The organism is Endozoicomonas sp. SESOKO1 (assembly GCF_024606265.1).
Lineage (GTDB): Bacteria > Pseudomonadota > Gammaproteobacteria > Pseudomonadales > Endozoicomonadaceae > Endozoicomonas.
Window position 1 is genome coordinate 1 of sequence record NZ_JAHHPP010000406.1, and the last position, 40809, is coordinate 40809.

A 40809-nucleotide genomic window follows, 5' to 3' on the forward strand; every position below is an offset into this window, starting at 1 on the left:
GGGGAGTACGGTCGACTGAGCAAAACTCCCTTAGAGCGGCAAAGGACAAGCGAGAACGGGAGCATGTTTATGAAATATCCGGGTTAAGGTTAATTGGACTATTTTACTTCCATCGCAAACTATTCTTCTTGCCACGTGTCCAAATAGTCAAAATTGAGAGATTCCTGAGTTAGACCGGGATAAATCGTAAAGGAAGTGTATTGTATGTCTCAGGCTGATTTTGTCCGCCACCCAGGCAAGAATGAAAAAATGCGGGCTTTTTTTAAAGGTGCTGCAACTATTATTCCGCTGACCGTTGCCGTCCTGCCCTGGGGTATCCTGACGGGATCTCTGGCCATAGAGTCCGGTTTTGACCCTTTTCAGAGCCAGGCATTATCTGGCGTTATCTTCGCCGGTGCTGTTCAACTGGCCATTATGGGCATGATCCAGGCCGGTGTTGGGTTGGGCAGTATTCTGATTTCAGCCCTGCTCATCACCTCCCGCCACTTTCTCTATGCCATGGTGATGCGTAAGAACATCAGCCCACTGCCCCTCCGATGGCGACTGGCCCTGGGCTTTCTGTTAACCGATGAACTGTTTGCCATTGCCAACCCCGGCCAGCTGAAGCGTTTTGACCGCTGGTACGCACTGGGTGGCGGGCTATGCTTTTACCTTGGCTGGAATCTTGCCACCCTTGGCGGCATCATCGCTGGAGAGAGCATCGACAATCTGGACTCCCTCGGATTGGACTTCGCCATTGCCGCCACATTCATCGCCCTTGTCATCCCGACCATCACAAATACCCCTGTACTGGTCTGTGTGCTCACTGCGCTGGTGACATCGGTCATTTGTGAGGTAATGCATATTCAGGCGGGCCTGCTGATCTCAGCCCCCCTGGCAATGATAACTGGTTTTGCCTATGCCAAAGCCACCACCGGGAGAGAAAGATAATGGATACCTGGGTTATTCTGCTCACCGTAGCGGCGCTGGTTTTTGGCAGCCGCTTTCTCCTGATGGAACCCTGGTTACCACTGAAACTCAGTGAAACGGTACAACAGGTATTGAGTTTTTCAGCACCCGCAGTACTAACAGCTATTGCGGCACCCATTGTGTTTATTCGTGAGGATCAGTTCAATCTGTCCGTGGACAACCATTACCTTATTGCCGGCATTATCGTGGTGTTTCTCGCTCTGATGACCAGAAACACATTACTGACCGTAGTCCTCGGCATGGTGTCATTTCTGGCTTTAAGACATTTACTATAAATACGAAACCTTCTTGATGGACCAAATATTCTCACCCTTGAGGGTGGGAATTCCAGCAGTCAATGAATCCCGCAAGCAGACTCAGCTTTGGTCTTCTGGTCGGTCTTCTGGTCGATGATAGGTTTTAATCCTTATCTCCAACAATTCCACTGTACATCCGGATGGGGGGTGGTCTATGGCATAAGAATCTGTCAGTTTGCCGTGGAGCTTGCCCGTGTGGGCGGTCATGGGGATAGTGACGGTCGATTCCAGCTGATCGTAAGGTGTATATATTTCCGCGATCTTCTCATAGTCAGATATCCATTGATTTTTATTGTAAACCTCTGTTGACAGGCTGATGCTGGATGGCAGGCCATCTTCTGTCCTGATACGCAGCTTCACCTCAGCTTCGTCAAAATAATGTTCCGTGCCTCGGATCGGTGCTGACTTCAGTGTAAACGATGACCGTCCACCAAGTCTTTCAAGCGTTGGCAAGTTGTTCTTTTCCCGATTCATAACGGTTACCAGGGTATCGAAAGGCAGCCTGCTGAATTCCTGATCAAACCGGGCTGCCTGCCGATCAATTTTTTGGATTTTTTTGCTGAATAACGAGTTGGCCCATTGGTTCAGTTTCCTGGTTGCCTTGGTCAGGTTTTTTCCATCCAGAACATGCGTCAGTTTATCCATCATCATCCTGGCGTCGTACAACCTTGCAGCATGCTGAATCAGCTTCGGTGCCTGGTTGGCAATGGCAGTGCATTGCCCAGCCGTCTGCCCCTTCAACAGGCAGACCTGTTTTGCCGTGGTGACCACCCGTTGCCCCAGGTCAGACGGCGTGGGTTCAATATGGGTTCCTTCACTGAAATCATTGAACGTTTCGACGATGACCAGATTGGGGTTTTTCTTGCGGACTTCATTCCAGCTTAATTCATAGGTATCCCGCTCATTTTCCGTTTCTGGCAGATAGGAGTCACAGGCGCTCCAGGTGGCTCCCCTGGTATCCATACCCGGATAAACAGACAGTGTCTTGATGGCCAGGTGATCACGATTCTGATGATTTCTGTTATCCAGATCATTGACGTAACTGCGGATATCGTCATGGGTACCATGCCTGACAAAGTTGTTGGCAATAAATAGATTACCGCTGTCTTTTGCTGCCCGGTTTCTGGGTGCCAGCCATGGGAAATCACTGACCACCTGTTTTATGGATGTCGCCTGCCATGCGCTATTGCCTGACATACGGTAAACCAGACGGACTTTGGCCAGATCTGGATTTTTCCTGAAAAACTGTTCCAGCTCCTGCCGACTCAGTGTCAGGTCCGATTTAGCCCCACCCCAGAAATTGAGCATAAAAATCAAAGGATCACCCTGATGATGAAGGCAGTGGTCATCCTGGTAATAGCGCTGGATCATCTCCTCAAGTTTTGCCCTGAACCGGGTCTCTTTCTGTGCGGGGTCAAGATGCTCGCCGGGCTTGCTGGTCCATTGGGGAATCCAGAGCGGAACCAGCGCAAACTCATTGCCACGATTCTTGTCAGCAAGCGCTGTTTTCATATTCAGAATTGCCTTGTCAGGTGCCGTCTGATTGGCTGGATAGCCCCACTCCACGACAAAGCCGTCCAGCCCCGCAATTCTGGCAGTCAGCAGCTGCCATTCGTAGTAATGCAGGTTATCGATGGGGCTGCCCCCCACCAGCGGCCTTGCCCCGGCACCAAAACCAGGGCGGCCTGAAGCAGTATCACAGGAGGCTGAGTTATCCTGATTTCGTAGCTCAAAGCCATTGTTCACAATATGAGTTGTGCTGATGCTATGGGGCTGAGAGCAATTAACTTTGCGATGAACAGACTGAATCTGATTATTGGTATGGTAGTCAGCTAACACCATGATGGTTTTGTTGTCTGCCTCGTGCTGGCAAGACAGGGGCTTTATCTGTGCCCTGGATGATAATTGATCAGTTTCTACCCCGGAGGGACGGGTTTCATCAGGGGGATCAGGCAAGGCCCTTTTTTCCCGCGCAAAAGGCGAAATGTACTCTTTAAGCGTCTGTATCACCCGGTCAAACAGGTTTTCTGGCCTCGTCGGCTGGACATTGAAGTATTTACTGCAAAATTCATTGTCGTCCAAATGGTTCAGATCATCACAAAACTCGTCATCCATTTTACCGAGATAAGGCTCATCAATATCCCGGTGCCTGATGCTCAGGTTAAAAGCGATGGGTGGTTTTGTGTAGAATTGAGAGTTGGAAGCTCGCCATTCTTCAGTATGGGCCGGGGTATAAGTGTGAGAAAGCGTGGTATTGGTAGTATTGATAGGAGAGTGACTGTTAACCATGATAATTATCATTCCTTATTAATTTCAGATAATGGTTTAATAACGTGAGATGGACGTATAACAGGATATGTCCTCAATCATTTAGCTATATTCTGGATAGTAAGCCATAGACAGCTAACTGAAGTATCACACGCCTATCTCCAGTTTATTCATGTCATTGAAGATTTCTTGCTTATTTTTGAACCGGAATGAGATAAACGGCTGATCTATAATGTTATTAAAATTGTCGCTCTGTTAAATCACCAACATTATTTATTTCAGCGAGAATGCATTCCGGAACTTTAAGTTCTATTCTGATTGGAAGGTATTTATGGATGAGACTTTATTGGGGGCATGCTCATGTACAAATTACTTTCAACTATATTCCTTATTATTCTTGCTGCCGGAGTTCTGGCCAGAAGTTTCGACCTGTCGGTGTACAAGAACGGGTATTATCTGCGCTACGAATTCCCACGCTACGCCAAAGATGCGTGGTTTGAAGTAACCCTGGGTAAACGTCGAGGTCTGGCAGGTATTATCGATGATGTAAAAACCAAAGCCAGGAAATAATTGCTGGCTTTGGTTTCAGCTCTTTATGCTTCTTATACTTCGACAGGCTCCGATAGCCGGATTACTTTTTACCAGAGCCAGTAATCGAGTTCATCAGTTTTGACACTGACTTTTTAAAGTCTTCAATGGCCGAAACACCCAGCTTTTTAACATCCACCAGGTGCGGCTCTGCCTTGTCGAAGTACTCATCAAGATGATCCACTTCTTCATGCTGCATATCCTGCCGTTCAGCTTCCAGCTCTTTTTCAAGACGTTTCAGGGTTGCCTTGACCTCTTTGATCTGAGCCTTCAACGCCTTCTTGTGCGACTTGTATTCCTTGAGTGTTGTCATCATCTTCTCCTCAGGCAGTGATCGCGATCAGGATAGCAGGCAGAATGAAAAAGACACCCGCCACATAAGCCAGCACCATCCATTTATTCCGGCTGGCCACCTGGGCAAAACGACGGGCAAGCGTTGGTGGAATATTGCGAAGAAATGGCACAGTGTAAATCAAAACAACGGCTGAAACATTAAACAACAGATGGACAAGCGCTATCTGCAGGGCAAAGAATCCCATGGCTCCCTGGACGGCTGTCGCCGCCAGCAAGGCAGTGATCGTAGTACCGATATTGGATCCCAGGGTAAATGGATATATCTCCCTGAGCTTGAAAATGCCATTTCCGGCAAGCGGTACGATCAGACTGGTACAGGTTGAGGATGATTGCACGGCAATGGTCATCATCATGCCTGAGAAAATACCCATAGCAGGTCCCTGTCCAATGGCTTTATGCAGAATCTGCTTGGCTTTACCCACCATCAGATGCTTGAGCAATTTACCAAGATAGATGATGGAAATAAAAATAAAGGCCAGCCCTGTTAACGCCAGGCAGATACCTGCCCACAAGTCCGGCAAAGAGCCATAGAGTCCCTTGAACAGGTCCACAGAAGGCCCTGTAAGTACTTTGACAAAGTTTAAACCTTTGATGCTGACAGAATCACCTCCCACCAGCATGCTGGCCAGAAAATCAGACGACTTGGCCAGAAACCCAGTCATAATCTCCAGCGGGAGAAAAATCATCACCGCCATCAGGTTGAAAAAGTCATGGACCGTCGCGGCAGAAAACGCTCGACGAAACTCCTTTTTCTTACCGATATGTCCCATACTGACCAGCGTATTGGTCACAGTGGTACCAATATTGGCACCCATGATCATCGGGATAGCGGTGGCAACCGGAAGACCTCCGGCAACAAGGCCAACAATCACCGATGTCACGGTACTGGATGACTGAACAACTGCGGTTGCCAGTGCACCGGCCACCAGCCCCATCACCGGATTTGTGGCAAAAGCAAACAATTGACGGGCACCATCAGCCCCGCCGGAAGCCCACTTGAAGCCGGAACCGATCATCCCGACAGCGACCAGCAATAGGTAGATCATCAGCGCAACTAATAGCCATTGGACAACCTGACCTTTCGATGGCGTCGACTCGGCTGTAGAACTGGGTTGCATATGAACATCCTGCAAGGTTAATAAACTCGAACTTGAAATAAGAAAAACGGTGGCGGTAATTCCAATACTCAGGCCCTATGATCAGACCAGCTCTCTGACCAGCAGTGTCATCCCCTGATTTCCCGTCACCGAGACTGTTCTGCCCCGGGGCACATACCTGTCAGATTCGACTTTCCAGAGCGTATCGCCAATCTGAAGTTTGCTGTGCCCAGCGGGCAGATCATGATCAAGTATAATGGTTCTGCCTGCCAACTGTGATGCCCGGTTATTTAATTCCGGGCTGTCACTCTTGTCGTTAACCTTTCGGAACAACTTCCAATAGGCAAACGAGAGCAACAGACTGGCGATACCAAAAATCACCAGCTGAACAGGCCAGTATATGTCCGGCACCAACCAGAGCCAGAGAGCAACAACCGCAGCAGCGGCAGCACTGCCCAGCAGGAAACCACCAGCACCCAGCGCCTCTGCACCGAGAAGCACAAAGAGCAGGATCAACCAGTGCCAGGGTTCCAGGGTAATCGCAATATCCATCAAGCTTCCTTCTTGCTTATCTTACTGCTTACGTTATCAAGCGCAGCTTCTCCCACCAGCTCTTTAATACCTGCAATTGAGCCAATCAGGCTACCAGCCTCCAGGGGCATCATGATCACTTTATTGTTCTGCGCCGATGCCAGGTCCTTCAGGGCTTCTACGTATTTCTGGGCAACAAAATAGTTAATCGCCCGATGATCACCTTCGGCAATAGCCCTGGATACCATAGTTGTTGCCACCGCTTCAGCTTCTGCCAGCCGTTCCCGGGCTTCCGCTTCCCGCCTGGCAGCTTCGAGTTCACCTTCTGCCTTGAGAATCTGCGCCTGTTTTTCTCCCTCGGCCACTTTAATGGCTGCTTCACGGGCGCCTTCCGCTTCAAGGATCTGGGCACGTTTATCCCGCTCGGCCTTCATCTGCCTTGCCATGGCTTCCACCAGGTCCGCAGGAGGGGCGATATCACGCAACTCGATACGGGTCACCTTCAAGCCCCAGGGGTCGGTGGCTTCATCCACTTTTATCAGTAGGCGTTCATTAATTCGATCCCGGTTGGACAGCATTTCATCCAGTTCCATGGAGCCTAACACCGCACGGATATTGGTCATCACCAGATTTTTCATGGCCCGATCAAGATCGTTCACCTCATAAGAGGCTTTGACGGCATCCTGGACCAGGTAAAAACAGACCGCATCTGTGGTCACCTGGGCATTATCAGCACTGATCACCTCCTGGGGCGGAATGTCCAGAACCTGCTCCATCATATTCATTTTCTTACCAACCGCATCAATCACCGGCACAATCACATGCAGCCCGGGGGTTAATGTACTGGTGTACTTGCCAAAACGCTCGACGGTGTAGTTATAGCCCTGGGGAACAATTCGTACACCGGTTGATATCAGAACAGCAATAAGGACAACAAACGCAATAGCTGTAATTTCCATACCCATAGGAGACTCCTGTTTACCGACTGTATTCATTCTCACGCGAAGTCAGACTTTTGTCATCTCATAAGGTGTGACTGCAGCGTAAAAATAACCTTTTGCTCGACCACTGATGAGACTTGCAGGGATGACTGGCCTAAACCCAAAATTGACTGGATCGAAAAACACTCATTGCCAGGTATATATGTGGGAGCATGATCATTATTCAACGGCTCTATTCCGGCTGGTAAGCATGATAATTGATCTTCTTTAGTAAGATCACCAACGCTTGCTATCGACCTGTTTTCCAGCCGGGTATCATCAAATGGATTATCAAAAGGCACCGCAGGCTGCTGAAGGCATTTTTTAGCAGCCGCATCAGTACGCATAGCACATAGAATAACGACAGCTTCTACAATTATTGAATTTTATCTTAAGACCATTCTTTCTTATAAAAGTTCATCCTGAGGCTGAGTCGAAGGATGGGGGGCACCGTCCTTCGACTCCGCTCAGGACGAACGGAGTTTGGAGGTCAATGAAGAAGCCCAGCAATTTCATTGAAACCGTGTACTGGTATAATGACAGATTCAACAATAAATCCGTCGCTTAACGCTACTTCATGGCAAAACACTTGAGGATAAAAGCGTAGTTAAAAGCTTCTTCATCAATCCACTCATAACGCTTGCTGGCTCCCGCATGACCTGCGTGCATATTCATGTTCAGCAGCAACAGATTATCATCGGTTTTCAGCTCCCTCAGACGTGCCACCATCTTGGCCGGTTCCCAGTAAGTGACCTGCTCATCGGATATCCCGGAATTAAACAGCATGGGGGGATAATCCCTGGCCCGCACATTGTCATAGGGCGAGTACTGCATAATATAATCAAAGTCGTCGGCACTGGTGACAGGGTTGCCCCACTCTTCCCATTCCGGTGGCGTCAATGGCAGGGATGCATCACTGATGGTGTTAATAACATCAACAAAAGGCACATCGGCAACCACGCAGCCAAACAGATCCGGACGCAGGTTGGTCACTGCGCCCATTAACAGGCCACCGGCACTGCCACCATTAATGGCAATCTGCCCTTTATCGGTATAACCCTGCTTGACCAGGTACTCGGTAGCATCAATAAAGTCATTAAAGGTATTCATTTTATGGCGCATTTTGCCATTGAGATACCACTGATAGCCCTTTTCATCACCACCACGAATATGAGCCGTCGCATAAACGAAACCACGATCCACCAGGCTAAAGAGCTTTGATGAAAAACCAGCGGTCATCCCATAACCGTAGGAACCATAACCGTAAACCAGGGCACGGTGAGAGCCATCTTTCACAAGCCCCTGTTTATGAATAATGGTGACCGGAATACGCTCACCGTCCCGGGCGGTGGCATACTCCCGTTTAACCTCATATTTTCCCGGGTCAAAGTTTGGCGTCTCACGGGTATAGACCGCTCTGGTTTGAACACTCTTCAAATCCAGCTCAAGAACGGTACTGGGCATAACCGGTGAGGAGTAATCCAGACGAACCATTGTAGCGTTATGATCCCAGTCACCGGAAAAATCCAGTTCATAGGCTTCATCAGGCATGGATACCCTCTGCCGGGTACCGGACACCATATCCTGTACCACCAGCTCATCCAGCGCTTTTTCGTTATTTTTCTGCTCAATAATCAGGTAATGGTTGTAGAAATGAATATCGGTAAGGCTAATGGTGTCACTTTCGGCCTGGATCAGCTCCCAATGTTTCTGCTCCCACTGGTTTACCGATGTTTTATACAGCTGGAAGTTATTGGCACCATTAAGATTGGTGAGAATATAAAGGTCATCTGTCTTGTGATCATGATAGTGATCAAGACTGAACACCACATCATCAGTGCCATGGGCAAACAGACGAAAATCTATCGCCACGCGGGGAGAAACATAGACCACCTGACTGGAACCACTGTTGAGATACACCATAACGTATTCACGGTCTGTGGTTTCCGCCAGCGAAAGAAACATGCCGTCGAACTCATCAGGTTTGGAGAACACCAGCGCTTTGTTTTCCGGTCCCTGATGGATATTGATTGTATAGACATGCTTACCACGGGCCTGCTCATCACGCTCAACCACCAGAAGGTGCTCATCATCTATCCAGAGTATGGAGCCGGTACTGTTATGGAAGGTCCAGTCACTGTCCTGCCCGGTCGCCAGATTCCGGACCCGAATGCTTCGCTCCATGGAACCGGTGAGATTATAACCATAAGCAAGAAAGGTATTTGTCCGGTTGGTGACGGACGGGCCGAACATATAGAGGTCCTTGCCATCCGCCTCCTGGTTAACATCCATATAAACCACTTCAGGCAGATCCATCGAGCCATGACGACGACAGAGAATGGGATAGTTCTTCCCCTTCTCTTCCCGGTAATAATAGAGAAAATCGCCCTTTTTAACGGGCCAGGATTGATAGTCTTCTTTTATCCGGGACAGAATTTCCTGATAAAGCTGCTCCTGAACGACCTTGCTGTCTTTCATCTGGGCATCTTTATAATCGCTTTCAGCGTTAAGATAGGCCAGCACCTCCGGGTTGTTAAAATCCAGATCGCCTGCCACAATCTTCTGCCAGTGCTCATCCCGCAACCAGTGGTACTCATCGATACGGGTATGGTTGTGCTGAATAATGGCGTGTGGAATTTTTTGAGCGACCGGTGCTTTCAAAGGGATTTCCTCAGAGGCAGATAATGTCAAAGTCAGTGTCAGTAAACACAATAAAACGGTTTGCCAGCATACCACGGCCTATGGTGAAAAAACTCAACAGTTAAAAGCAAATGAGTTTGATGCTTACAATCTCCGTTTAAGAGTAAATGAGTTAGATATGAACAATCTCCGTTCACCCTGAGCGGAGTCGAAGGGTGATTGGCACAGCCTTTATTTAGGGGGTAGAAAGCACGAAATAGATGATTGGATAATATCATTCAAAACCACGACAGCACTTTCTCATTATCAACACATAATGAAACAAAGCGATCATAGCTGATGACTTCAACCGGCGCAGACACCGCCACCCCGCGGGCCTTTGCATCTATATCCAGCACATAAACAGGGCAGCCATCCGGCAGTGCATTCAACCGGCTTGCCGGTGACAGCAGCTCATAAACAGCATCTTCAATCAACAACACAGAATCGCCGCTGGCAACAGCACGAACACAGAGTGCCATGGCCGGACCGGGCTTATTAACGGTATGCAGCGTACTCATCAGAAATTAAACACCCTGGAATGCTGTTGGATAAACAGCGGCAACTGGCCCTCGGCAAGCACTGTCACCCCTTCCTGAAGCGCATCAGGACGGATACCCCGTTCCTCCAGAGACAGCTGATCCACATAAATGGTATCTATGCCATACAGAGGCAGCACCTGAAGCATGGCAGCAAGATTCTTGCGGGGAATGTCACCAGCCTCCTGCCCTTGCAATAACTGATAGACCCCATCGCCCATCAGCAAAAGACTGGTCTCAATATCATAAGAAGCGGATACCAGCGCCGTATCAAGCGCCTCACGGGCCGACTGCCCGCTATAGGGTGCCCTGGTCGAAATAACGCACACAGAATGACTCATCTCAGGCTCCAAAAGTGATCAAGCGATCGGCCATCAGTGCTCCATCAAGCAACTGCCCAAGGCCGGAAAGCTCATACCCCTTCCGAAGATTATGACCCGGCAGATCATAACGGTCAGACTCTGCCTGATCCACAACACCCCGCCTTAATGCCGCCGCAATGCAAACCACGGCATCCAGATTATGCGCCTGCACAAACTGCTGCCACTCTTCAGGGAGGTTGGACTCATCCTGGGGAGGCTGGGCAATGGCGGTCGCCGTGTTCACCCCATCCTGATAAAAAAACAACCGGACAATCTCATGCCCCTGGGCCACCACAGCCCGGGCAAAGTGCAATGCACTTTGTGGCGCCTGACTGTTGGCCGGAGCGCCATACACGGCCAGTGCAAACTTCATAACCATCACCTTATGTCACCAAACAAAAAAGCCCCACCAAATGGCGGGGCCAGAGAAAGGCAAAATCAGCAATCAGTCGTCACTGGAAGCACCCAGCAGGTGCAGCAGCGCCGTGAACAGATTATAGATATCCAGGTAAAGGGAAACCGTGGCACGGATATAGTTAGTCTCACCACCATGAATAATACGGCTGGTGTCAAACAGGATAAAACCGGACATCAGCAGCACAATCAGGGCAGACAGCGCCATGCTGGCAGCAGGGATATTAAAGAAGATCAGGGCAATACTGGCAACCACGGCGACAATCAGGCCAACCATCAGGAAGCCACCCATAAAGGAGAAATCTTTACGAGTGGTCAGAACATAACCAGAGAGCGCAAAGAACACCACGGCGGTTCCACCCAGGGCCTGCATGATCAGGGATGGGCCATTGGCCATACCCAGATAATGGTTAAGCATTGGTCCCAGGGCGGCACCCAGCACACCGGTAAAGGCAAAAACAGCGACAATACCCTTGGCAGAATCAGCGGTCTTGTTCACCACGAACAGCAGGCCAAAACCGACCAGGGAGAGAACCAGCGCTGTCATCTGGCTGATCTGCAGAGCCATGGCAACGCCAGCGGTGACAGCACTGAATAGCAGAGTCATACCCAGCAGCATATAGGTATTGCGAAGAACCTTGTTGATTTCAACGCCAGCACCCAGGCTGGTAGAAGCAGCGGTCATTACGGGTTTGCGATCCATCTTTGTCATTCCTCTATATAGATGTAATACCAGTCATTATATCAGACCAGTTTACTGGGGCTATAGTTTTAACCATTCCTGACATTTTGCCTATCTGAATGCTATCCGCTATTTTTTACATTTCCTGAGTCGGGAGCATAGAAAAAGATTACCGTTTATCAAGGCGTTGACAGAATTCTGATTTCAGGTAGTATTTGCCTCGTCGCGGAGGGATGGCTGAGCGGTTGAAAGCACCGGTCTTGAAAACCGGCGAGGGTTAATAGCCCTCCCAGGGTTCGAATCCCTGTCCCTCCGCCATATTAAAAAGTGTAGTAATATCAACGGGTTACAGGCAGTTCATCTTGTAATGTTACCACGCTTGTTACCACGCTTTAATACCTCTTTTGGTGGGTTGGCTGAGCGGTTGAAAGCACTGGTCTTGAAAACCAGCGAGGGTTAATAGCCCTCCCAGAGTTCGAATCTCTGACCCACCGCCATTTATATCTTTACCACGTAAAAAAACCAGTAGTCGGGCATTAAGCCTAACTACTGGTCGTCTTCTACAGCAAATCCTCAGCTACCCGCTTCAAGTTGTCGCCTACCTCATACAAGGGTAAAAGCTTAAGAGCTGCTTGCTTCTCTTTCTCGGTCATCCTATCGTCACCAGCTACAGCACTTAGAGACCTGCTCACAGTATCAACTTGAGACAAGATAGGCGCTCCTGAGATAATACCGCTAGCCTTCTGGTATCTTGCAAAGTCGTTGACCTCAATACCCATCATGTAAAGCACTGGAGACAGCTTTTCCATAGCAGCTAGCGGCGCACCCATCAGAGGAGTATAAGCAGCACCCTTAAGCACCTTCTCACCTGTGGTCATCCTGTCTAGGTTGCGCTCTTTCTTGCGGTCTCCTACAGCTCTGAAGCTCTCCTTACCGTACCAAGAGTAATAGGCTACCAATCCAGAGAGTAACGTTCCCTGGACAGCAGCTAGCCTTACACCAGCATCAATACCAGCTCCAGAAGAGAAGACCTCATAGCCTGTACGTAGCAAGACCCTCTGATAACTATTAGCTACGGTATTCATAAACTGATACATGACAGAGGCGAAAGGGTTGTCTAAGCCTGTAATCTTCTCACCTACAGCCATTTTAGCGTTAGCCCTGTTAGCTGCTCTCTTGGCTCCTCTTGCAAGTAAATCCATAGCCCTCTTATCTGGCTGTCCGTTAGCATCAAGCCAAGACTCAAAGTTAAAGCTCTTGATACTGCTACCAGTAAAGCCCTTATTGGTCTCAATCTTTCCTAAGTGTCTGCTCAGGTATTCAGCCTCTTCAGCAGATAGACCCATATCACGGCGCATAGCCTTAGTCAGCTTGCCCTTCTTGGCTATCTTATTGACTGTCTGCAAGGTCAGCAGCTTGTTTACTCCTCCCTCAATGTAGGACAGCAAGTTAAGCTTAAAGGCTGCTCTGTCGGCAGTATTGAGAGCTGCATCTAGTTTGCCTCCTGCTTCAAGATCACTAACAGCCTTGCCAAAGTAGCGAGCATTACTAGAGTTCCCAAGGTGAAGACCAATGGTCTCAAGCTCATTCATGACGGCCTTAAGTTGTGGCTGTGTCAGCTTACGTACTACAGGCATATTCTTAAGCACACCTGAGAGACCTAAACGACCAACGGCTACAGCTATCTCAGGGACAGCAGCAGCAGACGCATAGTCCAACATTGAGAAATTCATAGAGGTCTTCAGGAACTTCAAGAGGCTGCTATTCATGGCTTTATTGAGACCACCTTGAGACCATCTATCTCTTTGTTGTCTACCCATGATGCCGTTGACCGTATCAGAGTGTACTTCTCTCGCCTCTTCTAGCTTCTTGGCAAGCTCTTTGTCACTGCCCTTATGGTTCTGCTTAATCTCATTAAGAATGCGCTCAAGTAGCTTGTCTGTGTCTTGTACACCTTTCTCAGCTAGGGCTATACGTCCACTTGCTGAGGCTGTGTAATTGTCCAGAATGTTATTAAGGTTAGTGTCTACCAAATCAAATATAGATACCTTCCCATCATTGGAGACAGCAGACATATCAAGGGTTATACGCTTCTTATATCGGTCTTCATCAGCAAGGAAACCGTCACGGAGACTTACAGAACTAACAGTCTCCTTAGCGTATGGGTCTAGGTCTCCTCCAATGACTATACGGTCTACCAGTGACTCTACCTCTTCACTGCTAATAGTTGGCTGAGCGTCACTAATCGCATTGCTTAAGGCTGACCTAACGCTACTCATGGTCAGCTCTCCATTCCTGATACGCTCCTTAATACGGTCGCCTTTCCAAATACGGGGAACATAGTTGTCTAAGGCATCAAAGTCTGCTCCCTCAACTCCAGCATTAGAAGCCCTGACTCTCAGCTCCTCTAAGGCTTTACGTGTTGCGTCTATGGCTCTTTGCTCAGCCTCAGTACTTCCAGCTTGACCAGTAGCTACCTTTCTATAGACCCCATCAAGGAAGGTTGCCTTACTCTCTTCTCCTCTCTTCAGGATGCTATTGTCTAGCTTAAAGGCTTCTGCAAGCTCATCTTTAAAGGTAAGCCCTACGTTATCCCTGAGAGCCATAGCGATATAATCAGCACCGTCGGCTTTACCGTCTACGTCTACTGCATCAGTAAGGAGTCTGCCGTAAGCGTCTTTAGCTATAGCAGAATCAAGACGTTGACCTCTAGCTCCTAAGTCAAAGCGTACCTTTAAAGCCTTCCAGCCTCCTTCTTCTGCGTCTAGGTCTTCTACAGCTCTGACATACAGATTACCAAGACCGTCCTCAGCTTCATTAGCTAGGCTAGCTGCTTCTCTATTGGTACTGGCTCTATGAGTCTTACCTCTGACTTCAAGCTTGTCAGCAGACTTACTTATAGCTCCTCCAATACCGTTTAAGACCCCACCAGTAGCAGAAGAGAATAAGACATCCTGCAAGCTATCACTGAGGTCATACAAGTCATTGCCTGCGAGCTTTACGCCTGCCTCAAGCGTACCTTCAGCAGCACCTACAGCTAGACCAGTAGCAGTACTTTTAGCTGTACGCTGTAGCCTATTGAGGTTCTTAATTCGTCTTGCAGTCTTACCAGCAGTCCAGAGACCCTTGACCACAGTACCGAAGCCAAGAGTCAAGGCTGTTAGACCTCCTGTTACTGCTAGGTCTTCCTTACTATTGAGGTCTGCAAGAAAAGCAGCGGCTACTTGAGTCATGGCTCCCTGCTTGGCTATCTGCTTCTCTGCTTCCTGTCGTTTAAGTAGATTGGAGACAATAGCCTGTGTCTGCTTCTCACTTGTAGGATTGAGGTCTAATACTTCTTGCTGCCGGTGTTTCTCTAGCTGCCTTAAGTTAGCGTCTTGTCTGACTTGGTAATTACTATCGGCCTCATAGACCCCTTCAAGCTGAGACAGAGAGCTATCAAAGAAACCTCCCTCTACCTCATCAATTAGCTTACTGGTCTTCCAGACGTTAGAGAGGCTAAAAGGCTGCTCTGTGTTTGAGGTAGGGTCTACTGGTTTAGTATTACTGGTATTGGGTTTAGTATCATCAGTATCTCTATTGGTATTATTAGTATCGCCACCAGTAGGGCTAAAAGTAGGCGTAAAGCCTAATAAGGACTCATTCTCAGTCATGTTCAATTTCTGTATATTTAGAAAATAAAGCCCTCCTGTAAGCCGGTCTGAGGGCTTTTCTACAGGAGGGCTTTATGTTTGTATGGGTTACTTATAGGAGGTTTCTTTAAGCTGCTACTGCAAGCTCAAATACTTCTTTGTTCTTACTGGTCTCTACTTTCAAGGCTGAGGCTATAACGTGATAATCATAGACCCCTGCAAGCATCAGCATAACCATAAGTTCTAAGGTTGCCTTGTATGCGCTCAAAGCTGCCTTATGGTCAGAGGCTACCAAGTGAGACATAAAGGTAGACCGTCCTCCTGTAAGCTCCTTACTGGCATAACCAGCAGTAGCCCTCTGAGCCAGCTTTGAGAAGTTAGAGACCTCATGGCCTTTCATATTGATAAGACCATTTACAGCAGCATTAGCTACAAGCTCCTTCATTCTCAGCTCTACCTTCTTGGTCTCAGCTATCAGGGCTTCAGGTATGGCTACAGTGTTGGCGATAAGTGAGGCTTCAAGTGATTGACCATTAGCAGCAGCCTTGAAGCAGTCAAAGACAGCATCGTAGAAGTCGTCATCAATCCAAGCGGCGTACTTGTAGACGGTCTTTTCGTTAGCGTATGTAAGGTTTTTACCTTTAGTAAAGCACGGGACAAATTTGTCCCGTGCTTTATTGCGAGTAAACTTGCTTGGTTTCTTATTCTCAGCAGCACCACTAGCTTTGAAGACATCATTAAGACAGTACAGAGTTTTGTCTTCAGGATGCTGTTTAACTTCTACAGTCTTATTGTTAAAGGTGATTTTCATTCTTGGTTCTTCTCAATGATTAGGGCTTCAGGTATGGCTACAGTGTCTACCTTTCAAAGTGATAATCTGCAAATTTGCAGAATTAAAAGGGGGGATTTCACCCCTTTTAGCTTTCCGAACTCTTTTGGCTTATGCTTCTCAATGATTAGGGTCACTGTACGCTTCTGACCTGAGTGGTCAAATTGACCACCAAGCTTGTCTTCAGGATGCTGTTTAACTTCTACAGTCTGGTGATTTTCATTCTAGGTTCTTCTCATTAATTAAAAAAACTGAGGGACTACAGTAGCCCTTGGGTCTATCTTGTTTCTTTCTACCATTACCTTGATAGAAGTGCCTTCAAAGGTCAGACCATGTAATTTAATATGGTATGCATGCCGCCATTGATTAAGCTTCTTCTGTACTGACTTAGCGTCTTCATTCAAGAAGGTAAATTCTGTTTGTGCTTTCATTATCCAAATGTCCTCCCAAGTGCTGCACTAAAACCTTTCCATCTCTCTTCCTTTTCAACCTCTAAGTAGGCTTCAAGTGAACCATGCTTCTCAACTCCAGCATTAATAGAGAGTGCTTCTGTGTGGTCTGCTAAAAGCTCTTCTTCAAGCCTTGACACTAAGGTATATGTAAAGACTCTCTTTGCAGGCTCACCTATTGAGAGACCTTCTTGCTTCCTCTGAGTCTTAACTACATAACCTCTAGTTACAAGATTCTGTAAAGCTCTATGTACGGCTTGCTGACTTCTATTTACGACTTCAGTCAGCGCATAGACTGTAACCTGTGGGTACTCTGAGTACTCCATAGCTTCCAGTATGGCTAATTGCTGCTTGCCTAAGCCTTTACTCATGTTATTACTATCCTATTTAAGTGTTGTATTACGTACTACAGCATTTAACTTTAAGCTGCCTGATAGTGGACTATTAGTTGCTTGGTATTCTCATCTACTTCAGAGTTAATAAACTCCTTGATTAGCTGATTGACCTTCCTATTAATCTCACCCTTAGTAAGATGATTAAGTACTACAAAGTCATTAGCTCCTACTTGAATATTACAGTACCTAGAGTTATTCCTTGGGTCTTTCTTCACAGCACAGTCAAAGCTTAAACTCTTATACTTTCTGCTCATTCTTATAGCTCTCCTGTAGCAAGACCACCTTCAAACACTCAAGCTCTAACTCTTTTAAAACTACCTGAGCCTTAAGTGTCTCCAATCGGTTAGACTCATAGACATCAGGAAGCATTATTATATTAAATTGAGCTTGCATATCGCTTACAGCTTCATAAGTAGACCAAGGGTCATAAGTCAAAGGGTTACTACTGGTCATTTCTTGCAGCAGCTTAGAGCCTGAATTGGTAAAATCTTTCAGGGTCTCAATTAATTCAGTTTTCATACTTCATTTATTCCAGACACAAGGAAGCTCAGAGCTAGCCCTGTGTCCTTACTTTAGGTTTAGGTTTAGGCGGTTGCTGAAATAGCAGCAGTCATAACTACATTGAACATACAGACAGCAAATACTACTACAGTAAATAGCGGGTCATTAGTGGTCTCTTTGTTCATTCTGTGTAACCTACAGTTAGCTCTGTCTGGTTACTCATAGCAGCCTTAATGCTGTCCTCAAGGTTAGCCTTCTTGTTTTCCAGAAGCTCTACCTCAAGCTCAGAACTATTGTTCTCTAGCATCATGTTTACTACGTCCAGCTCAGACTTAAGGCTAGCTATCTGCTTCTGCTTCTGAGCTACCCGTAGACCTACTTGCTGCTCCATTTCAAGGAGACCCTGAGCCTTGCTGTAGTTATAAGACAGATTCTCTTTAGCTTCCTTACTTTTCTCAATGGTTGTAGGAATATCCTTTAAGAACTTAGTCCAAGCTGGAAGGGTCTTAATAATTGCCCTGATTGCTTCAGTGTCTCCCATATTAATAAATCTTGAGACATGTTCTCTAAGACTCTGAAGAGCGTTATAGGTGCCAGTACCTTTAATGGTGTAATCAGCGTCTAACTCAGGGTAATAATCTGGGTGCTGTAATTTACACTCAGTACTGATACCCTCATTACCAGTAATCAGAGTGGGTACTGTTACTGTCTGAGGTCTCATGCTTGAGCAATAAGCAGAGTTAATAGCCTTTGCTTGCTCAAAACTCATGTTCTCAATGATTGAGCTTTCAGCTTCTTTAGTAATGCTTTCCATACTTCTAGTGTTTCCTGTGGTTATTGTGGTTATCTTTAATTTAAATCAATTTTATTGAGCCTTGGGTAATCTTTCCCATTAGACTACTTTTGGTCATTTGAATTTCAGCCTCAGACATTCCATAGTTGCGGAACTCATAGTCCATGCCTCCATTCTGAATAGCAGCAGCTTGAGCTTGTGACATTAAGCCGCCTGTCTGGTATTGCTGAATAATTGGATGGAGACCCATAGAAGGAGCTGAGGAGCTGACATTGCCTAGCGGCGCATACTCATAGTCAAACTCTGTGTACTCTTCTCCATCTTGGTCTATTCCGTCTCGGCTTTCGCCTGTAAAGATTAGTTGTGAACCGGACATATTTATTACTCCTGTTTATTTGTTTGTTATTGGGCTACAGCATCGGCTGTAATTCTAATTAGCGGTTGACCCTCAGCATAAACGACTATCCCTCTAGGGTTTCTGAGGTCTTGGTAAATCTGGAAGTCATCAAGATCAAAGTCTTCATCTACGAATGATAAAGAATCTTTCAGTGTCTCAAGGTATCGGCCTAAAGCCTGTCCTGAAGTCTCATCACCAATAAGCCTTGACTCCAAGTCATCTAAGAAGGGCTTAACGTCATTGCTTACAGTAATCCTCTTTGCAAATCCCAAGTAGCCACCATCAGAGACTTCAAGTTCCTGATAACTACTATTGAGAAGCTGCTCAGTAATACTAAGAGCCTTGTCTTCAGGTACTCCAAGCTGAGAGTAGGTCTTTAATAGCTGTACTGCTTGAGCCTGTACTTCAGGACTGTTAGCCAGAGACCCGCTAAGGTTTACCTCTTCTGCTAAGCCTGAGCTGTACTTAATGCTAGGCAAGCCTTGACCCTTAAGCCCTATGTACTGGTCTACTCCCTTACTCTCTCCGTGTACGTCTATAAGAGTGTCGAGTAGTAGTAGTTCATTAAATTGGGTCTCCTTACTCGTATAGTCCTTGGCAAAGCCGAGACCATCACGAATAGAGCCTACTTGCTTGAATGCCTTGTAAGACTGGAGAATAGCTAGCTTATCTGGAGACCCGTCTTGTGTCTTGGCTGTAAGTCCAAACTCTATGGCTTCCTTGATGCTTGGTACTACTCCCTGAGCTATCATTCTCTGCTTGGTCTTACTATCTGCCTCAGCATAAGCCTTATTCTGAGCCTGCTTTAGCTGAGTAGCGGTAAGCTTGCTATTGCTTGGAGCCTTACCCGTAGCCCTGAAGCTATTGAGCGCCGTAGACTCTTCAATCTTGTACTCTCTTTGCTTAACGGCCTCCTCTCGGATTGCTGCCAGCTTTACGGGAGTAAGACCAAAATCTCTAAGAGCTACTTCTGAGAGGTCATCTATCTGCTCTACTGCTCCCTTCTTGGCCAGAGCATTGAGCGTATTCAGTGAGTCATAAGACTTAATATCTGCCTCTGATTGTCTAACACGCTCCTTAATATCAGCAGGTACATCTTCATCATTAATCAAGAAGCTATTGACTCCAAATTGTCTTGGGTTAGCTTGCCAGAGTTTCACTGCTTCCTTGATAACTTCCTGCTTATTCATGCTATTAGCGTAACCAGCAGCACCGGAAGTAAGCTTACTCACAGTAGAGCTAAAAGCTTCAGGGTCTTTAGCATCAAAGGCCAATACAGAAGAGCCTCTAGTTAATCTCTCGGTCTCTGTCTTCTGCCATTGAGCTTGGCTAAAGGCTAGCTGAGTGTCTGCTTTAAGAGAGTCCGCTAGGCTGTCTCTATTGTATTCTGAGACCCCTTTGAAGTAGTCCTTACTCAGCTTATGGGTCAGAGCTATACGCTTCTCTATGGTGTCTTCTTCTGGCTGTAGCTTGGCTAGCTCTTGGCTCAAAGCCTGCTCATAAAGGGGCTTCTGGTTCTTAATCAGGAACTCATCATTAATAGAGGCTGCTTGCTTATCTGCAATGTGATTAGCTTCTATTGTGTCGCCTACTCCCTTGAATATCTGTGTACCTGCATTAATGAAGGCTGACAAAGGGTCATCAAGAGTATGGGTCTGAGCTAGTTGACCAGCTTGAATAGACCCTCTTTGTTTGGCTGCTCCTGTAGCATTTACCTTAAAGCCAAGGCTGGAGTTAATAGCAGTCTGAGACTTACGGCTAGACTTACCGCCTCCTACTTGTCTATTAGGTAATCTGTGAGAAATTAGGGTATTAGCACTCAAAGCTTAATCCCCATTACCTCAGCAGCTTTTTCAATGGCAAAGCCTAGAGTTTTAGTCCTGTTAATTACTTGCCCTTGCTGCTTGGTCAGAGCTGAAGCCAAGGCAACAATAGCTTTATGTTGCTTAGCTGTTGGTCTGAATGTGACTATAGCAGGAGTAGTATTAGGTTTATCTTCTGTATTCATAATAGAGTCTGGTACTTGAATTGAGTTTTAATACAAAAATAAAAGCCAACACCAATAGACCACAGAGGACTATCAGTATTGGTATTAATCACGAGTGCAAGTAATGATTAATTGTTAGCTCTCCAGTCTTGATACGCTGGAAGAAGGAAGGTCATATCTAGGGAGAGCTGACAGTTAATCATTAGGAAAAGCAGACAGTTTAACTACTTGTCTAGGTAGTGGGTTTATGTAGGCCAACAACAGCCACAATAAACACCAAAGCAGGATAGCAACAAACCTTTAACCTAGAATGAAGGAAGTTAAAGGGGACAGACTACTACTACACCATTGGCGGGGGAGAAGGTAAGAAGTAATAGTCTGTCCTCAACGTGTTCCGTTAGGTAATCAAGCCTAACTATAAGACAGCTTGTTATTGTTATTATGTTCTGTCTATAAGTTAGGAATTAATACAGAAGGGAGACCAGAGGCTAGTTCTTTGCTCAGCTTGATGACAGCCTTCTTTTCAGACTTGCTGTCTTCGTTAGTAAGGATTTTAAGAACACGGTCTTTGAAGACAGCATTCTTTTCTTCCATGAGCTTGTATACATTAGTGAAGCCAACGGTTTCACAATCAGTCAGGGAGCCAAACTTAGGGAGTTGTCTTAGGTTTTTAATCGCAGAACTACTTGGAACTTTAAACCCTTCGTTAGCCAATTTTTTGAAAAGTTGGCTAACGGCATCACCGAAAGCATTATTACTTTCATAATGACCCCTCAGCTCATTAAGCAGTTCGCCTATCCGATATTGAACTTCCCGCTTACTTGATGCCTCGCTAACGTCAGCCTTCTTGTCCTATTAGGGTAAAGAAATACCAGCTTCTTCCAAAGCAGATAACATTTTGCGGAGATTCTTCAGACTGGCTGTAAGTTGGTCAGGTAGATTGAGCTGCATCTCTCTAAAACAGAGTACAGCATCCTGTTGAGACCAATCCTGAAAGGCTCTGTTAATGCTTGCAAAAGAAGCACCCGCTTGAACTTCAGGAGGAAAAGCAGCGACCATCTGGTCAGCCTCTTTCTTGAAGCTGTACCTATCGTCACCTGTCTTGTAAGCCTTCTTGGTCTCAACTTCGACATTGACCAGAGGTTTAACCTCGAAGTACTTATCTTCATCATTAGGCAGGAAATTAGGTTCAAACTCTTCGTCAGCCAGAGCGTCTACTTCAGACATGAAGGACTCAGGGTCGAATGCGAAGTCAGAAGCTATTTCTGCGAGAGGGTCTTCGTCGGTCTCGGCAGATAGCTGCTCAATGTAAGGTTGAGGCTGACCCTCATTTACGCATTTTGCGTTTTTGAGGGTTGCTGCTTTACGCTCCACAGTAGCTAACGAAGTCCCTGCTTCTTCAGCAATCTCCCTTTGTGTTAGCTCTCCAACCTTTAGCAGTTCTTCAATAAGAGCAGTTTGCGCCTTGTCACCTTCAGTATTAAAGGCAGTTACAAAGCGTTTAACTGAGGACTTGAACTTCTCAGGCATCTTTGTAACTTCGACTAACTGCTTGTATGTAACTTGCCGCTTATGCTTAGGTAGACCCTCTGTAAGAATCTCAGCAGCCATAGCTAATATCTTTTTACGGTCAGCAGCATTAAGAGCCAACATCAGAGCGTGGTCGCAGTTAGCGCTTAAAGCCTGCTGGCGAGCTTCACGCTCATCACCCTCAGCCACAACCTCGGCAGGGTAATCGTTGACTCCAGCAGCCTTATAAGCATGGAATCTATGGAAACCATCGACCAGATAGTAGACCTCAGAATGGAAGTCACTGGTCTTGTCAGTAGCTCGCACTACCTTAATAGGGTCAAGGCGGGCTTCAGGGTTATCTTCCATGAGGATTTGCAGCTCAGATAACAGTGCGTCCCTGTGTTCACCACTGCCCCTGACTCGAACTTGGGTAAGCTCAGGGTCAGCGATGAGTTTAACGAGAGATACGTCCAGAGTAATGATATTAGAGGGGCTAATTGGCATTCAGGAATGAGACCAGACAAACATGTATAGGAGATAGCTGTAGTTTATCTAAGTAGAAGCTCTTAACAATTAGTGTATATACCGGCTAACTTTAAGTCTGTCTTAAAGGTCAATCTTTCTCTCTCTTTGCTTCTGCCTGTAGCCCCTCATATAGTCCCTCATATAATCAGAAATACGCTCTCTATTCTCCTTATTGTACTGCTTATGATACTTCCTTATTTTCTCCTTATTCTCTTCCACTTCCTTATACTGAGCTTTGTAGAGCTTGCAGCATTCCTTACAGTGATTCTTATAACCGTCTCTAGTTGGCTTCATCTTATGAAACTCAGAGTAGGGCTTAATGCTCAGACATTTAGTGCATTGCTTTGTCATTGGGCTATAAACTCTTTGCTAATAATCTATTAGTCAGGATATAGACCCTATGCTTTAGCCCTGAGTTGGAGACCATGAGGCTAATTGATGTTTATTACCTTCCTAGTCCTATCGCTTCCAGTTGGACTTAGAGTTTAGCCTTGAGTTGGACATACAGTTTAGCCTTATAGTAAGGGCTACTTGAGGTCAGGCATTGAGTAGGACTGTAGGTAGGACTTAGAGTTAGCTATTAGCTCTGATAGTCAGACTTATAGTAGTAGTATTGGAGGAGGATAACTAAGGAGGTAATAACTGTAATAGTCAAGGCTGATAGTCATAGGACTATTGAGGATATAACTATAGTAGTGGAGAGCTGATAGTCAGGCTTATAGTTATAGGACTAGGAAGGTAATAATAGAGGAGGAGACTTTAATAGGGACTTAAACAAGACTCATACTTAAGGAACTATGAGGTAACTTTAAGTATGTAACTATATGTCTGACCTATAGCCATAAATGTCTATAAGTTAGGATTAAATCAGGTATAGGTATAAATGAGTACAAAAGCCAGGACTAATAGGTGTTAATAGCTAGACATATAGATAACACTAAGTATTCAGTAGGTAACAGTCAGTAGGCGCTTATAGCTATAACTGTAGGTAACTATATGTAGTTAATACACCTTACGTTAACCGTAACTTCTACGTAGATACAGGCTAGTCACCCTAATAGAAGACAAAGGATGCATTTAGGTAGCTGTGAGTTAAGCAGGAAGTTTAAGCTGTGAGGTAAGCTGTGAGGTAAGCTGTGAGTCAGACTTACAGGTACTCTTAGACGCAAGGCTCCATGTACCGCTAGACCAGTACAAAGGTAAGACCTCAAGTGTACCGCTAGACCAATACAAAACATTAAGCCCTCTGAGAGCCATTCTTAGAGCTAACCCTTAGCCCTTGCTTGCAGCCTCTTAACGCTACTGACAGAGATATTTAAAGCCTTACCTGTCTCACTGATAGATAGACCAGAAGCCCTTAACTCTACCACCTTATCCTGTAACTCTTGGTCTAATGAAGGTCTGCCTAGAGCCTTACCTTCAGCCTTAGCTCTCTCCAAGCCCTCCTTGGTACGCTCTCTAATCCTATTTCTCTCAAACTCAGCCACAGCAGCCATTACTTGCACCTGAAGCTTACCAGCAGGAGAGTTAAGGTTAATGTTCCCAAGGTCTAGGCTAATGACAGCTATCTCTTTGCTTGCTAATAGTTCCAAGATAGACAACACATCAATCATATCTCTACCAAGTCTATCTAGCTTAAGGACTAAGAGTGTGTCTCCAGCCTCCATACGGTCTTCTACAAGCTTCTTAAAGTTAGCTCTTTGCATTGCCATAGTTGAGCCTGAGATAGTCTCTGTGACCACTCTATGAGGCTCTACGTTAAAGCCTGCATTATTGATAGCTAATATCTGGTTAGCTGTGGTCTGCTCTGTGGTGGACACTCGGCAATAGGCGAAGATTCTGGTCATACTGCTTAGCTCAGGTAGCTCTAAAACGTGTAGCTATCTTAGAGCCATAGCTCAGAATAGTAAAGCTATATTTAGAGCCAAGTATTGAGACCCTGTTACCAGTAGCTCTAATACGGATGATTTTGAGCTAGGCTCAGAGCTAGTCTTGTGGTCTACTTTGGGTATGGCTCTTGGGTATGGCTCAAGGATAGTGTAGCTATCGTTACCCTAGAGCTAGTCTTGTGGTCAGGCTGTGTACCTGTGGTCTGACCGCCTCTACTGGTCAACTTCTAGCCACCCTATACGGGGTAAACCTGCCGTTTTGTTCTCTCTTATGACCCAAAGCTAGCGAGCAATAAAACATGGTGTATTACAAATAGCTAGACTGCGAGGCTCTTCTATAAGTTAGGATTAAATACCTGAGTAAAACGGTAAGCCTGCCCTCACAAGGAGGGCTAAGAGTTTTGATATGGAACTTTAAGCATAGCCTCAAGCCAAGACTCATAGCTGACCACTTGGTAACACCTAACACCCTTTGGTCTCTAAGACGGGGGAGTCTCAGTAGAAGACCCTTCTGTCTAACTCATAGACCCCATTTAACCCACTGATAACCCTACCTATTGTCATAGGCTGAATTATTTAAGAAGTGCTTGCCTTGGTCTTCAGTGTCAAGGTCTTATCCCTGATTGCCTCGGCTAGTTCCTGTAGTCTGTGTGCTTGTTCCATTGTGTAGTTAATCATGGTGTCATAACTCAAGGTGACATCTAAGGTGGTGACATTGTGCTTTAGGTGACATTAACTGTCAAGCCTATATTGTTGTCACCACAAAGACACCTATCCATAAGGTGACATATAACGGTCGTTTGTTGACACTATGGTTTATGGTCTCAGTCAGGCGTAGCTGATTTAGCTACTCATCTTAAAGTCTGCTGGTGGTCTGACCATGCGTACCTGATTTGGGTACTCATCTTTTCATCAGGGTCTACTTTCTGTGGTCTGCTGCTGGTGGTCTACTTGGGCTTTCCACAATTTGTGTAACGCTATTTGTCTGACCTCAAGGCAAGCCCCCCCGCCATATGGGGTAAAGGGGTACGGGACTCCTACTAATAAGTAGGCTCTCAGATTTTTTACAGTAAAAGCTGGTCTGACTTTATGCCTACCACCAGCGAATAGCAGACAGGGGTACGGGTAGAAATTAGCCTTTGAGTCCCGCCTATGGCAGACAGGACTATATGGACAGGGTTATACAGCTTCCGACATAACAGGAACGACACAATCAGGAAAACTAGCAGCTAGTACTGCATCGTATAGCTGACTGATTGTTTTACCCTTGGAGTACAGTCCATAGGACATTGACATATTCCTTTCGTGTCCAAGGATAAAGGTTGCTGTCTCTTCTGGCACGTTCCCACGCTCAAAGGCTGTAGCCGTATGAACTCGTAAACTGTGAAATGCTTTATCTCTGGATGTTACACCATGCTTTTTCTTGACCCGTCCGAACCACTTAGAGAAAGCATCAGACCTTTTACCGTCTTCTCGTGTGCTTAGTGCTGGAAATAGGTAGTCCCCTTTGGTCTTCTCTGCCTGCTGTAAAACCTCACCAGCAATCCAAGGGTGTAAAGGGACTAGCCGTGTCGCTGCTTTGGTCTTGCCTTCTCTAATGGAAATATAAGGGACACCGTTTTCATCTTTGACGTCCTCAGACCTGAGTTGGCAGAGTTCTTCAATACGACAACCTGTCACAAGCCCCATCATTGGTATGAGCCTACGTTCTACTTTTGGTTGTTCCATGATGTCAGCGAATATGGCTGACAGTTCGTGGTCTGCGAACAGTTGGTAGCTCTGAGTGTCCTTTGTGCTGATACTGTGCTTATCAAAAGGGTTATTACCTTCCGGTATTTCTTCAAGGTCTACTGCATAATTCCAGATACCACGCAAAGCAGATAGGTAATTTTTCTTGGTCTTGCCTGCTGCGTCCAACTGTGAAAGCCAGTGCTTGACTTGTTTACGTGTGATTGATGTCAACGGGGTATCTTTGAGACCCATAGAAAAAAGCAGAGAAGTGACAGCTAAGTCTATTTTTCCCAAGTCCTTAACAGATTTAAGGGTCTGCGCTTTGAACTCTTTGTAAGGCTTTGCAGCGTCTTTCAGGGAATAACCGAACTCAGGGTATTGTGTGCCATACATAAAGGTATTGGCAGCTTTTATATCTGCTTCGTTGAAACGTTCGCTGTAGTCGGGGTCTATGATTATCTGGCTTCGTTCCCATGCATGCTCATAGTTGGGGTCATTCTGAAGAATAGACAGCCGCCATAAATAATTAGCTCTATCCGAGTCCTCTTCACAAGCTTCTATTTTCCTGTGGATTTCTGCAAGAAGCATATCCCTTCTGATTCTGGCTGTTTTGATGCAGGATGTACCCAAAGACTTAACGTAGAACTTTGAGCCTCCTGTAATGTGCCTGGCGTGTTCTGGTATGCGCTTATGGATAAACCAGACATTGCGCTTTAGCTGCAAATGTTTATTGTCTGACATACAACCACTATCTGTACGTTCGTAATAGCTTATTGTTACCACATTTGTTACCACGCACAATAGCTTTAAACCCTTACATCAAAGGCTTTGCGGCCTTCAGGCTTGCTTTGAATAGTCTCCCTGTCCCTCCGCCACTTCTTATTTGCCCTGTTTAACCAGTCATAATCATCTGAACTGTAAGCCCTCATCAATGCACTGCGCACCACCATATCCTGTATAAGTCTCCCCTGCCCTATACCACTGCAACTCCCTTTCCGGTAACCTAACGACCATTTACTACTAATGGGCCGACAGAAGCACCAGGTTCACAACACCCCCCGCTTGCCCGCCCCGCCAACGGTTACCCTTTATGTCGCAAAAACTCACCCTCGAAACCCTCGAATCCTGGCTCTGGGAGTCCGCCAATATCATGCGTGGCTCCATCGACAGCTCCGACTTCAAGAATTACATCTTCGGTCTGATCTTTCTCAAGCGGTTGAACGACGTATTTGAGGAACGGGTCGCCGCCATTATGGCCGATGAAGAGTGCACCCGTGCCGAGGCCATGGCGATTGAAGAAGAAGACGGTGACTACTTTGTGCCGCTGAATGCCCGCTGGGATTACATTATTGAGCGCACCGAGAATATCGGCGAGGTGATCGACGAAGCCTTTGGTGATATTGAAGCCCGCAACAGCTATCTGGAAGGTGTGCTCACCGCCATTCAGTTTGGCGACAAAGCCAAGCTGGGCGATGACTTGCTGGCCCGTCTGCTGCGCCATTTCAACCGTTATAACCTGGGCAACCAGCACCTGTACAAGGCGGATATGCTGGGCGATGCCTACGAATACCTGATCAAACAGTTTGCCGACGATGCGGGCAAAAAAGGCGGCGAGTTCTATACCCCGAAGCCGGTGGTGCAGCTGCTGGTGCGCCTGCTGGACCCGCAGCCCGGTCACACGGTGTACGACCCTACCTTTGGCAGTGGCGGTATGTTGGTGGAGAGCGCCCACCATGTGGCCGACCTGCCCGGCGGCCAGATCATGGGTCGGCCGAACGTGGCGCTCTACGGTCAGGAGCGCAACCTGGGCACCTGGGCCATCGGCAAGCTGAACCTCTACCTGCACAATATGAACGCCGACCTGCGCCGGGGGAATACCCTGGTGGAGCCGCTGCACCTGGAACAGGACAGTGTGCGTGTATTCGACCGGGTGATTGCCAACCCGCCGTTTTCCGCCAAACAGTGGTGGACGCCGCTGGAAGTCAACCTGAAAACCAAAGTGGGCAAAGACGGTAAAGAGAAAGAGGTGGCCCCCAACTACAAGAAAGAAGTCTACGACCGCTACGGACGCTTCGGCTACGGCATCCCGCCCCGTGGCTATGCCGACCTGGCCTTTGTCCAGCATATGCTGGCCAGCCTGAAAGACGATGGTCGTATGGCGGTGGTACTGCCCCACGGCGTGCTGTTCCGTGGCGGTGAGGAGGGCAAGATTCGTCAGGGGCTGCTCAAAGGCACCAGCGAGCAGCCTGGTGATCGGATTGAGGCAGTGATTGGCCTGCCGGAGGCGCTGTTCTATAACACCGGCATTCCTGCCTGTGTGTTGGTTATCAATAAGCAGAAGCCTGCCAACCTGAAGGACAAGGTGATCTTTATTGATGCCAGCGGGGAGTTTGCCGAGGGCAAGAACCAGAACAGTTTGCGGGTGCAGGATATTGACCATATTCATGAGGCGCACAGTGCGGCTTTTCATAATGGTGTGGAGGAAGAGAAATATTGTCGTTTGGTGCCGATGGGTGAGATTGCTGGTAATGATTACAACTTGAATATTGCGCGGTATATCGATACTTCGGTGGCAGATGTGCCGGTGGATATTGCTGGGGTGCTGGGTCAGTTGGCAGTTATCAGTGGGCAGTTGGCAGAAGTTGATGCAGAGTTGGATGGATATCTGCGTGAGCTGGATTTAGTAAGCATTGCGACTGCCACCGAAGTGGAGGGAGCGTGATGTCTACAGCTGCACCTGATGGGTACAAAGCAAGTCCTGTTGGAATTATTCCAGCAGACTGGAGCATCAGTAAACTCAAAGAGGCCACGGACTTGATAACCTGTGGACTCGCATCTACGCCTCGTTACGTCACATCTGGAGGCGTACCATTTTTGTCTGCACAGAACGTAAAAAATGGTACGTTGCGATTAGAAAAATACAAATGCATCTCATACTCTGATCATGCAAAGCTGTACGCCAATAATCCTCCGAAAAGGGGAGATATATTGTATACGCGTGTTGGTTCAATTGGTGAAGCAGCGATTATTGAAACTGATCTGGAGTTTTCAATTTATGTAAGTCTTACGCTTATAAAAACGGGCGCGAGACTTCATAATGAATTTCTAAAACAGCTTTTAAACTCTGCTCACTACAAGCGATTAGCTAACAACGAAGTTTATGTTGGTGGCGGTGTTGGTAATCTGAATGTCAATGTTGTTCGTGGTTGGCATGTTGCTGTTCCCCCACTCCCCGAACAAAAAAAAATCGCCCGTATCCTGTCGTCCGTCGATAGCAAGCTGGCCCTGATCGACCAGCAGATCACCACCACCCAAACCCTGAAAAAGGGGTTGATGCAGAAGCTGTTTACCCAGGGTGTCGGCACCCAGGATGCTGATGGCCGGTGGCAGCCGCATACCGATTTTCAGAAAACAGAGTTGGGGCGGATTCCGGTGGTATGGGAGGTTGCAACAATTGGCAGCATCTCAGAAAACTTTGATAACCTGAGAGTTCCTATTAAATCTGAAGATCGCCAGAATCGGCAGGGTGAATATCCATATTATGGGGCGCAAGGCATCATTGATTTTGTGGATGACTACATCTTTGAAGGTGATTATTTGCTAGTTGCGGAGGATGGCGAAAATGTCAAATCAAGAAAATATGACATAGCGCTTTATGTCTCCGGAAAATTTTGGGTAAACAATCACGCTCATATTCTGCAAAGTACTGAGTCTAGCGATCTGAGATTTCTACAGTACATGATCAATTTTATTTCGATAAAAGATTATGTAACCGGTCAAGCACAACCGAAGTTGAACAAAGCAGCTCTCATGGGAATAAAAATAAAGTTGCCACCTATTTCGGAGCAAAAGGAGATCTCTAGCACCCTCTACACCGTCGACCGCAAACTGGACCACCTGCAAACCCAAAAAGCCCAAACCCAACAACTAAAAAAAGGCCTGATGCAAAAGCTCCTGACCGGCCAAATCCGCGTACAGCCCGACCCGCAGGACCACTAACCATGGACAACCCGGAACTGGAAGGTGTGGAAAAACCCGCCATCGCCTGGCTGGTCAAACTCGGTTACACCCATCTCAGCGGTGCCGAGGTGGGCCGCCAGCAGGCGCACCGTCATATGGCACCCATTCTGGAGGATGTGCTGGCTGAACAGTTGCTGCGCCTCAACCCGTGGCTGGCGGCGCTGCAAAAAGAGAGCGGCAACAGCTCCACCGCCACCGTCCTGCGGGAGCTGCGCAAATTCTGGCAGGAGAACCTGCTGGAAGCGAACCAGAACGCCTGGGCGTCGGTGATTCATGGCAGCAATATCCAGCTCAAGGATGCCCGTGGCCGTGCCCATAGCGTCCGCTTTATGGACCAGGGCAAACCTGCTGCCAACCGCTTCCATGTGGTGGATCAGTACATTGGCAGCAACAGCGAGGGCGATGAGTTCCGGCCCGACCTGCTGCTGTTTATCAACGGCCTGCCTCTGGCAATGATCGAGTGCAAGGCCAGCCATATCAAACTGAGCAAGGGCATTAACCAGCTGCTCGCCTACCAGCACAGCCACCCGCGCCACTTTGTCTTTAACCAGGTCTGTGCGGCCATTAACCGGGGTCAGGCCCGTTACGGTGCTATCTACACGCCAGAAGCCTTCTACTTTCGCTACCGGCTGGACGATGCCGAAGAAGCGGTTGTACGACAATTGCTTGGCACAGAATCCAGCGAACAGGATCGTCTGCTGTGGGCGCTGTTTGAGCCGACCCGCTTTGTGGAGCTGGTCTGCCAGTTTGTGCTGTTTGAAGTGGAAGACGGTCGCACCATTAAAAAGCTGCCCCGTTACCAACAGTGGCGGGCGGTGCGTAAGACGCTGGCGCGGCTCACCAAGGCTGATAGCAACGGTGTGATTGGTAATGCTGGCACTGGCGGCGTGGTCTGGCACACCCAGGGCAGCGGCAAGTCCCTGACCATGGCTTATCTGGCCCGCTACCTGCGGGCTGAAAGTGTTGGCCTGAATAACCCCAGCATTCTGGTATTGACCGACCGCACCGACCTGGACCGGCAGATTTTCAATACCTTCACCAATATCGGCCTGCACCCGCTCAAGGCACCGTCGGTGGCGGGGTTACAGCAGATGCTGGGCAACGACTACGGCAGCATTTTCACCAGTACCGTGCAGAAGTTTCAGGAGCACGATGGCAAACCCATCAAAGCCGCCCGGCACGACCCGGATGAAGACAGTGCCGACCACCAAACCCGTATCCGCCGGGTAGAAGACGGTGGCAACTATTTTATCTGTGAGGACAGCAACACTAACTTCGGCCAACTGGACGACACCGGAACACCGCTGCCACCGCTCTGGCAGGAGATCAGCCGGGAAAAGGTCGATTTTCTGGTGCTCTCCACCAAGCCCAACTTCTATGTGTTGGTGGATGAAGCGCACCGCAGTCAGTACGGCTTTCTGGCGGCTTTTATGCGGGCCAGCCTGCCCAATGCCAAATTTATCGCCTTCACCGGCACCCCCATTGCCAAACACGACAAAGACACCCTGCGGGAGTTCGGTGCCGGGGACTATATCGACACCTACCGTCTGGACGAAGCCGTGGCCGATGGTGCCACCCTGCCCATCAAATACCAGGAGGGCATGACCGAGCTGACCACCGATGCCCAGCTCGATAGCGCCTTTACCGACACCTTCGGGCAGGAAGATGAAGGTCGGCAGGCGCAACTGAAACAGGCGCTGCTGAAGAGACGACGCACGGCAAGTGATCGTATCGAGGCCAATACCTGGCATCTGGTTAATCATTTTCTGTCGTCGGTCAAAGCCCGGGGGTTCAAGGGATTGCTGGTGTGCAACGGTCGGGAGATGGCGGTGCGTTATAAAGACACCCTCGACCGGCTTATGGCCGAACGGGCTGCTAATGGCCAGGAGACCTTTGAAAGCCGGGTGGTGATCTCCCTGGGCAATATCACCGACAGCCGCACCGGTGCCGATCAGGTGCAGGAAGCCGCTGGCCAATACCAACTGGATAAAAAATCGCTGCAAACCATCGAGGAGCGCATCAAGGCAGAGCGCAATGCCGGTCAGGTGCCGGTGGCGGTACCCAGCGATGAGATTCCCGCGCTGGTCAACAACCTGTTCAAGAAACCCTACGGCGATGAAAGCCAGAATGACAGCAATGCGCCCGATGGCCAGGGCATCCGGTTTTGCAATATTGGTCTGCTGATCGTCTCCGATATGCTGCTAACCGGCTGGGATGCGCCCATTGTCAGCACCCTGTACCTGGACAAACCCCTGAAAGAACACACCCTGCTACAGGCCATCGCCCGGGTGAACCGCACCCGCAAAGGCAAGAATGCCGGGTACATTGTCGACTATTACGGCGTCGTCGAGTATCTGGACGACGCCCTGAAAATATACAGCGGCGACGTGCAACCGGAGCAAATCTGGACCGATATCAACAGCGAGCTGCCAAAGCTCGAAGCAGCGCTGCAAAAGGTGCTGGACCTGTTGCCGAAAAAGCACGACCCGATCCAGGAGCCAGAACCCTTCAAGCGTGATGCGGAGCAGTACCTTGACCCGGACGTACGACTGGATGTGGTGGATGACTTTCTTGCGACCTTCAAGGCGTTTAATGCCCGCCTCGACACGGTGCTTCCCGATGAACGGGGTACCCGCTACAAACCGTTCTTTCAGGTGCTGACAGCGATCAAGGACGCGGTGCGCCAAAGCCTGCCCGATGACGCTTATCAGGGGCCACTGAGCCAGCTGGAGTCGGCCCTGCTGCAACAACTGCTGGACGATTACATTGCTGCCGATGAGGTTCGCAGCCTGATCGGGCGAGAAGTCTCCATTCTGGATGCCGGTGATATGGAGCGCCTGCGCAAGCTCAAGGCCGCAGGCAGTCAGGCGCTGGTGATGAAGAACCAGCTTAAGCACACCATTGCCGTGGGCATGCGCAAGAACCCCGGCTTCTTCGGAAAATTGCAGGAGGCGCTGGAGCAACTGCTGGCGGACGAAAAAGCCAACCGCATTGAGCAGGCGGCGTTTTTGCTGCAACTGGAGCTGTTCTGCCAGCAGGTGCGGGAGAAAGCAGCGAGCGGTCAGCAGGCCGGGTTCAATACCCCGGCCGAGGTGGCGGTATTTGACTACCTGCGCAGCCAACTGAACGATGACGGCGAAACCGCCGCCGTATGGACGCAAGCGCTGTTTGCCGATCAGGAAATCAGCCAGACCATCGCCAGCCCGGTATGGCAGGAGAAAACGGAGATTCACAAACCGCTGCAAACCTGTATTCGCAAACAGCTGCGTACCCTGGCCGGTTGGGATATGACCGTGGCTCGTCAGCACGCCACCGAACTGCTACATATATTGCTGAACAACTGACAGGACGCTCACCACCATGCCGCTGTTTGCTTACGGGACAACCACCATCGAGTGGATTTTTCAGACCGAACCGGGGCTGAAGCGGCACTACATCACCGTTGAGCGTGGTCGGCCGGTGTTGTTGAGGGGCAAAGCCATTCCCGAAGCCGAACAGCGGCAGTTAATCCGCCAGCGGGCCCGCTGGATTCGGGAGCGACTGAAGCAAGTGAACCAGCCATGCAAGGAGATGTACGTCACCGGCAGCCGGATTCTCTACCGGGGCAAAACCTGGTACTGCCAGGTGCAACCCGCTGCGGAACTGAGCAAGCCGGTGATCCGCTTTAGTAACAGCCGTTTCTTTATTCAGTCGCCCCAGGGGTACAGCATTTCCCGCAAAGCCCTGAAACCGGTGCTTGAGGGGTTTTACCGCGATAAAGCCAAAGAGAAACTGATGCCTCGCATTCGTTACTGGCAACGGGCAACGGGTTTGCAGGCGGTCTCGGCCCGGCTGTTCAAGTTCAAGGGGCGGTGGGCCAGTTGTTCCGATGACAATATCCTTGAGTTTCACCCCCGCTGTATGGAGCTGTCTCCGTCAGTGTTGGACTACGTCATTGTCCATGAACTGTGCCATACGGTGGAAAAGAGCCATAATCCGGCATTCTGGCATTTGGTGGAGAGACATTATCCACACTGGCAACGGTGCCATGGGGAGATTGAGCGGTTGGGGGTTGAGGTGTAATGATGGGTGGCATTACCAAAGGAACAGACTATGAGAAGTCGAAGGCCAGCGATGACCCGTGCCCGGGCATTACTGATTTTGCTAATGCAACGTTACCAACGGTTTGATTAACGGCTTAACCTGCTGGAAATTCATAAGCTGGCCTATCTTCTGCAATAAGTATTTGCACTTCAAATATCGTGCCTATCAGTCTTTTCGCAGGTATGCTTGAATAGCACATACAAGGCAGACTAATACAAAAACACAAACAATAAGGAAACAGAATGAGAAAAAAGCCTCTTCTCATGCTCACCACCGTAGCATCACTGGCTGCTTCAGCTCTGGTAAACGCCGGGGACAATTACAACTATTCCCATATCACTGTCGGGGCTGGATTTGGGAATTCTGAAATTGATGAACTCACCATTGATGAAACCAGCTGGTTTGTTCAAGGGGCTTATGAATTTGACGCCCTGCCGCTTATCCTTGAAGCGGGTTATGCCTACTCTTCCGTGAATGATGATGAGTTAGTCAATGTTGATGACCTTGATGGACACATCTTTTTTGTCGGCAGTAAATTCGTTATCTCGCCAACTGAGCGTCTTGACATTCTTCCCGGCATCGCTGTCGGCATAACAGAGTCGACTGTAATCCTGGGTTCTGCCGAAGTTAAAACCGAGATCATCTCCTATACTGCGTCGATGGATGTGCGATTCCATCTTGAGCGGGGCCTTTGGCTAACAACAGGTTATGCATATCAGGATTACGATGAAAAACTATTTGATGAGAGCAATGTTTTTAACATCGGTGCTGAATATGTAGTGAATGATGACTGGGCATTAGGCCTGGACTATCAAACCACTTCAGATGATAACGTCACTCGTTTATTTGCCAAGGTATTCTATTAAACAATTAACCGGCCTCTTAACCGGAGGCTGGTATCAAATCAAATGATGACGCGTATTCCAACCAACCGGGCGCCCACTCATCCTGGCGAAATGTTGCGGGAGGAGTTTCTACTGCCAATGAACATCACCCAGCAAGAGCTTGCTACAGCGATTCATGTCCCTTATCAGCGGGTCAATGAGCTGGTCAATGGCAAACGGGGGCTTACCCCGAGTACAGCCCTGCGACTTGCCCGTTTTTTTGGCATGTCCGCAGACTTCTGGCTGAACCTCCAGCAACGATGGGATCTGTTCAAGGTGCAGCAGGCTGAGCAGGATGATATTGAGCGTATAGAGTCCGTCCAACAACAAAAGCTGGCCTGAAATTTTCGTCTTTATACCAGAGAACCATTGAAGATTACTGTTCGATATCCGCTGCGTTTCCCTCCAATCTTCTGCTTATTATGTAGTACTCGCCACTAACATCCTTTGCGTAAGGGGCGACAGCACCCCTGACGCTGTTGTCAGGTAGCGTGTTACTTGCTGGCAAGGTGGTTGACGATCTGGATCAGAAGCTCTTCGCTTTTGTCGAAACGGCGATCAACCTCGTCGAAACGGCGATCAACCGCCTCGAAACGCTGGACAACCGCTTTGTTGAATGCTTTTTGTTCGGCAATAAACGCATCAATCTCTTTGAACTTCTCACGTTGTTCGTTGAGAATCAGGGAGACAACACCGTGTGTCGCTTCAAGAATTTTGTTGTTTTCGTGGAACGCATAGTCAAGAGCGTTTACCCTGGCTTCCAGTGACATAAGTACCACCTGTTTTTATTGAACGGGCCATGAGCATAGCAGACTTTGAAAGATGGTACAGAGACACCTGACACAGGTATCATTACATAATCAACGGGCGAACTCTTATAAAAACAAATGACACCGGTTGGTTCGTCCAGGGTGCTATGAACTGACAACCCTGCCTCTGGCTGACAACAGGTTATTCATACCAGGGTTATGATGAAAATAAAACATGAAAAAGTGATTTTGAAAGGCATTTATTCAACATTTGTTCTAATAATGTATATAAAAATTACCAAGGAGTTTAAAATATCTCATGCCCTCTAATGTTACCGCAAACTTCTCACTTTTTTTATTATCCAATATATCCACTCCTGCGAAAGGTAATTCCACGAGCGATAATTTCGTGAATGGTCCGGTAAAAAAAACAGCATCTACAGGAAATGATATTGTAAAAACACAAAAAAAGTTTGAATTAAGAAATACCCACAAACTTCTATTAAAAAGGAAAATTGAGAAAAAACAGCCCCCCGACATTACGAATCAACAAGACACACTCATAGAGAAAAAAGTCTCCCCCCACGCCAAGTGGTTAAAGGAACGCTCAGAGACAACAAACATCCGGCAAACAGAAGCACCCATTTACCAGCAAATCATCAGTTGCCCTCCATACCAGCGGGAAGCGGTAAAAATAAAAGAACAGAAGCCCGGCATGCTGCGGTAAAAGCCACGACACCCGATCTCAAAGACAATATCAAGAGACTTGATGAGTTCGCTGCTAACGCCAGTTCTCTGCCGGAACCGTTAAGAACATTAGCCAACGACTCAGGAAAAATGGCCTGCCGAACGGAAGTGGTCTGCAAAGCGATGGCAAGAGAGGGTATTGAGCCATCTGATCATGGGAGTCAACATCCAACATCTGCGAAGACCCAATCATCACACAGCCGCCAGAAAAGAGGCTGGTTTGGGGTAGATGAAGAGAAACTGGCGGCAGAAATGGGTCCTTATGTACAAAATATAACAGCAGTGCTGGCTGGTAAACTTCAACGAGGCCTTGTTACCATTGAAAGCATGGTAGAAAACGCGACAAACCATGTAATCACAACTACTGACGGCTTCGCAGACAGGGTAGACAATGTCGAAAACATGGTTAGAAATGCAACTCAGCATGTGATGACCACCACTGACGGCTTTTCTGGTCAAGTGGCAGATATTGAGTTAATGGTGAAAAACGCCACACTGCATGTGATGACGACAACCAATGGCTTCTCTGACCGGGCTGAGGGCATTGAGGGCATGGTAAGAAATGCTTCTCAATACGTAATCCGTTCAATCGATGGTTTTTCCGACGACGCACTCGCAATGAAAACCATGGTCAAAAATGCCACTGAGGATACTCAGGAAACATCGTCCTATGTGAAAAAAGTAATTGAAGAAAGTGAAGAAAACCTGAAGCTCTATATTTATTTCAGCGGTGCCTTTATTCTTGCCACTGGCTTGATTTGTCTATTAACCGCTGGATGCTGCCATTGCCGTCGTTCAAGGCACTCCCTTGAGTTAACCATTGATAAGCGCAAAGTAGCTGATGATCAACGATTTCTACTGGAACTGGGACATCAGTTAATCACACGACCCGCAAGTGGCAACCCTGTTGATTACAAAATCTCCCGAAACAGCAATCGTTATACGATTGAAATCAATAGTAGTGATATTGTTATCCAGGCTATGCTTAAAGATGCCTTCAAGGATGTGCAGGAAAAGGAATCACCATCAGAAATCTCACCGATGATGGACAGTGATCTTTCGCTACCTGCTTCTCCTGAAGCACAGCAAACATCTGGCAGGAAAAAAAGTCGAAAAATGAGAAATCCTGACTCCATTAAACTCCAGGCGAAGGTAACGATTATTCCGGACGGCACTGCTTCAGGCAATAAAGAAACCAGCTTTTGAGCAAAATATGACGGTTATTCCCCCTTATACTATCCCGCTTACGCAACATATTGACTGGTTTGAGTTAAATGGGGAACTTTTACCAGAGGAAATGATCTTAGGCTGTAGTTCAATTATTCAATAATTCAATGTACAGTCCAATTTCTTATATTCAATTACAGCCAGATTCTGGTCGATTGTCCTCAGTCCATGGTGTCACTGTTTCCGAATCTGTCGCATCAGGGCAGGCCTTCTCCCGTGGTGTTGCAAGTGCAGACTCTATTCCATGTCACATACGTACTGATGAGATGGCTGAAAACCACTTTCATCAGCAAACGGTGCCTTTTCATAATCCATTTCATGATTCCCGTTTTAAAAAAAGGTCGGTGGCCGTCGTTGTCAGCCATGCCATAAAAGGTCCTCCACTTCACTTACCGGTCACGACAGATGCACAAAAGGATCAACCTGCTCCTGCCTATATTCCTGAAAATGAACATTTTTCGATCCAGTCAATTTTGGGTTTAGGTCCATCATCCCTGCAAGACCCATCAGTTGATAACAACCGAGGTCAGAAGTCTGACGAAAGTTGCTCATTACCAATTCAACGTAAAAGCAGTCGCAACCAGAATAATCCCGCATACGCACAGCGCCAAAGGGAACGCGCAAGGGAGCGCAAAAAGGAGCTTCGCAAAGACCCTGCTTACGTACAACGTCAAAACGAGCGTACAAGGGAACTCAGAAAGGAGCATCGCAAAGATCCCGTTTTCGTTGAACGCGAAAGAGAGTACCGCAGGGAATACCAAATGAAGCGTCGCAGAGAGTTACGCAAAGACCCCGCTTACGTTGAGCGCGAAAGGAAGTATTATAGAGAATACCAGAGGAAGCGTCTTAGGGAGTTACGCAAAGACCCCGCTTACGTTGAGCGCGAAAGGAAATATTATAGGGAATACCAGAGTAAGCGTCGCAGGGAGTTTCGCAAAGACCTCACTTAAGCAGGGCGGAAAAGGGAATGCTAACAGCCCCCGCTTCTTACGCAGCTATTATTTATAACAATTCCACCATTAATCATTGCAAATTCTTGTGCCAGGTTACACCACATATTGAATGGGTTATGTTAAGGAGGAACTTTTACCAGAGGAAGTTATCTTAAGCTGTAGTTCAATTATTCAATAATTAAATAATTTAATGCATAGCTCTATTTCTTATGTTCAATTACAAGCAGATTCTGGTCGACTCTCTTCAGTCCAGGATGTCACTATTTCCGAATCTGGTGCGTCAGGGCAGGCCTTCTTCCGTGGTGTTGCAGAAGCAGACTCTGTTCCATGTCCCATGCCTACAGATGAGATAACTGAAAACCACCTTCATCAGCCAGCGGTGCCATTTCATAATCCATTTCATGATTCCCGTTTTAAAAAAAGGTCGGTAGTCATCGTTGTCAACCATGCCATAAAAGATCATCCACTTCATTTACCGGTCAGGACAGAAGCACAGAATGATAACCCTGCTCCTGCCTATATTCCTGAAAATGAACGGTTTTCGATCCAGTCAATTTTGGGTTTAGGTCAATCATCCCCGCAAAACTCATCGGTTGTTGATAACAACCCTGGTCAGAAGTCTGACGAAAGTTGCTCACTACCAATTCAACGTCAAAGTAATCGTTATCAGAATGACCCCGATTACGTAAAACGACTCAGACCCCGTCAAGGAAAGCACTGCCAGAGTGACCCCGATTACCTGAAACGCCTCAGGCCCCGTCAAGGGAAGCGCTGCCAGAATGATCCCGAAAACATACAGCGCGAAAGGGAGCGCGTAATGGAGCGCAAAAAGGAGCTTGGCAAAGATCCCGCTTACGTTGAACGTCAAAGGGAGTACTATAGGAATTATTGCAAGAATAATCCCGCTTACGTAGAACGCAAAAAGATTCGTCAAAAGGAGCGCTACCAGAATGATCCTGCTTACGCACAGCGCCAAAGGGAGTACCAAAAAGAGCTTCGCAAAGATCCCGCTTACATTGAGCGTCAAAGGGAGTACTATAAGAATTACCGCAAGAGTAATCCCGCTCACCTGGAACGCATTAAGACTCTTAAAAAGGAGCGCTACCAGAATGACCCCGCTTATGCACAGCGCGAAAGGGAGCGCGTAAGGGAGCAAATGAGGAAGCTTCGCAAAGACCCTGCTTACACCCTACGTGAAAGGAAGCGCCAAAGGGAGCGCTACCATAATGACCCTGCCTACGCACAGCGCGAAAGGGAGCGCGTAAGGGAGCAAATGAAGAAACTTCGCAAAGACCCTGCTTACGCACAACGTGAAAGGGAGCGGAAAAAAGAGCTTCGCAAAAATCCCGCTTAAGCATGGCAAAAAGGGAGCGCTACCAGCCCCCGCTTCTTACGCAGCTATTACTTATAACAATTCCACTTAATCATCAAAAATTCTTATGCCAGGCTACACCATATATTGAATGGGTTGTGTTAGAGGAGGAACTTTTAAAAGGGGATGTGATCATAAGCTATAGTTCAATAATTCAATAGCTCAATAATTTAATGCAAAGTCCTATTTCTTATGTTCAATTACAGGAAAATCCTGGTCAATTTTCTTCAGTCCGGGATGTCACTTTTTCTGAATCTGGTGCATCAGGGCAGGCCTTCTCCCGTGGTGTTGCAGAAGTAGACTCCATTCTATACCCCATGCGTACAGATGAGATAACTGAAAACCACTTTCAGCAGCCAACAGTGCTTTTTCATA

The 40809-nt window shown here is 47.6% G+C and carries 36 protein-coding genes and 2 tRNA genes; 15 read left to right on the plus strand and 23 right to left on the minus strand.

Translation table 11 applies throughout. The features are described from left to right. Positions 1–204 precede the first annotated feature (204 nt). Together KDK13_RS18540 and KDK13_RS18545 are read left to right on the plus strand one after the other, a co-directional pair. On the plus strand, positions 205–930 hold the full coding sequence (locus KDK13_RS18540) for an AzlC family ABC transporter permease (protein WP_257286489.1): 726 nt from the start codon (positions 205–207) through the stop codon (positions 928–930). Continuing rightward, positions 930–1244 carry an AzlD domain-containing protein gene (locus KDK13_RS18545; RefSeq protein WP_257286490.1) on the plus strand — a complete coding sequence of 105 codons (315 nt, stop codon included), beginning with the start codon at positions 930–932 and terminating at the stop codon, positions 1242–1244. The genes KDK13_RS18540 and KDK13_RS18545 overlap by 1 nt, the downstream gene beginning before the upstream one ends. Positions 1245–1325: 81 nt before the next feature. On the opposite strand, the gene KDK13_RS18550 is transcribed toward KDK13_RS18545, so the two are convergent. Continuing rightward, positions 1326–3554 (minus strand): hypothetical protein, encoded by a 2229-nt coding sequence (locus KDK13_RS18550; RefSeq protein WP_257286491.1) that lies wholly within the window; start codon positions 3552–3554, stop codon positions 1326–1328. A gap of 339 nt (positions 3555–3893) precedes the next feature. Here KDK13_RS18550 and KDK13_RS18555 point away from each other — a divergent pair, with 339 nt between their 5' ends. Then, the gene (locus tag KDK13_RS18555) at positions 3894–4103 is read left to right on the plus strand and encodes a hypothetical protein (protein WP_257286492.1); all 210 of its coding nucleotides are present in this window, start codon (positions 3894–3896) and stop codon (positions 4101–4103) included. Positions 4104–4164: 61 nt separating this feature from the next. On the opposite strand, the gene KDK13_RS18560 is transcribed toward KDK13_RS18555, so the two are convergent. From KDK13_RS18560 to KDK13_RS18600, 9 genes are all read right to left on the minus strand, one after another. Next, on the minus strand, positions 4165–4437 hold the full coding sequence (locus tag KDK13_RS18560; RefSeq protein WP_257286493.1) for a hypothetical protein: 273 nt from the start codon (positions 4435–4437) through the stop codon (positions 4165–4167). Between the two features lie 7 nt (positions 4438–4444). After that, positions 4445–5593 carry a Na/Pi symporter gene (locus KDK13_RS18565; protein ID WP_257286494.1) on the minus strand — a complete coding sequence of 383 codons (1149 nt, stop codon included), beginning with the start codon at positions 5591–5593 and terminating at the stop codon, positions 4445–4447. Positions 5594–5674: 81 nt separating this feature from the next. Further along, the gene (locus KDK13_RS18570; protein WP_257286496.1) at positions 5675–6124 is read right to left on the minus strand and encodes an NfeD family protein; all 450 of its coding nucleotides are present in this window, start codon (positions 6122–6124) and stop codon (positions 5675–5677) included. After that, the gene (locus KDK13_RS18575; RefSeq protein ID WP_257286497.1) at positions 6124–7068 is read right to left on the minus strand and encodes an SPFH domain-containing protein; all 945 of its coding nucleotides are present in this window, start codon (positions 7066–7068) and stop codon (positions 6124–6126) included. Before KDK13_RS18575 ends, KDK13_RS18570 begins: the two co-directional genes overlap by 1 nt. A gap of 585 nt (positions 7069–7653) precedes the next feature. After that, positions 7654–9744 carry a S9 family peptidase gene (locus KDK13_RS18580; protein WP_257286499.1) on the minus strand — a complete coding sequence of 697 codons (2091 nt, stop codon included), beginning with the start codon at positions 9742–9744 and terminating at the stop codon, positions 7654–7656. A 257-nt stretch (positions 9745–10001) separates the two neighbouring features. Next, the gene (gene tusB / locus KDK13_RS18585) at positions 10002–10283 is read right to left on the minus strand and encodes a sulfurtransferase complex subunit TusB (RefSeq protein ID WP_257286500.1); all 282 of its coding nucleotides are present in this window, start codon (positions 10281–10283) and stop codon (positions 10002–10004) included. Beyond that, positions 10283–10642, minus strand: coding sequence for a sulfurtransferase complex subunit TusC (gene tusC / locus KDK13_RS18590; RefSeq protein WP_257286502.1), 360 nt, complete (start codon positions 10640–10642; stop codon positions 10283–10285). The genes tusB and tusC overlap by 1 nt, the downstream gene beginning before the upstream one ends. A 1-nt stretch (position 10643) precedes the next feature. Then, positions 10644–11036, minus strand: coding sequence for a sulfurtransferase complex subunit TusD (gene tusD, locus KDK13_RS18595; RefSeq protein ID WP_257286503.1), 393 nt, complete (start codon positions 11034–11036; stop codon positions 10644–10646). 72 nt (positions 11037–11108) lie between these two features. After that, entirely contained in the window at positions 11109–11780 is a 672-nt protein-coding gene (locus tag KDK13_RS18600; protein WP_209201278.1) for a Bax inhibitor-1/YccA family protein, read from the minus strand. Positions 11781–11986: 206 nt separating this feature from the next. Here KDK13_RS18600 and KDK13_RS18605 point away from each other — a divergent pair. Further along, positions 11987–12077, plus strand: a tRNA-Ser gene (locus KDK13_RS18605). 88 nt (positions 12078–12165) lie between these two features. Then, a tRNA-Ser gene (locus tag KDK13_RS18610) sits at positions 12166–12256 on the plus strand. Between the two features lie 63 nt (positions 12257–12319). On the opposite strand, the gene KDK13_RS18615 is transcribed toward KDK13_RS18610, so the two are convergent. The 12 genes from KDK13_RS18615 to KDK13_RS18670 form a co-directional block, all read right to left on the minus strand. Next, positions 12320–15412, minus strand: a complete 3093-nt coding sequence (locus tag KDK13_RS18615) for a hypothetical protein (RefSeq protein ID WP_257286505.1) — start codon at positions 15410–15412, stop codon at positions 12320–12322. 106 nt (positions 15413–15518) lie between these two features. Continuing rightward, positions 15519–16202 (minus strand): hypothetical protein, encoded by a 684-nt coding sequence (locus KDK13_RS18620; protein ID WP_257286506.1) that lies wholly within the window; start codon positions 16200–16202, stop codon positions 15519–15521. Between the two features lie 260 nt (positions 16203–16462). Beyond that, positions 16463–16651 carry a hypothetical protein gene (locus KDK13_RS18625; RefSeq protein WP_257286507.1) on the minus strand — a complete coding sequence of 63 codons (189 nt, stop codon included), beginning with the start codon at positions 16649–16651 and terminating at the stop codon, positions 16463–16465. Next, complete coding sequence (locus KDK13_RS18630; RefSeq protein ID WP_257286508.1) at positions 16651–17040, minus strand: helix-turn-helix domain-containing protein; 390 nt, start codon at positions 17038–17040, stop codon at positions 16651–16653. The genes KDK13_RS18625 and KDK13_RS18630 overlap by 1 nt, the downstream gene beginning before the upstream one ends. A gap of 261 nt (positions 17041–17301) precedes the next feature. Then, positions 17302–17583, minus strand: coding sequence for a hypothetical protein (locus KDK13_RS18635; RefSeq protein ID WP_257286509.1), 282 nt, complete (start codon positions 17581–17583; stop codon positions 17302–17304). Positions 17584–17746: 163 nt separating this feature from the next. Next, positions 17747–18379 carry a hypothetical protein gene (locus KDK13_RS18640; RefSeq protein ID WP_257286510.1) on the minus strand — a complete coding sequence of 211 codons (633 nt, stop codon included), beginning with the start codon at positions 18377–18379 and terminating at the stop codon, positions 17747–17749. Positions 18380–18419: 40 nt separating this feature from the next. Further along, on the minus strand, positions 18420–18734 hold the full coding sequence (locus KDK13_RS18645) for a hypothetical protein (protein WP_257286511.1): 315 nt from the start codon (positions 18732–18734) through the stop codon (positions 18420–18422). A gap of 26 nt (positions 18735–18760) precedes the next feature. After that, positions 18761–20389: a hypothetical protein gene (locus tag KDK13_RS18650; RefSeq protein WP_257286512.1), complete on the minus strand. Its 1629-nt coding sequence runs from the start codon at positions 20387–20389 to the stop codon at positions 18761–18763. A 185-nt stretch (positions 20390–20574) separates the two neighbouring features. Then, a complete protein-coding gene (locus KDK13_RS18655; protein WP_257286513.1) occupies positions 20575–20763 on the minus strand; it encodes a hypothetical protein in 189 nt (62 codons plus the stop codon). Positions 20764–21597: 834 nt separating this feature from the next. Then, the gene (locus tag KDK13_RS18660; protein WP_257286514.1) at positions 21598–22758 is read right to left on the minus strand and encodes a hypothetical protein; all 1161 of its coding nucleotides are present in this window, start codon (positions 22756–22758) and stop codon (positions 21598–21600) included. A gap of 1286 nt (positions 22759–24044) precedes the next feature. Continuing rightward, on the minus strand, positions 24045–24626 hold the full coding sequence (locus KDK13_RS18665) for a recombinase family protein (RefSeq protein ID WP_257286515.1): 582 nt from the start codon (positions 24624–24626) through the stop codon (positions 24045–24047). Between the two features lie 1221 nt (positions 24627–25847). Next, complete coding sequence (locus tag KDK13_RS18670) at positions 25848–27140, minus strand: tyrosine-type recombinase/integrase (protein WP_257286518.1); 1293 nt, start codon at positions 27138–27140, stop codon at positions 25848–25850. A 349-nt stretch (positions 27141–27489) separates the two neighbouring features. Here KDK13_RS18670 and KDK13_RS18675 point away from each other — a divergent pair, with 349 nt between their 5' ends. The 6 genes from KDK13_RS18675 (at position 27490) to KDK13_RS18700 (ending at position 35728) form a co-directional block, all read left to right on the plus strand. After that, entirely contained in the window at positions 27490–29121 is a 1632-nt protein-coding gene (locus KDK13_RS18675; protein WP_257286519.1) for a class I SAM-dependent DNA methyltransferase, read from the plus strand. Beyond that, complete coding sequence (locus KDK13_RS18680; RefSeq protein WP_257286520.1) at positions 29121–30398, plus strand: restriction endonuclease subunit S; 1278 nt, start codon at positions 29121–29123, stop codon at positions 30396–30398. Before KDK13_RS18675 ends, KDK13_RS18680 begins: the two co-directional genes overlap by 1 nt. 2 nt (positions 30399–30400) lie before the next feature. After that, entirely contained in the window at positions 30401–33763 is a 3363-nt protein-coding gene (locus KDK13_RS18685) for a type I restriction endonuclease subunit R (protein ID WP_257286521.1), read from the plus strand. Between the two features lie 16 nt (positions 33764–33779). Then, positions 33780–34481 carry a M48 family metallopeptidase gene (locus KDK13_RS18690; protein ID WP_257286522.1) on the plus strand — a complete coding sequence of 234 codons (702 nt, stop codon included), beginning with the start codon at positions 33780–33782 and terminating at the stop codon, positions 34479–34481. A 263-nt stretch (positions 34482–34744) separates the two neighbouring features. Further along, positions 34745–35368: a porin family protein gene (locus tag KDK13_RS18695; protein ID WP_257286523.1), complete on the plus strand. Its 624-nt coding sequence runs from the start codon at positions 34745–34747 to the stop codon at positions 35366–35368. 42 nt (positions 35369–35410) lie between these two features. After that, positions 35411–35728, plus strand: a complete 318-nt coding sequence (locus tag KDK13_RS18700; RefSeq protein ID WP_257286524.1) for a HigA family addiction module antitoxin — start codon at positions 35411–35413, stop codon at positions 35726–35728. Between the two features lie 152 nt (positions 35729–35880). Here KDK13_RS18700 and KDK13_RS18705 read toward each other — a convergent pair whose 3' ends face one another. Further along, entirely contained in the window at positions 35881–36156 is a 276-nt protein-coding gene (locus KDK13_RS18705; RefSeq protein WP_257286525.1) for a hypothetical protein, read from the minus strand. A gap of 298 nt (positions 36157–36454) precedes the next feature. Here KDK13_RS18705 and KDK13_RS18710 point away from each other — a divergent pair, with 298 nt between their 5' ends. The 4 genes from KDK13_RS18710 to KDK13_RS18725 all read left to right on the plus strand — a co-directional run bounded on the left by KDK13_RS18710 (position 36455) and on the right by KDK13_RS18725 (position 40416). Further along, positions 36455–36862, plus strand: coding sequence for a hypothetical protein (locus KDK13_RS18710; protein ID WP_257286526.1), 408 nt, complete (start codon positions 36455–36457; stop codon positions 36860–36862). Beyond that, complete coding sequence (locus KDK13_RS18715; protein ID WP_257286527.1) at positions 36799–38088, plus strand: hypothetical protein; 1290 nt, start codon at positions 36799–36801, stop codon at positions 38086–38088. The genes KDK13_RS18710 and KDK13_RS18715 overlap by 64 nt, the downstream gene beginning before the upstream one ends. A gap of 176 nt (positions 38089–38264) precedes the next feature. Beyond that, positions 38265–39059 carry a hypothetical protein gene (locus KDK13_RS18720; protein ID WP_257286528.1) on the plus strand — a complete coding sequence of 265 codons (795 nt, stop codon included), beginning with the start codon at positions 38265–38267 and terminating at the stop codon, positions 39057–39059. A 193-nt stretch (positions 39060–39252) separates the two neighbouring features. Continuing rightward, positions 39253–40416 carry a hypothetical protein gene (locus KDK13_RS18725; protein WP_257286529.1) on the plus strand — a complete coding sequence of 388 codons (1164 nt, stop codon included), beginning with the start codon at positions 39253–39255 and terminating at the stop codon, positions 40414–40416. Positions 40417–40809 lie beyond the last annotated feature (393 nt).

Excerpts from the sequence above, each read along its gene's own strand:
- KDK13_RS18540 (WP_257286489.1), top strand. The coding sequence starts at position 205 with ATGTCTCAGGCTGATTTTGTCCGCCACCCAGGCAAGAATGAAAAAATG.
- KDK13_RS18545 (WP_257286490.1), top strand. The coding sequence starts at position 930 with ATGGATACCTGGGTTATTCTGCTCACCGTAGCGGCGCTGGTTTTTGGC.
- KDK13_RS18550 (WP_257286491.1), bottom strand. The coding sequence starts at position 3,554 with ATGGTTAACAGTCACTCTCCTATCAATACTACCAATACCACGCTTTCT.
- KDK13_RS18555 (WP_257286492.1), top strand. The coding sequence starts at position 3,894 with ATGTACAAATTACTTTCAACTATATTCCTTATTATTCTTGCTGCCGGA.
- KDK13_RS18560 (WP_257286493.1), bottom strand. The coding sequence starts at position 4,437 with ATGATGACAACACTCAAGGAATACAAGTCGCACAAGAAGGCGTTGAAG.
- KDK13_RS18565 (WP_257286494.1), bottom strand. The coding sequence starts at position 5,593 with ATGCAACCCAGTTCTACAGCCGAGTCGACGCCATCGAAAGGTCAGGTT.
- KDK13_RS18570 (WP_257286496.1), bottom strand. The coding sequence starts at position 6,124 with ATGGATATTGCGATTACCCTGGAACCCTGGCACTGGTTGATCCTGCTC.
- KDK13_RS18575 (WP_257286497.1), bottom strand. The coding sequence starts at position 7,068 with ATGGGTATGGAAATTACAGCTATTGCGTTTGTTGTCCTTATTGCTGTT.
- tusB (WP_257286500.1), bottom strand. The coding sequence starts at position 10,283 with ATGAGTACGCTGCATACCGTTAATAAGCCCGGTCCGGCCATGGCACTC.
- tusC (WP_257286502.1), bottom strand. The coding sequence starts at position 10,642 with ATGAGTCATTCTGTGTGCGTTATTTCGACCAGGGCACCCTATAGCGGG.
- tusD (WP_257286503.1), bottom strand. The coding sequence starts at position 11,036 with ATGAAGTTTGCACTGGCCGTGTATGGCGCTCCGGCCAACAGTCAGGCG.
- KDK13_RS18600 (WP_209201278.1), bottom strand. The coding sequence starts at position 11,780 with ATGGATCGCAAACCCGTAATGACCGCTGCTTCTACCAGCCTGGGTGCT.
- KDK13_RS18615 (WP_257286505.1), bottom strand. The coding sequence starts at position 15,412 with ATGACTGAGAATGAGTCCTTATTAGGCTTTACGCCTACTTTTAGCCCT.
- KDK13_RS18620 (WP_257286506.1), bottom strand. The coding sequence starts at position 16,202 with ATGAAAATCACCTTTAACAATAAGACTGTAGAAGTTAAACAGCATCCT.
- KDK13_RS18625 (WP_257286507.1), bottom strand. The coding sequence starts at position 16,651 with ATGAAAGCACAAACAGAATTTACCTTCTTGAATGAAGACGCTAAGTCA.
- KDK13_RS18630 (WP_257286508.1), bottom strand. The coding sequence starts at position 17,040 with ATGAGTAAAGGCTTAGGCAAGCAGCAATTAGCCATACTGGAAGCTATG.
- KDK13_RS18635 (WP_257286509.1), bottom strand. The coding sequence starts at position 17,583 with ATGAAAACTGAATTAATTGAGACCCTGAAAGATTTTACCAATTCAGGC.
- KDK13_RS18640 (WP_257286510.1), bottom strand. The coding sequence starts at position 18,379 with ATGGAAAGCATTACTAAAGAAGCTGAAAGCTCAATCATTGAGAACATG.
- KDK13_RS18645 (WP_257286511.1), bottom strand. The coding sequence starts at position 18,734 with ATGTCCGGTTCACAACTAATCTTTACAGGCGAAAGCCGAGACGGAATA.
- KDK13_RS18655 (WP_257286513.1), bottom strand. The coding sequence starts at position 20,763 with ATGAATACAGAAGATAAACCTAATACTACTCCTGCTATAGTCACATTC.
- KDK13_RS18660 (WP_257286514.1), bottom strand. The coding sequence starts at position 22,758 with ATGCCAATTAGCCCCTCTAATATCATTACTCTGGACGTATCTCTCGTT.
- KDK13_RS18665 (WP_257286515.1), bottom strand. The coding sequence starts at position 24,626 with ATGACCAGAATCTTCGCCTATTGCCGAGTGTCCACCACAGAGCAGACC.
- KDK13_RS18670 (WP_257286518.1), bottom strand. The coding sequence starts at position 27,140 with ATGTCAGACAATAAACATTTGCAGCTAAAGCGCAATGTCTGGTTTATC.
- KDK13_RS18675 (WP_257286519.1), top strand. The coding sequence starts at position 27,490 with ATGTCGCAAAAACTCACCCTCGAAACCCTCGAATCCTGGCTCTGGGAG.
- KDK13_RS18680 (WP_257286520.1), top strand. The coding sequence starts at position 29,121 with ATGTCTACAGCTGCACCTGATGGGTACAAAGCAAGTCCTGTTGGAATT.
- KDK13_RS18685 (WP_257286521.1), top strand. The coding sequence starts at position 30,401 with ATGGACAACCCGGAACTGGAAGGTGTGGAAAAACCCGCCATCGCCTGG.
- KDK13_RS18690 (WP_257286522.1), top strand. The coding sequence starts at position 33,780 with ATGCCGCTGTTTGCTTACGGGACAACCACCATCGAGTGGATTTTTCAG.
- KDK13_RS18695 (WP_257286523.1), top strand. The coding sequence starts at position 34,745 with ATGAGAAAAAAGCCTCTTCTCATGCTCACCACCGTAGCATCACTGGCT.
- KDK13_RS18700 (WP_257286524.1), top strand. The coding sequence starts at position 35,411 with ATGATGACGCGTATTCCAACCAACCGGGCGCCCACTCATCCTGGCGAA.
- KDK13_RS18705 (WP_257286525.1), bottom strand. The coding sequence starts at position 36,156 with ATGTCACTGGAAGCCAGGGTAAACGCTCTTGACTATGCGTTCCACGAA.
- KDK13_RS18710 (WP_257286526.1), top strand. The coding sequence starts at position 36,455 with ATGCCCTCTAATGTTACCGCAAACTTCTCACTTTTTTTATTATCCAAT.
- KDK13_RS18725 (WP_257286529.1), top strand. The coding sequence starts at position 39,253 with ATGCATAGCTCTATTTCTTATGTTCAATTACAAGCAGATTCTGGTCGA.